This is a genomic window from Kitasatospora sp. NPDC056273 (genome assembly GCF_042268845.1).
Classification (GTDB): domain Bacteria; phylum Actinomycetota; class Actinomycetes; order Streptomycetales; family Streptomycetaceae; genus Kitasatospora.
The window spans coordinates 1-42,194 of the sequence record NZ_JBHJSJ010000069.1 but is presented as its reverse complement, the minus strand read 5'-3'; the positions used below and the strand labels follow the sequence as shown (position 1 = coordinate 42,194).

Here is a 42,194-nt window from a genome sequence, read left to right as displayed (position 1 = left end):
TCCAACTCGCCGGTGTCTTCCGGGGTTTGACGCCCTGTCCGACGTTTCAAACTCTAGCCGATCCCCGCTCCGAAAAGCGAATCCGACCGCAACCCGATAAAACGAGCACGCCGAATAAGCACCAGGTCACAGCGCCGAAAAGCGCAAACGACCGGCACGAACCGGAAGTGGTGTTTCAGAGGATTGGCCGCTCCGGGACCGTCCGCGCAGACGCGTGTCCGGTGCTCCCTGCCGAGCGACTAGGAAACACTACCCCTGTCCGGCGTCGGAGGCAAACCCGTCCCGGAGACGGTGCGGGTGCAGAGCGCCCGGCCCGGCTTCACGTACTCGCCGTTGGGGTGGTCGTTGCCGGTGACCCAGTGGCGGGCGGTGGCCTCGTCACGGCCGCCGTCGCGGTGCCGCCGGAGCAGGCGCTCCTCGCGGACCTCGTCCTCGGCGTGGACGTACCAGAGCTCGTGCAGCAGGCGGCGGGCGTCGGGCCAGGGGGTTTCGGCGGAGGCGAGGTAGTTGCCCTCGGTGATGACGAGCCGGGTCCGCGGGCGGACCACGTGGCGGGCGGCGACCGGCTCGTCCAGGGTGCGGTCGAAGTCCGGGACGTAGATGTCCTGGAACCGGTCGCCGGCGATCCGGCGCAGCAGGGCGACGTAGCCGTGGGCGTCGAAGGTCGCCGGGGCGCCCTTGCGGTGGGTCAGGCCGAGGCGGTCGAGCTGGGCGCCGGAGAGGTGGAAGCCGTCGAGCGGGACGTAGGCGGCGGTGCCGGGGCCTTCGGCCCGCTCGACCTCGGCGACCAGATGGCGGGCCAGGGTGGACTTGCCGGCGCCGGGCGGGCCGGCAAGTCCGAGGATCGTACGGGCGTTGCTGCCCGGGCCTCGGAGGAAGCCGAGGGCAAGGGCGGTGAGGCGGTCCTCGTTCATGGCCGCACCCTACTCAGCGCGCGCCTCCTGTTCAGTGCGCCTCTTTGCTCAGTGCACCTCTTTGCTCAGCGGTCGGCGAGGGCGGGCAGGTCCAGGGTGAGGGTGCCGGCGTCGGCGTCGAGCAGGGCGGGCACGCCGAGCGGGACGGTGAGGGTGGAGGGGCAGTGGCCGAAGCCCAGTTCCCAGAGCACGGGGACGCCGAGCCCGCCGAGCCGGTCGAGCATCACGTCCCGGACCCGCTGGGGCCGTCCGCAGCCCTCCCAGGAGCCGAGGGCCAGGCCGGCCACGCCGCCGAGGGCTCCGGAGCGCAGGAGCTGGGTCAGCAGCCGGTCGAGTTGGTAGGGGTGCTCGTTCACGTCTTCGAGCAGCAGGACGGCGCCCTCGTACGAGGGACGGGCGGCGGGCGTGCCGCGCTCGGCGGTGAGGACGTGGAGGCAGCCGCCGGCCGTGACGCCGCGGGCGCGGCCGGGGACGAGCGGGGCGGCGGTGGGTGAGGTGAGGACGGTGACGGCGGCGGGGTCGAAGAGGGTGCGGCGCAGGTGCTCGGCGGTCGGGCCGTCGGAGACGAAGGAGGCGCCGGCGGCCAGCGGTCCGTACAGGGTGGCGAGGCCGAGCCGCCGGGCGAAGGCCTCGTGCAGGGAGCTGACGTCGCTGAAGCCGATGAAGGGCTTGGGGGCGGCGGCGCGCATCGCGGTCCAGTCGAGCAGGTCGACGATGCGGTGCACGCCGTACCCGCCGCGGGCGCAGATGACGGCGTCGACGGCGGGGTCGAGCCAGGCGGTCTGGAGGTCGGCGGCGCGGTCGGCGTCGGTGCCGGCCAGGTAGCCGAGGGTGGGGTGGGTGTCGAGGACGTGCGGGGCGACGGTCACGCGGAGCCCCCAGGAGCGGAGGATCGCGCACCCGGCGGTGAGACGTTCGGCGTCGACGGGACCGCTGGGGGCGACGACGGCGACGTGGTCGCCGGGGCGCAGGTGCGGCGGGCGGGTCAGCCCCTGGCCGGGTGTGGTCGGGTGCTGGTCCATGGGCCGGGCCACCTTTCGGACGCGGAAGCGGGGTTCGGGCGGTCGCGCCGTGGCCGCGACCGCCCGGTGACGATATGCCCCGTGCCGACCGGCCGATGTCCGCCGGCCGACGTGAGGGCTCTTCAGATCGCCGCCCCCATCACCTCCCGCACCTCGGCGAGGGTGGCGTCGGCGACGGCGTTGGCCCGCTCGGCGCCGTCGCGCAGGACCTGCCGCAGGTGGCCCCGGTCGGCGGCGAGTTCGGCGCGGCGGGCGCGCAGCGGGCGGAGGAACTCGTTGACGGACTCCGTGACGGTGCGCTTGAGCGCGGCGGCGCCGCCGTCGCCGATCTCCTCGGCGACGGCCTCGGGGGCCCGGTCCTGGCAGAGGGCGGCGAGCAGGACGAGGCTGGAGACCTCGGGCCGGTCGACCGGGTCGTAGCCGATCCGGCGGTCGGCGTCGGTCCTGGCGCCGCGGATGATCCGGGCGGTCTCGTCCTCGGTGGCGCCGAGGGCGACGGCGTTGCCCCGGCTCTTGCTCATCTTTCCGCCGTCGGTGCCGAGCAGCATCGGGGCTTCGGAGAGCAGGGCCTGCGGGCGGGGGAACACGGCGCTGCCGTCGGCGTGCGGGTAGCGCTCGTTGAAGCGGCGGGCGACGGTGCGGGCGACTTCGAGATGGGGCAGCTGGTCCTGGCCGACCGGGACCAGGTCGGCCTTGCAGAAGAGGATGTCGGCGGCCTGGTGGACGGGGTAGGTGAACATCAGCCCGCTGACGGCGGACTGCCGGGAGTGGGTGATCTCGTCCTTGACGGTGGGGTTGCGGCCCAGCTCTGCGACGCTGACCAGGCTGAGGAAGGGGAGCAGCAGCTGGTTGAGGGCGGGGACGGCGCTGTGCGGGAAGATCGTCGCCCGCTCGGGGTCGAGGCCGGCGGCGAGGTAGTCGAGGACGAGGTTCTCGGTGTGCTCGGCGAGCCGGTCGGCGAGGTCGCGGTCGGTGATGACCTGGTAGTCGGCGACCACGACGAACATCTCGACGCCCTGGTCCTGGAGCCGGACCCGGTTGCGCAGGGTGCCGAAGTAGTGGCCGAGGTGGAGCGGTCCGGTGGGGCGATCCCCGGTGAGGACGCGGTGGGCTGCCGGGGCGTCGGACAGGACGGACGCGGCGGCGACGGCGGTGGCCGCAGCAGCGGCGGGACCGGCAGTGGCGGGGACGGTGGCGGGGACGGTGGTCAAGGTGTCTCCTCGGTACGGCGGTGGTGGCGGCCGTCCGGGGCGAGGGGCCCGTCCTACGGAAAACGCAGCAGGGCCGTCCATCCCGGACGGCCCTGCTCAGGCGAGTGGTGTGGCCGTCCTAGGACGGCCACCAGCACAGGCCGATGAAGCGCTTCATGCGCCCCACGGTAGCGGCAGTCAGTCCTCCACGACCAGTGCCGGGGTGTCCTTGTGCAGCGTCTCGCCGCGGAAGAACTCCGGCCGGATGAAGCCGTACCAGGTCATCAGGCCCGCGCCGAGCAGCAGGATGCCGACGCCGATCACGAAGACCGAGCCGATGCCGAAGACCGAACCGCTGCCGTAGTCGGGGGCCCAGGCGTCGGTGAGGGTCTGGAGGAAGACCGCGGTGAGCAGCACGCCGCCGACGAACGGGGCGACGCCCTTGAGCAGCAGCGCGCGGACACCGGTGCGCAGCGAACGGCGGAAGTACCAGACGCAGGCGAAGGCGGTCAGCGCGTAGTAGAAGCAGATCATCAGACCGAGCGCCAGGATGGTGTCCTGGACCACGTTCTCGCTGATCAGGCTCATCCCGACGTAGAAGACCGCGGTGGCGATGCCCGCCGCGACGGTGGCGTAGCCGGGGGTGCGGAAGCGCGGGTGGACGGCGCCGAAGCGCGGCGGCACGGCGCGGTAGGCGCTCATCGCGAGCAGGGTGCGGGCCACCGGGATGAAGGTGGTCTGCAGGCTGGCGGCGGCGCTGGCGACGACGGCCAGGAAGAGCAGGATGCTCCACGGCGAGCCGAGCACCGGACGGGCCAGCGCGGAGAAGACGTTGTCGGCGGTGGCCGGGTTGCCGAGGCCGTTGCCGGTGCTGCCGACGCCCGCGAACATCTGGGAGGCGATCGCGACCAGCAGGTACGAGCCGACCAGGGTGACCATCGAGATCATCGCGGCGCGGCCGGGGGTCTTGGCGCTGCCCTGGGTCTCCTCGTTCATGGTCAGGCAGGTGTCCCAGCCCCAGTACATGAAGATCGACAGCGACAGCCCGGCGGTGAACGCGCTGAACGAGCTGACCTCGAGCGGGTTGAGCCAGGAGAAGGAGAAGCCGATCGAGTCGGGCAGGTCGCCCGAGGCGGCCTTCCCGATGGCGATGACGGAGAAGAGCAGCAGCACGGCCAGCTGGAGGCCGACCAGGCTGTACTGGAACCACTTGGTCGCGGTCATCCCCCGGTAGCTCATCGCGGTGGCGCCGGCGATCAGCAGGACCACGGTGAGCAGGTGGACGGCCTTGTTCTGGTCGAGTTCGGTGACCCAGCTGCTGCCGGTCATCTCCCCGAGCATCAGGTACAGGAAGTCGGTCGCGACCCCGGCCAGGTTGGAGAGCACGATGATGGTCGCCACCGTCAGGCCCCACCCGGCCATCCAGCCGACCCGGGGACCGAAGGCCCGGACGCCCCAGGTGAAGGACGTGCCGCAGTCCGGGAAGTCCTTGTTCAGCTCCTTGTACGCGAACGCGACGAGCAGCATCGGCAGGAAGCCGGCCAGGAACACCGCCGGCATCTGCACCCCGACCGCGGTGACGGTCGGGCCGAGTGTGGCGGTCAGGCAGTAGACCGGGGCGACCGTCGAGACGCCCAGCACCACACTGCTCAGCAGGCCGACGGAACCGCCCCGTAGACCCTTGTCCCCCGCTCCCCCAGCGGTCCCCTGATCGACGGGGACCCCACCACTGATGCCACTGACCGGGGCACCCTGCGGAGCGCCGGGCGCCATTGCCCGGCCGCTGCTCGTGTGCTCTGAGAGCTGCTGATCAAACACCAGCGCACCCTAGAGGCGGGCATGGAAGGTTGAGTAGACCAACCCTTGGTGATCTAAACCACTTGCTTCGATTCGTTCTCGTGACGGCTGTTCGGGTGGATGTATTTACGGCTTGTTAACCCATGTACCTTTGTTTCAAAGGAGTTGGGCCAAGAAAATTTCTCCCTTTTGCCAAGGTTCGACCAGGTTTGCCCCCCGGCCCGGACGGGCCGCTCCCCCCACCGCTCCCCGAGTCGGATAGGTTTGCCTAACCTAATTTCGATCGTGAAAGGAGCGTCGCGTGCCCCCCACCTCCGACGACCCGGTCCTCTCCCCCCGCACCTCCGGCCGTCGCCGGTTCCTCACCGCCGGGATCGCCGGCGGGGCGGTGCTCGGCCTCGGCGGACTGCTCACCGCCTGCGGCAGCTCCGGCGGATCCGGTGGATCGGGCGGCAGCAGCGGTTCGACCCCGGCCGGCGGCGGCTCCTCCCCGAACCAGAAGTCGGTCAAGCAGGGCGGGGACGACTACGCCGCCGTGATCGAGAGGATGAAGGGCTTCGGCACCGACGCCGCCCCCGGCGTCTACCCGCGCACCCTCAGGCACGCGATGGGCGAGACGGTGCTCCCGGCCAGGCCCACCCGGGTCGTGGTGCTGGACACCGGCGAGCTCGACAACGTCGTCGCCCTCGGCATCCAGCCGGTCGGCATCGTGTACACCGACGGCTCCAAGTCCCTGCCGTCCTACCTCAAGGACAAGGCCGGCAGCCCCGCCGCCGTCGGCACCATCAACAGCCTCAACCTGGAGGCCATCGCCGCGCTCAAGCCGGACCTGATCCTCGGCAGCCAGCTGCGCGCCCAGGACCAGTACGCGCAGCTCTCCAAGATCGCGCCGACCGTCTTCTCGCTGCGCCCCGGCTACCCGTGGAAGCAGAACTTCCTGCTCAACGCGAGCGCCTTCGGCCTGGAGGCCGAGGCCAAGACCCAGCTCGACGCGTACCAGGCGGCCGCCGCGGCGATCGGCGCGAAGCTCGGCGACAAGCGGCCCACCATCACGCCACTGCGCTTCATGCCGGGCCGCACCCGGCTCTACGCGGAGCTCTCCTTCATCGGCACCATCCTCACCGACGTGCCGCTGCCGCAGCCCGCGATCGAGCAGGTCAAGGAGCTCGCGGTGGAGGTCAGCCCGGAGCAGATCGACAAGGCCGACGCCGACTGGATCTTCTACGGCGTGTACGGCAGCCCCAGCTCGACCAACCAGGACGCGGTGCTCGGCGGCGCGCTCTGGAAGACGCTCGGTGCGGTCAAGTCCGGTCAGGCCCGGCCGGTTTCGGACGAGACCTGGTTCCTCGGGCTCGGCGTCATGGCGGCGAACGTGGTGCTCAACGACCTCAAGGGCTTTGTCGCACCCGGCAGTTGAGCCAGGCAGGTGAATCCGCCGGGTGAGTCCGTCGGGTGAGCCCGGGTGTGAGCCCGGAGTGAACCCGGCCGGCCGGGCCTGGTCGGCGTCGGCGGGCGGAACGGGGCGGCGTTCCGGTCGTACGACAACAGTGCCCGCCCGGCGCCGTCTTGGGCGATCCCCGGGTGGGCCCCGGGTGGGCCCGCGACGGTCCCCGGGTGATTCCGTGGTGGTATCGCGGCGGTGTCGCGGTGGTATCGCGCACACCATCGGGTTGGACGCTTGGAGCTGATCGCGTGGTGCGGGAGGATCGTCGGGACCGTTTCCCGAAGGGCCCGCAGATGACCTCGCTCCACCCCGCCGCAACCGACCCGTCCCTGCCCGGCCCGCCCCGGGACAGCGCCGGATCCTCGCCCCCGCCCGCCCCGACCGACCCGACCGGCTCGCCCGTACCGATGTGCTCGATCGCGACCGCCACCGAGCCCGGTGCGGCCGCGCCCGGCAGCCCGGAGGCGACGGCCCGCCCCGACTCGGTGCCGCAGCCGCGCAGCCGGTACGACGCGGAGGCGCCGCCCGTCCTGCCCGCGGCCGCTCCGGAGGCCGGTGGCGGACCGGCGGACGGCGACCGGACGGACGGCGACCCGCACGACGATGATCCGACCACGGCACGGCTGCGGGCGGCGTTCGCCGAGCGGCTGCGGGCCGCGCACTTCCAGGGCCGCTCCGTCGCCGAGCTGGCGGCCGCGTGCCGCCGACCGGTCGCGGAGGTGCGGGCCCTGCTCGGCCTCGACGCGGAGGCCGAGGACGGGTTCGTCCGGTTCGGGCCCGCCACCGCAACGGCGGAGGGCGGCCCGTCCGTCCCGGCGCAGCGCCCGGCGCACGAGGAGCCGCGGATCCTGGGATCCCGGCGGCCGTCACCCTCCCGGCGCCTGCGCCGGATGCACCCGCAGGCCTCCCGGACAGGGCAGGAGGCGACCGCACGGGAGACGGCCGCGTCCGGCCCGACCGGGCCGGCCCTGCCGGGGGCCACCGGACGGGTGGGCGAACCCGCCGATGCGGCGGAAGTGGCGGCGCGGACGCCGTCGTTCGGGGCCGGGACCGGCATCGGGGATGGGGCCGGCGCTGTCGCCCCTTCTGCTGTCGACACCGGTGCCGTCGGGTCCGCCGCAGCGGTCTCGTGGGCCGAACCGCCGCTCGGCATCCTGATCGGCGGCAGCCCCGGGCCCGCCGAGGCCCTCGGCCGCCCGGAGGAGCGCGCACCGGTCCGCGTGGCGGCCCAGCCGATCCGGGTCGGCCGCGGCACCTGCCTGGTGGTACTGCCCTCCTGGCGGCCCGCCATCGCCGTCTCGGTGCCGACCGAGCAGCTGCTGTCCGCCACCGGGCTCGACCTCGAGCAGCTGGCCGGCGCCCAGCTGACGGTGCTGATGAACCCCGCCGCACTGCACGACCGGGAGCTGGAGCTGCACGGCTGGGAACCCGGTCCGGCCGGGCGGCCCCGGCGCGGCGGGCGCACCTGACGGCTCCGCCGGGCCCGTTCGGCGACTGGCCGAGCGGGCCCGGCGGGCTTGGCCGGCCAGGCCGGCCAAGCGGGCCGAGCAGGTCTGGCGGACTCGGCGGGCCTAGCGGGTGGCCGGGGCGTTCGGGATGTACCCGAGGTCGACGGGCACCGGCGGCCGCCCGTCCACGGCCCAGCCCGTACGGACCGCGTCCAGCAGTTCCGGCAGCGCGGGCGGCCAGAGCGCGTCGGCGTTCTCGTCGGCGAGGTCGGCCGGGGTCCACCAGCGCCAGTCCAGGATCCGGTCGACGGCGTGCACCGCGCTGACGTCGCCGACCGGACCGCGGTGCGGGCCGCCGGTGAGGTAGATGTGCTCGTGCTGGCGGACCGGGGTGCCGTGCCAGGTGAAGTCGTGCTCCCAGGTGCAGAGCAGCGGGCCGGGTTCGAGGTCGCTCCAGCCCGTCTCCTCCCACAGCTCGCGCCGGGCGCCGTCCCACGGGGTCTCGCCCGGTTCCAGGCCGCCTCCCGGCATGGTCCAGTGCACGCCGACCTCGTCGTTGTCCGAACGGAGCAGGAAGACCGAGCCGTTCCCGTCCAGGACCACCGTGCGGGCGGCCTGCCTCGGCCTGCGTTTGCGGGGGCGCAGCAGATTTCGCATCGGGTCACTCTCCCAGCGACCGTCCGGGGCCGTCGAGCGGTTTCGGCACTCCGGTCGGGTGCACGAGCCGGCCGGTCCGTCGTGGCGGGCGCCGGGCCCACCGGTCCGCCGTACCCTGACGGCCATGCCCGCACCCGCGATCATCTTCCCCGCCGATCCGCTCAACCCGCGCCGGCCCGACCCGCACTTCGCCTGGGAGGCCAGGACCCTGCGGGAGTTGGGCGGCGAGCTGCACCTGGTCGACCACGACGGGCTGCTCGCCGGGCGGGCCGAGGAGGCCGTGCTGCGGGTGCCGCGGGACAGCGGCCCGCTCTGGTACCGGGGTTGGATGCTGCCCTCCGCCCGGTACGCCCACTTCGCCGCCGCGCTCACCGCCCGCGGCGGCACCCTGCTGACCAGCGCGCCCGGGTACGCGGCCGCCCATGAACTGCCCGGCTGGTACGGCGTGTTCGAGGGCGCGACCCCGGCCAGCGCGTGGATCCCGTCCGAGGGACCGGTGGCGCCCGGGCCGGCGGAGCTGGCGGAGGCCGCGGCCCGGCTCGGCGGGCGCGGGCCGGCGATCGTCAAGGACTACGTGAAGTCGCGCAAGCACGAGTGGTACGAGGCCTGCTACGTACCCGAGTTGGCCGACCTGGCGGCCGTCGGCCGGGTGGTCGGACGGTTCGTCGAACTACAGGGCGAGTTCCTGGCGGGCGGCGTGGTGCTGCGGCGGTACGAGGAGTTCGAGGGCGCGGACGTCCCGGCGGCGGGACCGGTCGGCGCGAACGGCGCGCACGGTGCGAGCCGTACGGGCGGTGCGGCCTGTACGGCTGGTGCGGCCGGGCCGGAGCGGGCGGACGGCGGCGCGCCGGGGAGCGGCGGGCGGGCCGTGGAGGCCCGGGTGTGGTGGCTGGACGGCCGGCCCGTCCTGGTCGGGCCGCACCCGGACGCCCCGCGCCGGGCCGTCGAACCCGACCTCACCGACGTCCCGGCGCTGGTCCGCCGGCTCGGCTGCCGCTTCGTGACCACCGACCTCGCCAGCCGGGCGGACGGCTCCGGCTGGCGGGTGGTCGAGGTCGGGGACGGGCAGGTGAGCGACCTGCCGCGCGGGATCGACGCCTCGGAGCTGCTGGCCGCGCTGATCACCGCCTGACTGCCTGACGGTCCGCGCGGGAGGGACCGTCAGGCGGCTCGGAGTGTTCGGGCTCCGGGTTCGGGGCCACGCGTGCGGGCCTCCGGGTGCGGGGCCGCCCTATCCGGCGGCGACGGCCTCGGCCGCCGGGTGGCCGTCGGCGATGAACGCCTGCCAGAGCCGGCTGTAGGTGCCGCCCCGGGCGAGCAGTTCGGTGTGCGTGCCGTCCTCGACCACCCGGCCGTGGTCCAGCACGACCACCCGGTCGGCACGCTCGGCGGTGGTCAGGCGGTGGGCGATGACCAGGGTGGTCCGGCCGCCGCTGAGCCGGTCCGCGGCCTGGTTGACGGCCGCCTCGGTGGCCAGGTCGAGCGCCGCCGTGGCCTCGTCGAGCAGCAGGATGTCCGGGTCGACCAGCTCGGCCCGGGCCAGCGCGATCAGCTGGCGCTGGCCCGCCGAGAGGTTGCGCCCGCGGCCGGCCACCTCGTGGTCGTAGCCGTCCGAGAGCCGGACGATCATGTCGTGCGCGCCGACCGCCCGGGCCGCCGCCTCCACCTCGGCCGCCGAGGCGCCCGGCCGGCCGTAGGCGATCGCCTCGCGGACCGTGCCCGCGAAGAGGTACGCCTCCTGCGGCACCACGCCCAGGCGGTGGCGGTACTGCGCCAGGTCGTAGCGGGTGAGGTCGACCCCGTCCACCCGGACGGTGCCCTCCGTCGCGTCGTAGAACCGGGCGACCAGCTTCACCAGCGTCGACTTCCCGGCGCCGGTCTCGCCGACCAGCGCCACCGTCTGCCCGGCCGGGATGTGCAGGTCCACGCCGCTCAGCACGGTCGGGGCGCCGTCCGCGCCGCCGTTGTAGGCGAAGCCGACCCCCTCGAAGGAGATCTCGCCGCGCAGGCCCCCGGCCACCGGGACCGGGTCGGCCGCCTCGGCGGTGGCGGTCGGGGTGCGCAGCAGCTCGCGGATGCGGCCGAGGCCCACCGAGGCCTGCTGGTACCCGTCGAACACCTGGGACAGCTGGTTGACCGGCGCGAAGAACAGGTCGATGTAGAGCAGGTACGCGACCAGCGCACCGACCGTCAGCGTCCCGGCGTCGACCCGGGAGGCGCCGACGATCAGCACCAGCGCGGCGGCCACGCTGGAGAGGAACTGGACGAACGGGAAGTACAGCGAGATGTAGAGCTGGGCCCGGACCCGGGCCTCGCGGTAGGCGATGCCGCGGGCCACGAAGCGGTCGGTGTTGGTGTCCAGGCGGCGGAAGGCCTGGACGATCCGCATGCCGGCCACATTCTCCTGGAGGTCGGCGTTGACGGTGCTGATCAGGTCGCGGGAGCGCTCGTACTGGTCCTTGGACTTCTTGCGGAACACCAGGGTGGCGATCACCAGCAGCGGCAGGACCGCGAAGACCACCAGGGCCAGGCCGGCGTCGATGATCAGCAGGGCGGCGAAGATCCCGGCGAAGGTCAGCAGGCTGACCACGGCGGTGACCATGCCGGTCTGGAGGAAGGAGGTCAGCGAGTCCAGGTCGGTGGTCATCCGGGTCATGATCCGGCCGGTCAGCTCGCGCTCGTAGTAGTCCAGGCCGAGCCGGTTGAGGTGGGCGAAGATCTTGAGTCGGAGCGTGTAGAGGACCCGCTCGCCGGTACGGCCGCTGACCCGGTTCTCGGCGCTCTGCACCACCCAGTCCAACAGGACCACGACGAGAGCGGCGAGCGAGGCCACCGCGACGCCGGACATCAGGCCCTTGCGGACGCCTTCGTCGATGCCGTGCCGGATCAGCACCGGCAGCACCAGCCCGGCCGCCGCGTCCAGGGCGACCAGCAGGAGGGCGATGAGCAGCGGGGTGCGGAAGGGGCGCAGCAGGCGGCTCAGGCTGAAGTCGGGGTCACCGGCCTCGGCCTCGGCGCGGGGGACGGCCGGGGCGTCGGAGGCGGGCGGGAGGGCCGCGACCTTGTCCAGCAGGTCGGGGTCGGCGGTGCGGGCGGCCTTGGCCAGGGCGGGGGTGGGGAGGGCGGGGGCGGCCGGGGTCGCCGGGGCTCCGGGGGTTGCGCCGGCTACAGGGGTTCCGGGTGCCTCTGCGGACGCCGGCTCGTCGGACGCCGTTTCGGGGGCGGACTGCCGGTCGGCGTGACCGGCCTCGGGATCGGTGATCAGGGCCCGGTACTGGGGACATCGGGCTTCGAGTTCCTCGTGCGTTCCGAGGTCCAGCAGCCGGCCGCGCTCCAGCACGGCGATCCGGTCGGCGAGTTGGAGGGTCGAGCGGCGGTGGGCGATCAGCAGCGTGGTGCGGCCGGTCATCACCGAGCGCAGCGCGTCGTGGATCTCCGCCTCGATCTGCGGGTCGACCGCCGAGGTGGCGTCGTCCAGCAGCAGGATCCGGGGGTCGGTGAGGATCGCCCGGGCCAGCGCGATGCGCTGGCGCTGGCCGCCGGAGAGCGTCAGGCCCTGCTCGCCGACCTTGGTGTCGTAGCCGTCCGGCAGCGCGCGGACGAACTCGTCGGCCTGGGCGGCGCGGGCGGCGGCGACCACCTGCTCGTCCGTCGCGTCCGGGCGGCCGTAGGCGATGTTGGTGCGGACCGTCTCGGAGAAGAGGAAGCTCTCCTCGGGGACGATGCCGACCGTCGCGCGGACCGAGTCCAGGGTGAGGTCGCGCAGGTCGTGGCCGTACAGGCGGACGGTGCCGGCGGCCGGGTCGTAGAAGCGGGGCACCAGCTGGGCCACCGTCGACTTGCCGGAGCCGGAGGCGCCGACCAGGGCGAGGGTCTCGCCGGGGGCCAGCTTCAGGCTGAGGCCGTGCAGGACGGGGGCGGGGTGCTCGGGGTCGTAGCGGAACTCGACCCGGTCGAACTCCAGGGCGATGTCGGGGGTCCGCGGGCCGACGAGCGCTCCTCCCGGAGTGCTCTGCGGCGCGCTCTGCGGGCTCTCGCCGTGCGCGAGGTCCAGGGTGCGGGCGTCCGGGCGCTCCTGGACCAGCGGGCGCTCGTCGATCAGCTGCAGGACGCGCTCCACCCCGGCCCGGGCCTGCTGGCCGACGGTGATGACCATGGTCAGCATCCGCACCGGGCCGGTCATCTGGGCGACGTACGTGGAGAAGGCGACGAAGGTCCCGAGGGTGACCCTGCCGTCGACGGCCAGCCAGCCGCCGAAGGCCAGGACGCCGACCTGGGCGAGCGCCGGGATCGCCTGCATCGCCGGGTTGTAGCGGGCGTTGAGCCGGATCGACCGGAGCCGGGCCGCGAAGAGGTTGCGGGAGGCCGTCTCCAGCTTGTCGAGCTCCTGGGCCTCCTGGCCGAAGCCCTTGACGACGCGGACGCCGCCGATCGCGCCGTCCACCACGCCCGCGACGGCCGCCGCCTCCTGCTGGGCGGCCCAGGTGGCGGGGAAGAGGCGCTTGCGGCTGAACGCCGAGACCCACCACAGCGCGGGGGCCATGACCACGGTGATCAGGGTGAGCGGCGGGGACAGCCAGACCATCACGACCAGCGACATGACGAACATCAGCAGGTAGCCGGTCATCATCGGCAGCATCGAGAGCAGGCCGTTGACCAGTTGGAGGTCGGAGGTCGCGCGCCCCACCACCTGCCCGGTGTCCAGCCGGTCCTGGCGGTGGCCGTCCAGCCGCCCGAGCGAGCGGAACAGGTCGCTGCGCATCTCGTGCTGGACGTCCACCGCGAGCTGGCCGCCGTAGTAGCGGCGGACCTGGGTGCAGCCGAAGACCACGAGGGCCGCGAGCAGCAGCACCACCGCCCAGGGGACCAGCGAACGGGTGCGGGCGACGATGACGTCGTCGATGATCAGCTTGGTGACCAGCGGCACCAGCGCGGTGACGGCCATGCCGAGGAGCGAGGCTCCGAAGGCGAAGAGCAGGCTGCGGCGGGACCGCCAGCTGTAGCCGACCAGGCGGCTGAGCCAGCCGGCCGACTCGGCGGCGCCCTCGGGGGCGGGCTCAGAAGCCTCGGCGCTCTTGGCGGCGGGCCGGACGTTGTCGGGGGCGGGGGCGGCATCTTCGGCGGCCGGCCCGGTGTTCCCGACGGCGGCCTGCGGGCTGTCGACGGGGGCCTCCGGGGTCGTGCCGGGGGCCGGGGGGCCGCTCGGGGATTGCTCCACCGTGGATCCGTGAGTCTCAGGCATATTTAGGGATGCTAACCATTTCGTCGGGTGGTCGCCACGGCGTTTTCCGCCCCGGGCGGGTTCGGAACGGGCCCTGACAGCCCGGATCATCCGGTCCGGCGGACTCGCCAACAGTCGATGGCCTGCGGTGATTCCCGGCCGAACACTCGCATGGCCCACTCCGCCCGGGCCATTTCCAGAGTCGCCGACGACCCTCGCGACACCCAGCGGCCACGGGCGGACGGGCGCCGTCCTTTGGGACTAGGCCTCCGGACGGGCCAACGGCGGGCTCCGGGCGGGCTCCGGGCGGGCTACCGACGGGGGCGTTCACCGGCAGACCTTCGCTCCCGACCATTCTCCGCCGGGCCGCTCTTCGTCGAAAACGAAGCCGGGAACGGAGCCGGGAACGGAGCCGAGGGCGCAACCGGAACCGTGGTCGGAGCCGGAGCCGGAGCCGGAGCCGGGGATGCGGGCTCAGGCCTCCGCGGCCGCCGGACCGCCGACGGGAGCGACAGCGGCGCCGGGGACGGCAGGGCCGCCGGGGCCGCCGGCCGAGCCCGCGGCCGCCGCGAACGCGCCGTGGGCGAGGGCGTGGAGCAGGGCGGCCATGCCGTCGCGCTGGAGGGCGGCGCGCTCGCCCTGGTCGGGGTTCGGGCCGAGGCTGTGCGGGGTCGAGTTGATCAGGCCGAAGACGGCGTGCACGGCGGCCCGGGCCACCGGCTCGGCGGCGGGGTCGGCCAGCGGCGGGTAGGCCTGCCGGACCACGTCCACCCACAGTTCGACGTAGCCGCGCTGGAGCCGGCGGACGGTGCGCCGGTCCTCCTCCTTGAGGTTCAGCAGCTCGCGGTCGTGCAGGGTGATCAGGTCCCGGTCGCCCAGCGCGAAGTCGACGTGGCCGCTGATCAGCGCGTCCAGCGTGGCGGCCGGGCCCTCGCCGCCGCCCGCGCGGCGGCGCCCCTCGTCCAGCAGGCGCTCGCTGATGCCGATCAGCAGGTCCGCGAGCATCGCGTCCTTGCCGGCGAAGTGGCGGTAGAGCGCGGGGCCGCTGATGCCGACGGCCTTGCCGATCTCGTCCACGCCCACGCCGAGGAAGCCCCGGGCGGCGAACAGCCTCGCGGCCTCCCGGCGGATCTGGTCACGGCGGGGGAGCGCGGAGGCGGCGGGGACGTTGGGCATGCCGTCCATCGTAGACAGTCGGGTTATCGGCCGTTAACCTGGGCGCGTAAGTTAACGTTAATTAACGTGGCGATCACGGGCGGACCGCACCCGGCTGCCCACCTGGTCCGAGGGCAAGGGAGCTCTTGGGAATGGTCAACTCAACCGCCGGCACACCCACCGGCGTCCGGCTCGTCGCAGCGACCGGCACGGCGGCGGCGCCCGGCGCCGCCCCGGCCGCGGCAGCCGCACCGGCACCCCGGCTCGGCAGCTCCGCCGACCCGGGCTCCGAGGCGTACCGCGCCAACACCGAGGCGCACCGCGCCCTGGTCGCCGAACTGCGCGCGAAGCTAGACGCGGCCGCCCTGGGCGGCGGCGCCAAGGCCCGCGCCCGGCACACCTCACGCGGCAAGCTGCTGCCCCGCGACCGCGTGGACACCCTGCTCGACCCGGCCTCCCCCTTCCTGGAGCTGGCCCCGCTGGCCGCCGACGGGATGTACGACGGCGCGGCCCCCGCGGCCGGAGTGATCGCCGGCATCGGCCGGGTCGCCGGGCGCGAGGTGGTGGTGGTCGCCAACGACGCCACCGTCAAGGGCGGCACCTACTACCCGATGACGGTGAAGAAGCACCTGCGCGCCCAGGAGGTCGCGCTGGAGAACCGGCTGCCCTGCGTCTACCTGGTGGACTCCGGCGGCGCCTTCCTCCCGATGCAGGACGAGGTCTTCCCGGACCGCGACCACTTCGGCCGGATCTTCTACAACCAGGCCAGGCTCTCCGCCGCGGGCATCCCGCAGATCGCCGCCGTGCTCGGCTCGTGCACGGCCGGCGGCGCGTACGTCCCGGCGATGAGCGACCAGGCCGTGATCGTCCGCAACCAGGGCACGATCTTCCTGGGCGGTCCGCCGCTGGTGAAGGCCGCCACCGGTGAGGTGGTCACCGCCGAGGAGCTGGGCGGCGGCGAGCTGCACTCCCGCACCTCGGGCGTGACGGACCACCTGGCCGAGGACGACACCCACGCCCTCTCCATCGTCCGCACGATCGTGGCCGGGCTCGGCCCGCGCGAGGCCAGGCCGTGGCCGCTCACCCCGGTCGAGCCGCCGGCCGTCGACCCGGCCGGCCTGTACGGCGCCGTGCCGGTCGACCCGCGCACGCCCTACGACGTGCGCGAGGTGATCGCCCGGCTGGTGGACGGCAGCCGGTTCGCCGAGTTCAAGGCCGAGTACGGCGCCACCCTGGTCACCGGCTTCGCCCGGATCCACGGCCACCCGGTCGGTATCGTCGCCAACAACGGCGTGCTGTTCGCCGAGTCCGCCCTCAAGGGCGCCCACTTCATCGAGTTGTGCGACCAGCGCGGCATCCCCCTCCTCTTCCTCCAGAACATCACCGGGTTCATGGTCGGCCGGCAGTACGAGGCGGGCGGCATCGCCAAGCACGGCGCCAAGATGGTCAACGCCGTCGCCTGCACCCGCGTCCCGAAGCTGACCGTGGTGATCGGCGGATCGTACGGAGCCGGCAACTACTCGATGTGCGGCCGGGCCTACTCACCCCGCTTCCTGTGGATGTGGCCGGGCGCCAAGATCTCCGTGATGGGCGGCGAGCAGGCGGCCTCCGTCCTCGCCACCGTCCGCCGCGACCAGCTGGAGGCGCACGGCGAGCAGTGGCCGGCCGAGGCGGAGGAGGAGTTCAAGCGCCCCGTCCGCGAGCAGTACGAGCGCCAGGGCAACGCCTACTACGCCACCGCCCGGCTCTGGGACGACGGCGTGATCGACCCGATGGACACCCGCACCGTCGTCGGTCTCGCCCTCACCGCCTGTGCCAACGCCCCGCTGGCGCCGCCCGCTCCGTACGGCGTCTTCCGCATGTGACGCCTCCTCGTGTCACCCCCGCGTCCGTGATTCCTCCCTTCCGGGTGTGACTCCCCGCGGCGCCGGCCCACCCGGGCCGGTGCCCGACCGCCCATCGCCACCTCCTTCGTACGGCTCCCCTCGACCCGGAGGAACGCCTCCCATGTTCGACACAGTTCTGGTCGCCAACCGCGGCGAGATCGCCCTGCGGGTGATCCGCACCCTGCGACGGCTCGGCGTCCGTTCGGTCGCCGTGTTCAGCGACGCGGACGCCGACGCGCCGCACGTCCGCGAGGCCGACGTCGCGGTCCGGCTCGGCCCGGCCGACCGCAGCGACAGCTCGGCGACCGAGACGTACCTGCGGACCGACCAGATCCTGGCCGCCGCCCGCCGCACCGGCGCCCAGGCCGTCCACCCCGGCTACGGCTTCCTCGCCGAGAACGCCGGCTTCGCCCGCGCCTGCGCCGACGCGGGCCTCGTCTTCATCGGACCACCTCCCGGTGCGGTCGAGCTGATGGGCGACAAGATCAACGCCAAGGAGGCCGTCCGGGCCGCCGGCGTCCCGGTGGTCCCCGGCAGCCAGGCCACCGCGCCCACCGACGAGGACCTCGTCGCCGCCGCCGACGAGATCGGCTACCCGGTGCTGCTCAAGCCGTCCGCCGGCGGTGGCGGCAAGGGCATGCGCCTCGTGCGGGACCGCGCCGACCTGCCCACCGAGATCGCCGCCGCCCGCCGCGTCGCCCGCACCGCCTTCGGCGACGACACCCTGCTGCTGGAGCGCTGGGTCGACCGGCCGCGCCACATCGAGGTGCAGGTGCTCGCCGACGCCCACGGCACCACCGTCCACCTCGGCGAGCGCGAGTGCAGCCTGCAGCGCCGCCACCAGAAACTGATCGAAGAGGCTCCCTCCGTTCTCCTCAACGCCGAGACCCGTGCCGCGATGGGCGCCGCGGCCGTCCGCGCCGCGGAGTCCTGCGGCTACACCGGTGCCGGCACCGTGGAGTTCATCGTTCCCGGCATCGACCCGGACGCCCCCGCCTCCGCCGCCGAGGGGGTGCGGGACTTCTTCTTCATGGAGATGAACACCCGCCTCCAGGTGGAACACCCCGTCACCGAGCTCGCCGTCGCCGTCGGCGCGGACGCGGCCCGGCTCGACCTGGTCGAGTGGCAGGTGCGCGTCGCCGCCGGCGAAGCGCTCTCCTTCGCCCAGTCCGACATCTCCTTCCTGGGCCACGCCATCGAGGCCCGCATCTGCGCCGAGGACCCGGAACGGGACTTCCTGCCCACCGGCGGCCGCATCCTCACCCTGGACGAGCCCCGGGGCGAGGGCATCCGCGTCGACTCCGGGGTCGCCCCCGGAACCGTCGTCACCAGCGCCTACGACCCCATGCTCGCCAAGGTCATCGCGTACGGGCCCGACCGCCCGACCGCGCTGCGCCGGCTCCGCGCGGCGCTGGCCGACACCCGCATCCTGGGTGTCACCACCAACACCGGCTTCCTGCGCCGACTGCTCGCCCACCCCGAGGTCGCCGCCGGCCGGCTGGACACCGGCCTCGTGGAGCGGACGGCCCAGGAGCAGCCGGCCCTGCTCACCTCGCCGTACTCCCCCACGAACGCGACCGACCCGGACTCGGCCGAACCGCCGTCGCCCGCTCACCTCCTCTACTACGCGGCCGCGCTGGCACGGCACCTGGAACTCACTCCGCCCGCCGATCCCGGCGGCTGGACCGACCCGTTCTCCCTTCCCTCCGGCTGGCGCCTGGGCGGCACCCCTGCCTGGACCACCCACCGACTCCGCACCCCCGGCCAGGACCCGGTGGCGGTGAGCATCCGTTCGATCACTGCGGGCAACGTAGCCGATGCCACTGACAATTCCGCCGGGCCCGTCCGCGAGCTGGAGCTCCGGCTCGACGGAGGCCCCGCGCACCGCGCCCGCGTGAGCCTGGCCGGCGACCGGCTGCACCTGACCGTCGACGGCCTCCGGACCACGTTCTCGCTGGCCACCGACGCCACCCCCGGCCCCGCCGCCGGACCGGCGACCTGGCTCGGCGTCGAGGGCGACGCCTGGCCGCTGCACGGCTACGACCCGGTCGTCGAGAGCGCCACCGGGGCCGGCGCGCACCACGGCGCCCTGACCGCCCCGATGCCCGGCACCGTCACCGTCGTCAAGACCACGGCGGGCGAGACGGTCCGCAAGGGACAGCCCCTGCTCGTGCTGGAGGCCATGAAGATGGAACACGTGATCGCCGCACCGCACGACGGCGTGGTGGCCGAGCTGCGGGCCACCGCCGGCGCCACCGTCGCGATGGAGGACCTGCTGGTCGTGGTCACCCCGGTCGAGGACGCGTCGATCGAGGGCGCCCCGGCCGGGCCGGCCGCCGCCACCGTCCCCGCCGGGCCCGCGGAGGTGCGGTCGTGACCACCCCCGTCCCCGCCCGCGAGCCCGACGCGCTCGACCTGGGCCTGCCCGATCCGGTCCGCGCCCCCGGCCTGCCCGAGGAGGTCCGGATCCACGAGGTCGGGCCGCGCGACGGCCTGCAGAACGAGAAGTCCCTGGTACCGGTCGAGGTCAAGGCCGAGTTCATCGCCCGGCTCGCGGCCGCCGGGCTGCGCACCGTCGAGGCCACCAGCTTCGTTCACCCGAAATGGGTACCGCAGCTGGCCGACGCCGAGGAGCTGGTCCCCCGGCTCGCCGGTCTGCCGGAGCGCCACCCCGGCCTGCGGCTGCCGGTGCTGGTGCCCAACGAGCGCGGCCTGGACCGCGCGCTCGCCCACCACGCCGCCGACATCGCGGTGTTCGCCAGCGCCACCGAGACCTTCGCCCGCCGCAACCTCAACCGCTCGGCGGACGAGGCCATGGCGATGTTCCGCCCGGTCGTGGGCCGGGCCACCGAGGCCGGGGTCGCAGTCCGCGGCTACCTCTCGATGTGCTTCGGCGACCCGTGGGAGGGCCCCGTCCCGGTCGACCAGGTGGTCCGGTACGGCGTGCAGTTGCTGGAGCTGGGCTGCGCGGAGCTGAGCCTCGGCGACACCATCGGGGTCGCCACCCCGGGCCAGGTCACCGCCCTGCTGGCGGGTTTCGCGCGGGCCGGCGTCCCGGTCGACCGGCTCGCCGTGCACTTCCACGACACCTACGGCCAGGCGCTCAGCAACACCCTGGCGGCCCTGCGCGAGGGCGTCACCACGGTGGACGCCTCGGCGGGCGGCCTGGGCGGCTGCCCGTACGCGAAGAGCGCCACCGGCAACCTGGCCACCGAGGACCTGGTCTGGATGCTGCACGGGCTCGGCATCCGGACCGGCGTCGACCTGCGCTCCCTCGTCGCGACCAGCGGGTGGATGGCCGGGCTCCTCGGCCGCCCGAGCCCGTCCCGCACCGTCCAGGCCCTGCTCGGCTCCGCCGGGGGCTGACCACCCGCTCCCGTCCCCGGCGCCGGCCGCCCGCACCATCCGGCCGGCGCCCCGCACCACCCACACCGATCGACAGTCCATCCCTCAATCGCACCGTGCGACCGTCACACCGTCCGACGGACGCCGGTCACCCCGCTCACGTCCGCAGCCGACCCGGCCGGGCGCCAGGAGGATCACCATGCTCGACCACAGGCTCAGCAGCGAGTACGAGGAACTGCGGCGCACCGTCGCCGAATTCGCCCAGGACGTGGTGGCGCCGAAGATCGGCGAGTTCTACGAGCGGGAGGAGTTCCCGTACGAGATCGTCCGGGAGATGGGGCGGATGGGCCTCTTCGGCCTGCCCTTCCCGGAGGAGTACGGCGGCATGGGCGGCGACTACTTCGCCCTCGGCCTCGCCCTGGAGGAACTCGCCCGCGTGGACTCCTCGGTGGCGATCACCCTGGAGGCCGCCGTCTCGCTCGGCGCGATGCCGATCTACCGGTTCGGCACCGAGGAGCAGAAGCGCGAGTGGCTGCCCCGGCTGACCTCGGGCGAACTCCTCGGCGCCTTCGGCCTCACCGAGCCGGAGGGCGGGTCGGACGCGGGGGCCACCCGGACCACGGCGCGGTACGACGAGGCCACCGACGAGTGGGTCATCAACGGGACCAAGTGCTTCATCACCAACTCCGGCACCGACATCACCGGCCTGGTCACCGTCACCGCGCTCACCGAACCGATCGCTCGTTCGAGTGAAGAGGGCGAATTCCGCTCGCCTGCACGGGAGATCTCCTCCATCATCGTGCCCACCGGGACCCCCGGCTTCCAGGTCTCGAAGAAGTACTCGAAGGTCGGGTGGAACGCATCCGACACCCGCGAACTGTCCTTTACCGACTGCCGCGTTCCCGCGGCCAACCTGCTGGGCGAGCGTGGCCGAGGCTACGCCCAGTTCCTGCGGATCCTCGACGAGGGCCGCATCGCGATCGCGGCCCTGGCCACCGGCCTGGCCCAGGGCTGCGTCGACGAGTCCGTGAAGTACTCCGGCGAGCGCCGGGCCTTCGGCCGGCCGATCGGCGCCAACCAGGCCATCCAGTTCAAGCTTGCCGACATGGAGCTGCGCGCCCACACCTCCCGCCTGGCCTGGCGGGACGCTGCTTCCCGGCTGCTGCACGGCGAACCGTTCAAGAAGGAGGCCGCGATCGCGAAGCTGTACTCGTCCGAGGCCGCCGTCGACAACGCCCGCGAGGCGACCCAGATCCACGGCGGGTACGGCTTCATGAACGAATTCCCGGTCGCCCGCTTCTGGCGCGACTGCAAGATCCTGGAAATCGGGGAGGGCACGTCTGAGGTCCAGCGCATGCTCATCGCCCGGGAGCTCGGCGTCGGTTCGTGACGACCGCATCCTGACGGTCGCCTCCTGAGCCACGCCCACCGGGCCGGCACACCGGTCAACACACCGCTCCGCGACGAGAGTTGGGGAGCGCCACGGCGAAGGAGGCGTCAGGGGAAGGCGTCAGGAGGAAACAGCAGGAGGAGGCGTAGGAGGAGGTGTCGCGGCGGCTTCGGGAGAAGCCGCCGGAACAGGGCCTCAGGGGATCACGATCACCGGGCGGTTGGCCCGCCGCGCCAGCCGTCCGGAGACCGAGCCGAAGATCTTGCCGAGAAGGCCGTGCGTCGTGCCGACGACGATCGCGTCGGCGGCGTACTCACGGCCGACCTCCTCGATCTCGTGGCAGATGTCCCCTCCGCGCTCGACCAGGATCCACGGCACCCCGGTGAGGAAGTCCGCGCAGGCGAGCTCCAGGCCGAGGACCTCGGTCCGGTGGTCAGGGAGGTCGACGAAGACGGGCGGCTCGCAGCCCGCCCAGACCGTGGCGGGCAGGCGGTTGGCGACGTGCACGATCACCAGGCCGCACTGCGAGCGGCGCGCCATGCCGACGGCGTAGGCGAGGGCGCGCTCGCTCGACAGCGAGCCGTCGAAGCCGACCACCACACCGTGCTGGAACACCGGGTCGAGGGACGGCGCCGGGGTGTCCTGCCCGGACGGCTCGGTGGGCCCGCCCAGCGGGCCGGCCGCGCCGGAAGCCGCCTCCGGGTACTCGGCCCCCGGGCCCAGGCGGCCTGTCACCGGAACCCCGGCGGGGTCGGCCGGAGGCTCGCCACGCCGCTGGCGGGGCCCCGGGCGGTCACGGCGGGCGAGGCTGCCCCGGCGGGCGAGGCCGCGCAGAGCGCGTGCGAAACCCAGCGGGCTGTCGCGCCCTGGGCCGGGCTCCCCTGGCTCCGCAGGCTGTGGCACGTCGGCCGCCGGCCGGGCCGCGCGGGCCGCTCCGGCCGCTTCGAACCCCTCCGCGTCGTCGGCGACGCCGCTGTCGTCGTCGACCCGCTCGTGGCCCGTCCGTCCGCCAGGGATGCGGCCCGAGGCCTCGGCGCGCGCGTCGGCTCGTTCGCCGGCAGTGTCGGCAGGCCCGTCGACAGACCCGCCCGCACTGTCGTCCCCGCGGCCTCCGTCGCGTTCGCCGCCATGGCCACGGTCGCGTTCGTCGCCGTGGCTGCCGTAACTACCGTGACTGCCGTCCTGGTCGTCGTGATCGTCGTGGTCGTCGCCGAGGCGGTCACTGTGGTGGTCACGGCCGTCCTCGCCGCGCTGGTCGGCGCACAGCTCGGCGCGGCCGTCGGAACGATCAGCGGCAGGCCCGCGGGCCGGGTCCACGCTGCGGGACGTGTCCGGTTCAACCGGTCGGGGAGGCTCAAAACCAGCCATGGCTCACGGCTCTTCGATGGAGAGGGGCCGACAGGAGAGGAGGACAACGCTGCCCGGGCAGCAGGCCCGCCCACGGGATGACGTCGGTCTGCGCCGCGCAGCACCGTATGTGACCTGTTCCTTTCAGAGTACGACGGGCTTGGGGCCCCGCCCAGCGAAGAAGCCCCGGAGCGACGTTGTTCCCGCGAAAGGGGGATGCGCCCGCCGAGGCTGTGCGCCCCGCCCACAGGCGATCGCGCCCCCTCCGGAAAGGAGGTTCCCTGGAGCTTGACTGAGCGGACCGGGCGGCGCAACAGCCCCACGGGACACCGTGACCGGACTGTCATGGATCGGCGACGATCCGTTGCGGCGCGTCGCGAATCGTGACGTCCGACCTGCCCCGACAGTCCCGGTGAACCCGCGCCTCACCGCCCGCCACGGGGGTGCGGAGGCCGTTTCAGCCACTCCGTACGGCTTCGCGACGCCGTCTGGCATTTGCCATATGCATAGGCGCGGCCGCTGGCACCATGCTCGGCATGTCCCTGCTCCTGTTCGACCTCGACAACACCCTGCTGCCCCGGGACGCCGCCTACCGGGCCTGGGCGCAGGACTTCCTGTCCGAGCACGACCTCCCGCCGGTCGACCTCGACTGGTTCGTCACCCTCGACGGCGGCGGCTACGTACCGCGCAGCACCGTACTGTCGGCGGTCCGGCGGCGCTACGGGCTGGACGTCTCCGCCGACTTCCTGACCGCCCACTACCGACGCGGCATCAACTCCCACATCCACTGCCCGCCCCGGCACATCGAGGCGCTCCGGGTCGCCCGGGCCGCCGGGTGGACGCTGGGGATCGTCAGCAACGGCGGCACCCGGCCGCAGTTGGAGAAGATCCGGCGGACCGGGCTCGGCCCCCTGGTCGACGGCTGGGTCATCTCCGAGGAGGCCGACTGCGTCAAACCGGACCCGCTGATCTTCGAGATGGCGGCCCAGCGGTGCGGCATCGCCCCCACCGGGGACTGGGCCGAGCACACCTGGATGATCGGGGACCACGCGCCCGCCGACATCGCCGGTGCCGAACTCACCGGACTGCGCAGCGTCTGGCTGCACCACGGCCGACCGTGGGCGGAGAGCGGCTACCGGCCGACGCTGAAGGCGGCCGGTCTACCGGAGGCCGTCGGCCAGGTCCTCGCCGCGCGGAACGCGCCCTCGCCGCGGCCGGACGTCCGCTCCGGCGGGCCGCTCCGGAAGGCCGCGGCGGGAGCACCGGTTCACGCGACGGCGCTGGTCGGCGCACGGTCCGGCGCACGTCCCGCGGTGGCCGCCGTGGACGGCCCGAGTGCATCCGTTCCCGCGGCCGCAGGGACCGCCGGCCAGGCCACCGCCGCAGGTGGGCCGGGTGTCCGAAACCGATCCGGCGGGTTTGCCCTGATCGCCGAGGCTCGTCCGGAGACCGGCCCGGGCTCCGGGACCAGGGCGGGGAGCAGACCGGGTCCGGCCGCAGACGGCCTCCGCCCCGCACCGACCGCGGCCGGCGCCGCGGCCACCGTCACGGCCGGAGCCGTCCGTCCGAAGCCCCTCGGCAGCGGGCCCGACGGCGCCGTCCCCGCCCGGACCGCCTTCGCCGCCGTGCCCCCTGCGGCCTCGTCCGCGGCGTCGTCCGCGACCGCCGTGGCGGCCGCCCGGTAACGCCTCGGCCACACCCCGCCCGAGCCCCCTCCGCTTCCCCGCCCCCTCCGCTTCCCTGCCCCGCTCCTACCCCGCTCCCCCTGCCGCCCCCCTGCCCGCCCCCGCGCCGCCGTCAGCCGTTCGTCCGCCCCACCGACTCCACCCGCTCCACCGACTCCACCCGCCGCCCCGGCTACGCCGTCGCCGCCACCGCCGTACGGGTCCACCAGCAGGTGCGGGCCTGCTCGACGAACCCGAGCTTGCGGTAGAGCGGTTCGCCGAGCGCGGTGGCGACCAGGGTGGCCGGGCGGTCCGGGTGCGCGTGGGCCAGGGCGGTCCGGAGGACGGCGCGGGCCGCGCCCCGGCCGCGCTGCTCGGGCAGGGTGGCGACCCAGTACACGCCGGTTGCCTGGCCGTCGTCATAGGTGAGGCAGGTGCCCGCCACCGCGCCGTCGACGCGGCCGAGCCAGCCCCGCCAGCCGGGTACGTCCAGCAGTCGCTCCGGGAGGGCCTCGCCCCGGACGCAGGGCTGTCGGGCGGGCAGCGGGAAGCCCTCCACGATCGTCCGCTCGACCAGGGCGAAGCTGTCGCCGTCCCGCGCCTCATCGACCGTCAGGACGCCGCCCCCGTGCGCCTCCGAGACCACGGGCAGGTCGGTGGTCGCGCCCTCGACCGGTCCCGGGTCCCGGACCATCACCGGCATGAGCGGCATCCGGGTGGCGCCGAGGCCGGTGAGGTCGAGCCCGTCGTACGGGTCCTCCACGGTGCAGCGTATGGTCGACCAATCGGCCATCAGCTCCGCCAACTCCTGCTCCACGGCGGCCGGTTCGTCGTAGGGGCGGGTCACCACGATGCGGTGCGCGTCGTCCGGGGTCCGGGCGCACCGGACCGCGGTCAGCCCCGGGCGGGTGCGGGACTGCCAGCCGTGGACGCGGGCTTGGGCGAGCCAGAAGGCGGCGGCGTTGTCGTTGGCCCGTTCGAGCCGGCTGTTGGTGTTCACGGCAGGACCGTAACCCGGTGCTCCGGTTCCCGGTTCCGCCGTCCCAGGCTTGGCCGGATGAAGCCTGGGAGGCGCACGACTTCTCCCCGTGCGCCCCCTCGTGCACCGCCGATTTTCGGTCAATTTCGCGCCGATCCCTCCCGCTTGGGCAAATCCGCAGCCCAGACCAGCCGGCCGGGCGCACCGGAGCCGGACGCCCCAGGAACCGTCCCGCGACAACCAGCCACCGTTGCCCCGGCCCTCTTCCCAGAAAGGTCGACGGGTGCCACGCTTCGTGATCGAATGCATCACGCCAAATTGCCATGTCGACATAGCGTCGGATGGTGAACTTGTCACAACGGCAATGGTCCACCCGATAGATTTCGATCTTGGCCAGCAGTGCCGCACCACCCACACCACACCACCGAGGGGGCTTGAGCGCCTTGAGCAGGGTGAGCAGGAGCGACGCGGGTCCTGACAGCGGCCAGGCGGCGGCCGGCAGCTCGGGTCGGTCCGCGAGAAGCACTGGCACCGCCGCGATCGCCACCACCCGCACCTCCGGCACCCCGGGCGCCGCCTCGCACTCCTCGTACTCCGCGGTGCCCTCCCCCGGGGCGGGCACCGGCATCGGCCCCGGCGCGGCGCCGGCCACGGCGGACCACGGCGCGGCGGCACCCTACGGAGGACAGCCCGCCTACGGGGGCCAGCCGGCCTTCGGCGGACAGTCCTTCGGCGGACAACCCGTCAGCCGAGGACCCGTCAGTCCCGGCCAGACCTACGGCGGCGAGCACCCGGGCCATTCCAGCCACCCGGGACATCCCGCCCACCCCGGCCATTCCGGCCACCCGGGCTACGGCGGCCAGCTCGGTCACCCCGGTCATTCCGGCCACCCCGGCTACGGCGGCGGCACCCCGGGCCCGAACGGCGGCGGCACCGTCGCCGCCGGGCCGGGCGGCGGTCCGCTCGGCGGCCTCGCGCTCGGCTCCGGCCACGGCCCGCTGGGCCACGGCGGGCCCGGAGCGAACGGCTCCCCGACCCCGGTGACGGCCTCCGCCCCGCGCAAGCTGTCCGGCCGGCGCCGCCGGGAGACCGTCGCGGTGCTGATCTTCGGCGGCGCCCCGATCTTCGAGAGCTCCATCCCGCTCTCCGTCTTCGGCGTGGACCGCCAGGACGCCGGGGTGCCCCGCTACCGCCTGCTGGTCTGCGCCGGTGAGGAGGGCCCGCTGGCCACCACCGGCGGACTGACCCTCTCCGCGCCGTACGGCCTGGAGGCGCTCGCCCGGGCCGGCACGATCGTCGTACCGGCCTGGCGCTCGATCTCCCAGCCCCCGCCGGTCGAGGCGATCACCGCCCTGCGCAAGGCCCACCACGAGGGCGCCCGGATCATCGGGCTCTGCACCGGCGCCTTCGTACTGGCCGCCGCCGGCCTGCTCGACGGCCGCCCGGCGACCACCCACTGGATGTACGCGCCGACGCTGGCCAAGCGCTACCCGCGGGTCCACGTCGACCCGCGCGAGCTGTTCGTCGACGACGGCGACGTGCTCACCTCGGCCGGCACCGCCGCCGGCATCGACCTGTGCCTGCACGTGGTGCGCAGCGACCACGGCGCCGAGGCGGCCAACGCGCTGGCCCGGCGCCTGGTGGTGCCGAGCCGCCGCGGCGGCGGAGGACAGGCCCAGTACATCGATCAGTCTTTACCTGAAGAGATCGGCAACGACCCGCTGGCCGAGGTGGTCACCTGGGCGCTGGAGAACCTCAACCAGCAGTTCGACGTCGAGGTGCTGGCGGCTCGCGCGTACATGAGCCGGCGCACCTTCGACCGGCGGTTCCGCACGCTCACCGGCAGCGCGCCGTTGCAATGGCTGATCACCCAGCGGGTGCTCCAGGCGCAGCGGCTGCTGGAGACCTCGGAACTGTCGGTGGACGACGTCGCGCGCCGGTGCGGGTTCCGTTCGCCGGTGGCGCTGCGCGGGCACTTCCGCCGCCAGCTCGGGGTCTCCCCGGCCGCGTACCGGACCAGCTACCGGGCCCGCCGTCCCGGTCAGCAGCCGACCGCGCCGGCCGGTGCGCTCGGCGACCTGCGGCTGTCCGGAGCGATCCCGCACCCGGCGGGCGCGGTCGTCCCTGCGGGCGGTCCGCTGTTCGGCGGGGCCCACGGCATGCCGTCGGGGCAGCCGTTCCCGGCCGGTCCGGGCGCGCCGCTCCCGGTCGGTTCGCACGGGCAGCCGGTGCCGCACGGCCAGCACGGGCAGCCGGGCGGCCACGGCCAGCCCGGCGGGTTCGGTCCGGGCCAGGTCGGGACGCCGACCGGCCAGGCCTTCCACGCCCGCGGCGGTCAGCCGTACCCGCACCAGCAGGCCTCGCAGCAGTCGCACCCCGGGCAGCAGGGTGGGGCTGGGCGCGGTCCGCTGCGGCCGCCGGTGGTTCCGCCGCAGGCCGGGTCGGGGACCGGTCGTCCGCCGCGCACCGCCGAGCACGCGGCGGCGGAGGACGGCCTCCCCCAGCCGGGGGTGCGCGGTCAGGGCCAGGGGCACCGGAGCGCGGCCGAGCGGCCCGCGGACGACCCCGGTTCGGCCGGGCGCGGCCACGGCGCGGCCACCGGACGGATGCCGGCCCCGGCCGGGCAGCCGGGCTCCGGCCCGGGCGAGCTCCGCGGCCGCCAGGCCCGGGCTCCGCAGGTCCGCGGCCAGGCCGGCCGGCCCGCGCCCGAGGGCGCCCGGGCGGCGCGCGAGGTCCGGACCGGACGGGACGGCCACACGGTCCTGACCGGCCGGGAGGGCGAGCACCCGGACGGCCACGGCACGCACGACGGACCGGAGGAGCACCAGGCCGAGGCACCCCGCTCGGCTCCACCGGTCCCCGCGGCGCGTGATCGCGCCGTAGGGTGAGTTGTGTGAATGACCGTTTGGTATGGATCGACTGTGAGATGACCGGCCTCGACCTCGACCAGGACGCCCTGGTCGAGGTCGCGGTGCTGGTGACGGACTCCGAGCTGAACATCCTCGGCGAGGGCGTGGACGTCATCATCCGGCCGCCGGCCGAGGCGCTGGCGAACATGCCCGAGGTGGTGCGCGAGATGCACACCGCCTCCGGGCTGCTGGAGGAGCTGGAGCAGGGCGTGACCCTGGCCGAGGCCGAGGAGCGGGTGCTCGCCTACGTGCGCGAGCACGTGCCGGAGGCCGGGAAGACCCCGCTGTGCGGCAACTCGGTGGCCACCGACCGCGGCTTCCTGGCCCGGGACATGCCGGCCCTGGAGAAGCACCTGCACTACCGGATCGTGGACGTCTCCTCGATCAAGGAGCTGGCCCGCCGCTGGTACCCGAAGGCGTACTACAACAGCCCGCAGAAGGGCGGCAACCACCGGGCGCTCGCCGACATCCGGGAGAGCATCGACGAACTGCGGTACTACCGCGAGGCGGTGTTCGTCCCGCAGCCCGGCCCGGACGCCGACACCGCGCGGGCGATCGCCGGGAAGTACCAGGCCCCGGGGAGCTGAGCCCGGGCCCGCCCCGGGCGGCCCACCCCGGAACCGCCTGGAACCGCCCGGCGGACCCCTGTCGGAGGGACCGGGAGGGTGCCCGCGTTCGCCGGAGCGAAACCCTGGCGCGAGCACCCTCTCGGATCCTGTAGAGTTCTTCCTGTCGGAACGGGAACGCGAGAGCGGGAACGGGCCGGACAGATGGTGGGTGTAGCTCAGTTGGTAGAGCACCTGGTTGTGGTCCAGGTGGCCGCGGGTTCGAGTCCCGTCACTCACCCCAGAGCCTGAGGGGCCGATCTCTTCAAGAGATCGGCCCCTCAGGCGTTTTCGCCTCCCTCGGCAAACACGGCCTCGGTCGAACACCGCCTCAGCCGGACACGGCCTCAGCTGCGCACGCGCCCCCTCGTCCGCGTGTGCGCTCCCTCACACGCGCCCGCCGGATCGGCTTTGCGGCGACCCCTGCCCTCAGAAGCTACCGACTAGTAACATCGTCGCCATGACCACTCCCACGATCGGCCAGATGCTCGACTCCACCGTGCCGATGGCGCACACCCTCAAGCTGGAGTACCTGGAGACCACCCCGGAGCGCGCCGTGCTCCGCCTCCCGGACCAGCCCGCGTACCACAACCACGTCGGCGGCCCGCACGCCGGCGCGATGTTCACGCTGGCCGAGTCCGCCAGCGGCTGCATCGTGCTCGCCGCCTTCGGCGACCAGCTGTCCCGGGCCGTGCCGCTCGCCGTGAACGCCGAGATCGCGTACAAGAAGCTGGCCATGGGCGAGGTCACCGCCACCGCGCTGCTCGGCCGCCCGGCCGCCGAGGTCGTCGCCGAGCTGGACGCCGGCGGCCGCCCCGAGTTCCCGGTCACCGTCGAGATCACCCGCGCCGACGGAGCCGTCACCGGCGTGATGACGGTCACCTGGACCCTGCGCCCCAACTCCTGACCGCCACCCGGTCGGTGGCCCCGGGAGAACAGGCCCGGGGCCACCCGTACGATGACTGTCCGTGACGGCGGGCGTGACCTCACCGCCCGGCCGCTCGTTCTCGATTCACGTGCGAGCCAATCACGCGACCAAGCCCCAGGAACCCGTCCCCCGCGGCGCCCCGCGCGGCGTCGCCGGCGCCCGCCGCGGGATCGCCCGGCGGCTGCCCCGCCCCCGGGTCCTCGCGGCCGCCGGGGCCCTGCTCGCACAGCTCTGGGGATTCGGCGCCCCCGGGGCGTACGCGGCCACCGCCGACCCGGTACCGGACCCGGCCCGGCCCACCGTCCGCCGCGCGCTGCAGGCCGCACCGGCACTCGACCGGCCGGTGCTCGACAGGCCGGTGCTCGACGGACCCGCCCTCGACGGGCAGTCAGCCGAACGTCCCGTCGGGTCCGGACCGCCGGGCCGCTCCCCCGGGCCCGCCGGGGAGCCGACCGGCAACGGCCCCGCCGACGGGATCACCGGCGTCGCCGGGGCCGTCGGCGGCACCCTCCAGGAACGCATCCGGGCCGGCGGCCTGCCCCTGCCCGGCCAGCGGGCGGCCGTCCCCGACGCCTTCGCGCTCGCCTCCGGCCTGCTCGGCACCGTCCCCGCCCAGGCCCGGCCCGACGGCCCCCGCGCCTCCCGCGAGGGCGAACCCGCCGACCCGCCCTCCGCCACCCGGCACCGCGGCGCCACCCTCTCCGCCGTCCCCCGGCAGCGCGAGGCCGCGACGGAACCCCTGCTCCAGGAGGCGGCCACCGCCGTCGACGAGCGCGGACCCATCGCCGAAGCCGGCAGCACGGCGGACTCCACCGCCACCCCCGCGCCGGACCATGGCAGCACGCCCGAGACGACGGCCATCGCCGACACCGCCACGGCGGCCGGCTCCGGAGACGGCTCCGCCACCGCGACCGCCGTCCTCGTCCCCATCGCCGCCGGACTCCTGCTCACCGGAGCGGCCATGTGCAAGCACCGCGGACTGCCACGCGGCCACTGAGCGGCCCCGGCCGCGGCGGACCGCCCCGTAGGCATGGGGACGCTGCGCAGCCGCGAGAAGGCGGCGGGACGCCTCCGGTCACCGGGCCCAGGGCCGGGCGGCAGCGCTCCACCCCCACCTAAGGCGTGGCCAGGTCCACGGCCAGCAGCGGGAGTTCGCGTCCCGGGATCGAACCGGACGGGACGGCGCCGATCCGGATGGCGCCCATCGCGAGGTAAAACGGCTCGGCGTTCGGGTCGGATTCGATGACGAGCCGAGACAGGCCGAGTGCCACGGCCAGGCCCCTCGCCCGCTCGAACAGCGCGCGGCCGACGCCACGGCCGATCGACTCGGGCTCGATGAAGAGCAGGTCCAGCGACCCGGTCGGCGGCGCCCCGGAGAGCGAGACGAAGCCCAGGACCCGCCCGTCGTCCTCGGCCACCGCCGTGGCCGACCGCTCGATCACACCGGCGTCCACGGTCAGCTCCGCCCGGCAGTCGGCCATGAACGCCTCGTCGTAGCCCCAGTACGCCTTGGACCGCAGCGCGATGCCGGTGAGCAGCGCGGCCTCCTCCGGCCGGGCCGGTCTGATCTCCATGACGCCCCCTCGGGTCGCTGGCCGGACGGCAGCGCCATTGTCGGCCGCGACTCGGTCGCCTGCAAACGGTTTTACGGCCGGCGGAGCGGGCGCGGAGAAGCGGTGCGGAGAAGCACCCGCAGGACCGCCGAACCCCCTACCGCGACGAGCGGCCCGTCAGCGGAACACCCCCGGCGGCGGTTCCGGGGACGGGGCCGCCGTGGCGTCCGTCGCCGGGACGGCGCCGGCCGCGAAGTCGGTGAGGGCGCGGCCGTGTTCGACCCGGGCGTGGGCGGAGTCGGAGGCGGCGCGGCGGGTGAGTTCGGCGATCGGCAGCGGGGTGTGGGCTGCGGCCAGGACGAGGTTGCCGAAGCGCTTGCCGCGCAGCACGGCGGGGTCGGCGATCAGGCAGAGCTCGGGGAAGACCGCGGCGAGGGTGGCGACCTGGGAGCGGGCGAAGGGCAGGGCGCCGCCGTCGGCGATGTTGGCGGCGTACCAGCCGCCGGGGGCGAGGGCGCGGGCGGCGAGGGTGGTGAACTCGACGGTGGTGCAGTGGGCCGGGGTGCGGGCCCCGGAGAAGACGTCGGTGATCACCAGGTCGACGCTGTCCTCGGGGGTGCGTTCCAGCACGCCGCGGGCGTCCGCGCCGCGCACCTTGATCTGCCAGCCGCGTTCCAGGGGGAGTTCGGCGCGGACGAGTTCGGTGAGCGCGGTGTCGATCTCGGCGACCTGCTGGCGGGAGCGCGGCCGGGTCGCGGCGGTGTAGCGGGCGAGGGTGAGGGCGCCGCCGCCGAGGTGCAGGACGGTGAGCGGGCGGCCGGGCGGGGCGACCAGGTCGATCAGGTGGCCGAGCCGGCGCTGGTACTCGAAGCCGAGGCGGGTGGGGTCGGCGAGGTCGACGAGGGACTGCGGGGCGCCGTCGATCAGCAGCGACCAGGCGGCGGGGCGGTCGCGGTCGGGGCGCAGCTCGGCGAGGCCGGAGCCGACGGGGCGGCTGAGCGGGCCCTGGGCGTGGGTGCGTCCGCCCGGTCCGGTGGTGGCCTCGGGTTCCGGTCCGCGTGCGGCTCTGCTGCTTCGTCCCATGGCGGCCATTATCGCCGCCGCCGGGGGACGTCCGCTGGTCAGGGGCGTGCCACGGGGGCCCGGCCGGAGGTCGACTGGCCCGGCGGGGTCCGCGCGGCACGCCCGCTAGAACGGGCCGAGGCCGCCCGCGGTGAGTGTGCAGGCGGCCTCGCAGAGGGCGGATCGGAGGACCCAGGCGTCGGTGGGGCGGGCGGTGCGGCCGGTGCCGGAGGGCGGGATCACCCAGCGCGGGTCGGTGGCGGCGGGCAGCAGGGCGCCCGCGGTACAGGAGCTGCCGGGCAGGTGCCAGGTCTCCCAGGTGCCGGCTGGGACGAGGAAGGAGACGGTGCTGCCGTTGCGGCTCTGCAGGACGACTCCGCAGGCGCGGCGCAGTCTCAGGATGTCGACGGCCTCCAGGCCGTGCCGCAGGGCGACGGTCACGGTGTCGCAGGCGCTGACGACGGCGCCCTCCTCGGGGACGGTGCGCTCGCGCCGGTGGCCGCCGCGGGGGAGGCGGCCGCCTTCGACCGGTCCCCGGCCGGAGAGCCGGTCGTCGGCGGGTTCGGGGAGCAGGGCGGGGGCCGCGCCGGCGAGCACTCCCCCGGGGACGGGTCGGTACTGCGGCAGTCCGGTGGCCATCATGGGCTCTCCTGTACCTCGTCGGGTCCGGAAGCACAGCCGTTGGGAGGGGCCACCCGGCTGGGACGGGCCGGGCGACGGCGTGGGCTTCTTCCTCGTACCAGGACAACGCGGGGGTCGTGGCGCAGGCCACGGGGCGCATTACAGCAAGGCATGGCATTTCATGGCGGATACCCCGCAACATCGCCCTTTTTACCCGGGGTTGACACGATATGTCCCACCAACCGAATGTGTCCGCTCGGTGACTCCGAGTACTCTCGGCGCCATGGCAGCCACCCCACCGGCCGAGCCGAACCGTCCGTCCCCCAACGCCGTGATGCGCGCACTGCGCGGCGACCGCTCTCCCGGCGAGTTCGCCACGGCCGTCCGCAGGGCCGCCCGCGAGATCGGCGAGCACGTGTCCTGCGACGCCCGGTACGTCGGGCGGGTCGAGTCCGGTGAGATCCGCTGCCCCAACTACGCCTACGAGCGGGTGTTCCGGCACATGTGGCCGGACCGCGCGCTCACCGACCTCGGCTTCGCCCCCCGGACCTCCGTCCGCCGCCGCCCGGCGGACCGGTCCGTCGGGTGGAACGAACCCCCTCCGCTCCACCCGACGTTCCCGCCCCCGCCCGCCCCGCGCTCACCTCTCTCCACTCAACTCCCGTACGCTGCCTCGCCGTACACGGATCCAGCCGCACCGGACGGGCCCCCGTGGCCGAGCCGCGGGACGGTGCCCAGGGGGCCCGATGGATCGCCCAATCTCGACGAGGAGAACGACGACGTGCGTCGCCGTACGTTCCTGGCCGGCGGCACCACCGCGCTGGCCTCCGTGATCGGCATCGACCGACCGGCCTCGGCGGCCGGCCGGCAGGCCGGCGCCGACGGCGCCCCCGGTGCGCTCGCCGGCCAAGGCGCCTTCCCCGGTGCGGAGTTCACCGCGCCGTCGCTGCTCGGCGGCGAACCGCTGGTGCCCGGCCGGCCCGGGCCGGTGGGGCCGCTGCGCCGGGTCGGCGCCGCCGAGGTGCTCGGCGTGGAACAGGCCGTCCGGGAGATCCGGCTGGCCGACGACGCGCACGGCGCCGACGCCCTGTACGAGCTCGCCGGGCGGTCGCTGCGCAACGCGTACGTGCTGCTCAACGAGTGCGAGTACAGCCCGGAGACGGAACGCCGGCTGCAGACCGGGGCGGGCGAACTCGCCATCTCCGTCGGCTGGTTGGCCCACGACTCGAACCGGCTCGCGGACGCCCGCTCGTTCTACTCCGAGGCGCTCGCCACCGCCCGGATGGCCGGGGACTCCGCTCTGGAGGCGCACGTCTTCTGCAACAGCGCCTTCCTGGCCAGGGACGCCGGCCGCCCGCGCGAGGCGCTGCGCGCCGCCCAGGCCGGGCAGGTCGCCGCCCGGGGCCTGGGCTCCGAGCGGCTGCTCGCCCTGCTGGCCATGCGCGAGGCCGGCGCCTGGGCGCTGCTCCAGGACCGCGTCTCCTGCGAGCGCGCGCTCGGCCGGGCGTACGCCCTCTTCGACCGGGGCCCCGGCGGGCGGGACCCGGAGTGGATGTCCTTCTTCGGCGAGGCCGAGATCGCCGGCCTCCAGTCGCAGTGCTGGTCGGCGCTCGGCGACTGGGACCGCGCGAGCGAGCAGGCCGGGCTGGCGATAGCGCTCCAGAAGCCGCACTTCGTCCGCAACCGGGTGCTGTACACCGCCGAGCTGGCCCACGACCGGCTCGGCCGCGGGGACCTGGCGGGGGCGGCGCACCACGGCTCGGCCGCCGTCGCGCTGTTCGGCGCCGTCCGCTCGGCCCGGATCCGGAGCATGCTCGCGGACACCGCCGGACGGCTGCGCCCGCACGTCGCGGTGCCCGAGGTGCGCCGGTTCCTGACCGACTACGACCGGGCGGCGGCCGCCTGAGCCCCGCCGCCCGGCTTGGCCTCGACGGGCCCCGGAGCCGCCCGGCACAGCCGGCTCAGTGCCCGGCGGCCAGGCCCTCCAGGTGGGACAGGTCGTTCCAGACCTCCACCGCCGGGGCGCCGTACTCCCAGGACAGCACGCACAGCGCGGCCGTACCGAGCTTGAACCGCTGGGCGTACTCGGGCGGCAGGCCCAGCCAGCGGGCGGTGAGGATGCGCAGCAGGTGGCCGTGGGCGAACAGGATCACGTCCCGGTCGGCGCAGTGCATCACGGTGGTGTCCGGGGCGGGGACGCCGTGCTCCTCGTTGAGGCCGGCCAGGAAGGCGTCCACCCGGGCGGCCACCTCGGAGAGCTTCTCGCCGCCGGGCACCCCGTCGCGCCAGATCAGCCAGCCGGGCTGGTCGCTGGAGCGGATGTCCGCGCCGGTGCGGCCCTCGTACCGGCCGTAGTCCCACTCCATCAGCTCCGGACGCTCCACCGCGCGGTCGCCGAAGCCGGCCAGCTCGCAGGTCTCCTTGGCCCGGCCGAGCGGGCTGGTGTAGACGAGCGCGTCCGGCAGCCCGTTCCAGGGGGCCTTGGCGAGGCGGGCGCCGAGGGCCCGGGCCATCGCCCGGCCCTCCTCGGTCAGCGGGATGTCGGTGCGGCCGGTGTGGCGGCCGGTGGCGGACCACTCGGTCTCGCCGTGGCGGACCAGCACGATGCGGGCGGGCATGGGGACTCCTAGCGACGGGGCGGTGGCAACGGTCGGTCGGTCTCACCATTGAGCACCGGGCTCCATGATCCCCCACCCGGGCGGCGACCACGATCGAGGGGCCCGTCCCGGCGGCCGCGGGACCGGGGGCGGCAGGTGTCCGGTTCCGGCCGCGGACCGGCGGGGGCGGACGTCCGGTTCCGGCCGCGGCCCGGAAGCGGCGGACGTCCGGTTCCGGCCGCGGACCGCCTCTCCAACGGCCGGTCCGCACCGCGTTGTCGGACCCGGATGCGACACTGGGCCGCACCATGAACGTCTCGACGAACGTCCCGCCGCGCGGGCCCGCTGAGCCGCTCGCCCAGCGGCTCGCGGAGCTGCGCGGACCGGCCCCGCAGCGCAGTCTGAACGCCCGCTCCCTCGCCGCGCTGGCCGCCAACCCGGGCTGCCACCGCCGCGCCGTGCTCGACGCGGCCGGGGTGGACAAGTCGGTGCTGGCGGCCCGGCTCGGCCGCCCGGCCCCCTTCGGCCAGTCCCCCTTCGCCATCGCCCGCGGCGTGATCTTCGAGTCCCGGCTGAAGGCCGACGGCTACGCCCCGCTGCTGGAGCCGCTCCGCCACCACCTGGGCCTCCCGGCGGACGGGCACGCCCCGCTCCTGGTGCCGGACCTGCTGCACCGCTCGGGCCCGGCCGTGCGCGCCGACCGGACGGCCGAGGCGCTGGCCCTGGCCGCCGCCGACCCGGAGGCCTGGACGCTGCTGGACCACCCGATGCTGCGCCTGGGGGTGGCCGGCAGCACCGCCTACCTGGAGCCGGACGCGCTGGTGGTGCACGGCGGGCGGTGCACCGTGGTCGAGATCAAGTCCTTCCCGGTGCTGGACGGCGGCGCCGACCCGGCCAAGGTCGGCGCCGCCGCCCGGCAGGCCGCCGTGTACGTGCTGGCGCTCCAGCGGCTCGCCGCCGCGGCGGCCGGGCAGCCGCTCGCCGAGGACCCGTACACCGAGCAGCGGCTGCCGGGCAGCCCGCGCACCAGCGTGCTGCTGGTCTGCCCGAAGGACTTCGGCAACCGGCCGACCGCGGTCGCCGTGGACGTCCGCCGCGAACTGGCCACCACCCGCCGCCAGCTGGGCCGGATGACCGGCATCGGCCGGCTGCTGGCGGCGCTGCCGCCGGACGCCGACTTCGACCTGGCCGCCGACGAGGACGGCGCGCCGGCCCGGACCACCGAACAGCTGGCCGCCTCGGTCGAGGCGGTGCCCGCCGCCTACAGCCCGGACTGCCTCTCCACCTGCGAACTCGGCTTCCACTGCCGCGCCCGGGCCCGCTGCGACGACCGGGTCGAGCAGCTCGGCCGGGGCGTGCGCGGCGAGCTGGGCAGCATCCGTACGGTCGCCGAGGCGCTGGCCGCCGCCGGCACCAAGAGCGAGGACCTGGACGGCGCGGACGACGCCGCCGAGCGCCTGGCCTACGCGGCCGCCCTGCGCGCCGAAGCCCTGGGCGCCGGCGCCGTGGAGGCGGAAACCCAAGGGGCACGCGCATGAGTCTGCTCACCACCCTCGCCCGGCTGGAGGCCGTCCGCAGCGGCCGGGCCGAGCCGCTGGCCACCGTCCGGCACCGGCACCTGTCCGACCGCCCGATGGTGCTGGTCCCGCTGACGGCCGCCGGCGAGTCCGGCGCGCCGCTCGCGGTGATGCTCGGCACCGACCGGGACGCGCCCCGGTTGCACCTGGTGCCGCAGCCGCTCAACCGCACCCTGCGGTTCGACTTCCTGGCCGAGCTCGCCGCCGACCTGCTGCCCTACCTGGAGTCCTTCGCCGAGGACGTCGAGCAGATCGAGGGCTCCGAGAAGGACCCGGAGACCGGCGAGAAGACCCAGGTGTTCCGCGAGCTGTGCGCGGACGCCCCGCAGCTGGTGGTGCCGAACGGCGCGGGCGTGCACCACCTCGCCCTGATCGGCCGCTCGACCCGCTTCCGCCGCACCGCCGAGGACGAGGAGCCGGGCCCGTACCCGGCGCCGGTCCGGGTGCCGCTGCTCGGCCGCTGGCTGACCCACCTCACCGACCGCGCCCAGGTGCCCGGCTCCTCGCTGCTGCTGCCGATGACCGGCCTGCTGGCCCGGCACTGGGCGACCGGCCAGAGCCACCTGGAGGACCAGCACCTGGCGGCCCGGCTCGCCTGGCACCGCCCGCCGGACGGCCTGACCGGCGCGCAGGCGGCCGAGCTGGCCGAGTCCGCCCGGGACGACCGGGGTCAGCTGCTGCACCCGCCGGCCGGCCCGGCCACCGACCCGCGCTTCGACGAGTTCGTGCTGGCCCCGGCGATCGCCCGCTACGACTCCGCCGTGGGTGCCCTGCAGCACAGCGCCGAGCAGCGCGACGAGGCCGCCGCCGCGCGCGCCCGGACGGCCGTGCGGGCGGCGGTGACGGCGCTGGAGGAGGCGCTGGCGTCGGTCCTGCTGCCCACCTGGCGGGACGTCTGGCAGGGCCTGGACCTGCTGCGCGCCCTGCCGCCGGCCGGTCACCTGGCGGAGCGCTGGACGGGCGACCGCTGGTCCTACACCGGCCACCGGGACCGGCTGGCGGCCGGCGAGCCGCCGCAGCCCCGGCAGGACGACGCCGTCACCGCCGCCCGCAAGCTCGCCCAGCGCGAGCGCGAGCAGGCCCGCCTGGACGTCCAGGAGGCGCTGGACGACCCGCTGGCGATGGCCGAGCACCGGCTGTCCGGCGAGGCGTTCAGCGGCGTGGTGACGGAGGTGGTGCCGGACTGGGACACCACCGGCCGCTCCCCCAAGCCGCGCCCGCTGGTCACCCTGCGCACCGCCGACCGCCCGCACGCGGACCTCGGCCGGGAGGTGCACCGGGTGCACGGCCCGAGCCCGCAGAAGGCCGAGATCGTCGCGGTGGACACCGCCGGGGGCACCCTCACCCTGCGGGTGCTCTCCGGCATGGGCCGCAGGAAGGAGCCGGAGCCGGGCAGCCTGCCCGAGCCCGGCGAGCCGGTCACCTTCACCCTGTTCGAGCTGACGGTGCGCCAGTCCGCGCCGCTGCCCGAGCCGGACGACACCCCCTGGACCCACGGCGGCCCGCCCGGCGCCACGCCCGTACCCGCCCCGTCCGTCTCCGAGGAGTGGGAGTAATGACCGCCTCGATCCCCGAGCAGGCCCCGGGCGCGGCCGCCGACGCCGCGGTGGCCCGGATCCTGGCGGCCACCGTCCGTCCGCCGGCCGGCGCCCCGCGCGGCGTGGTGGTGGACTCCCCGCCCGGCGCCGGGAAGTCGACGCTCGTGGTGCGGGCCGCCCGCGAGCTGGTCGGCGCCGGCGAGCGGCTGATGATCGTCGCCCAGACCAACGGCCAGGTGGACGACCTGGTGGGCCGACTGGCCGAGAAGGCGCCGGAGTTGACGATCGGCCGGCTGCACGCCGCGGACTCCCGGCCCGGCCCGGAGGTGCTGAAGCACGCCAACGTCACGCCCTCCGACAAGGTCGCCGACCTGGTCGAGCACGACGTGGTGATCTCCACCTCGGCCAAGTGGCAGTGGGTGCGGACGGAGGCGCCCTGGCGGCACGCGATCGTCGACGAGGCGTACCAGATGCGCTCGGACGCCCTGCTCGCGGTGGCCCGGCTGTTCGAGCGGGCGCTGTTCGTCGGCGACCCGGGCCAGCTGGACCCGTTCACCGTGGTCGGCACCGAGCAGTGGGCCGGGCTGTCGTACGACCCGTCCGGCAGCGCGGTGGTCACCATGCTGGCGCACAACCCGGAGATCGAGCCGCACCGGCTGCCGGTCTCCTGGCGGCTGCCCGCCAGCGCCGCGCCGCTGATCTCGCGGGCCTTCTACCCGTACACGCCGTTCCGCTCCGGCACCGGCCCGGACGACCGCCGGCTGACGGCCGCCGTCCGCCCGGACGGCTCGGCGCTGGACGCGGTGATCGACCGGGCCGCCGAGCACGGCTGGGCCCTGCTGGAACTGCCCGCCCGGCACACCGTACGGACCGACCCGCAGGCGGTGGCGGCCGTCGCGGCCACCGTCCGCCGGCTGCTGGAGCGGGGGCTGACCGCCCACTCCGAGCAGGGCGAGGCCCCGCTCACCGCGGACCGGGTCGCCGTCGGCACCGCCCACCGGGACCAGGCGGCGGCCGTGCGCGCGGCCCTGCTCAAGGCGGGCGTGCCGGTGGACGGCGCGGCCGGTCCGGCCGTCACCGTGGACACCGCCAACCGCCTGCAGGGCCGCGAGTACGACGTCACCGTGGTGCTGCACCCGCTCTCCGGGCGCCCCGACGCGACCGCCTTCCACCTGGAGACCGGCCGGCTCTGCGTGCTCGCCTCCCGGCACCGGCACGCCTGCATCGTGGTGGCCCGGGCCGGGATCGCCGAGCTGCTGGACGAGCACCCCGCGACCGAGCCGGTGCAGCTGGGCGTCCCGGTGGCCTTTCCGGACGGCTGGGAGGCCAACCACCAGGTGCTGGAGCACCTGAGCCGCCACCGGGTCCACCTGCGCTGAGGCCCGTCCGGCCGGCCGCCGGGGTCAGTCCTCGGTCTCGCAGACGGCGTAGGCCACCACCGACCCCCGCTCCGCCTGCGCGCTCCAGCCGCGCGCGTCGGCGGTGGGGCCGTCGGCGCGCACCGGACCGTCCGCGTCGGGCTGGAGCCGGTAGCCGCCGCCGGTCAGGTGGGTGCCGGCCGGGCAGGTCGCCGTCGAGGCGCCGCCGGGGGCGCTCGGCTCCCCGGTGACCACCAGCGCCGTCTCGGCGGCCGCGGCGGGCGGGGCGACGGAGGCGGCGACCGCGAGCAGGGCGCCCAGCAGGGACAGGACGGACAGGGCGAGGGCCGTCAGGCCTCTTCTCACACGCATGGGGGTTCTCTCCGGTTCGTCGGCTTCATCGGCTTCGTCGGTTGCCTCGGCTTCGTCGGGCAGCCCGGGCGCACCGGGTGCACCGGGTGCACCGGGCGCACCCGGACAACCGGTTCGCATGCGATCCGGAAGCGCGGCGCACGAGTCGCGCGCCCGGCGTGCGCCGGGGAATAGCGCTCGCGTGCGCACCGTTCCGCTACGGGCCCCCGCCGCGAGACAATGGACGGCGGCCACGACCGGGCGGCGCAGCCCGGAGCAGATTTCCCCCACCCCCACCCGAAACCCGGAGGTGTCCGTCCATGCCCGACTCCCCAGAGTCGTCCGAGCCCACCAGGCGCCTGCGTCCGGTGCAGCTGCTGTTCGAGCCGCAGTCCGCCGAACCCGAGCCGGAACGATTCTTCGACCTGGAGTCGATCGAGGACCCGGCGGAGCTGCTGCGCCGCTCCACGGAGCTGGCCCTGGCCTTCCGGGCCGCCGCCGAGCGGGCCACGGACTTCCAGGCGGTCGCCGCCGCGCAGCTCGCCGACCCGCGCCGGTTCGACGCGCTGTCCGACGCCGAGGTCGCCCGGCGGGCGGACTGGACCCCGGACTACGCCGCGAAGATGATCGAGTACGGCCGCACCCTGCTCCAGCCGCGCCGGCACGAGGACTGAGCGCCCGCGGCCGACACGGGCCCCTGGCATATGCGCGGCGGGGAAGGGTACGCCGTCCCCCGCCGCGCTGTCCGGCGAACCGCGCTTTCCGTCGCACCGGGGGCGTGCGCCGCACAGGCTGCTCTCCGTGGAGATCTGGACGCAGCAATCGGTGACGCAGCAGTCGGTGTCGTACCCGTCGGTGATGCACCCGTCGGTGGAGTGCGTCGGCGCGGCCGGGGAGGCCTGGCTCGCCTCCGCCAGCGAGTACCCGCGGAGCATGCGCGCCCTGTGGGAGAGCCGCCCCTGGGCGCCCTCGGTACTGCCCTGCGGGCGCGCCTTCGACGTGATCAGCATGCCGGCGCTGTTCGGCCGCCGGGTGCTGGACGAGCTGTGGGCGTCCGGGCCGGGCTGCGGGCCGGTGGCCGTCCACCGGGGGCGGCTGCTGCTGTTCGTCCAGCCGGGCGCGGCGCCCCGGCTGCGCCGGCTGCTGGCCTGGGAGGAGTGGGCCCGGGACGTGCCGCCGCTGCTGTGCCACGGCAAGGGCGACGCGGTGACCGTGCCGCCCCTGCAGCGAATGGTGAACAGCCCGGACTCCCCCGGGCAGGGCGCCGGCCGGTGGATCGTCGCGCCGGAGCGGCGCGACCCCCGGCTGCCCGGCGCCGCGGTGGTGCTGTGGGCCTGCGTCCGGGCGGCGCGCGAGCCGGGTGCGCCGGTTCCCGCCGGGGCGGCCGTCGTGACCGGGGGGTGAACGCGGGGCGGCCGTTATTCGATTTTGGCTCGGCCGCACGGCGCTGCTAGAGTCTTCTCTGTCAGCAGGCGCCGCTAGCTCAGTTGGTTAGAGCAGCTGACTCTTAATCAGCGGGTCCGGGGTTCGAGTCCCTGGCGGCGCACAGACAGTCGGAAGGCCCTTCGCGAGAGCGAAGGGCCTTCCGGCGTTTCGGCGTCTCAACGCTCCGGCGTTCCGGGTTTCCGGGTTTCCG

Annotated in this window: 32 protein-coding genes, 2 tRNA genes and 1 pseudogene; 21 read left to right on the top strand and 14 right to left on the bottom strand. The window is 74.9% G+C overall.

Translation table 11 applies throughout. The annotated features are described in order from the left end of the window. Positions 1 to 239: 239 nt before the first annotated feature. From ACFCY1_RS36760 to ACFCY1_RS36745, 4 genes are all read right to left on the bottom strand, one after another. Positions 240 to 914 carry a nucleoside/nucleotide kinase family protein gene (locus tag ACFCY1_RS36760; RefSeq protein ID WP_074005128.1) on the bottom strand — a complete coding sequence of 225 codons (675 nt, stop codon included), beginning with the start codon at positions 912 to 914 and terminating at the stop codon, positions 240 to 242. 65 nt (positions 915 to 979) lie between these two features. Further along, the gene (locus tag ACFCY1_RS36755) at positions 980 to 1,936 is read right to left on the bottom strand and encodes an LD-carboxypeptidase (RefSeq protein ID WP_375877345.1); all 957 of its coding nucleotides are present in this window, start codon (positions 1,934 to 1,936) and stop codon (positions 980 to 982) included. 122 nt (positions 1,937 to 2,058) lie between these two features. Beyond that, positions 2,059 to 3,147, bottom strand: coding sequence for a tryptophan--tRNA ligase (gene trpS / locus ACFCY1_RS36750; protein WP_375877344.1), 1,089 nt, complete (start codon positions 3,145 to 3,147; stop codon positions 2,059 to 2,061). A 177-nt stretch (positions 3,148 to 3,324) separates the two neighbouring features. Beyond that, complete coding sequence (locus ACFCY1_RS36745; protein WP_375877346.1) at positions 3,325 to 4,899, bottom strand: APC family permease; 1,575 nt, start codon at positions 4,897 to 4,899, stop codon at positions 3,325 to 3,327. 325 nt (positions 4,900 to 5,224) lie between these two features. On the opposite strand from ACFCY1_RS36745, the gene ACFCY1_RS36740 reads away from it, so the two are divergent. Beyond that, the gene (locus ACFCY1_RS36740) at positions 5,225 to 6,340 is read left to right on the top strand and encodes an ABC transporter substrate-binding protein (protein WP_375877343.1); all 1,116 of its coding nucleotides are present in this window, start codon (positions 5,225 to 5,227) and stop codon (positions 6,338 to 6,340) included. A 320-nt stretch (positions 6,341 to 6,660) separates the two neighbouring features. Then, a complete protein-coding gene (locus ACFCY1_RS36735; RefSeq protein ID WP_375877342.1) occupies positions 6,661 to 7,836 on the top strand; it encodes a hypothetical protein in 1,176 nt (391 codons plus the stop codon). 102 nt (positions 7,837 to 7,938) lie between these two features. Here the strand turns inward: ACFCY1_RS36735 and ACFCY1_RS36730 are convergent, their stop codons facing one another. Beyond that, positions 7,939 to 8,472: an NUDIX hydrolase gene (locus ACFCY1_RS36730; protein WP_049660777.1), complete on the bottom strand. Its 534-nt coding sequence runs from the start codon at positions 8,470 to 8,472 to the stop codon at positions 7,939 to 7,941. 124 nt (positions 8,473 to 8,596) lie between these two features. On the opposite strand from ACFCY1_RS36730, the gene ACFCY1_RS36725 reads away from it, so the two are divergent. Further along, positions 8,597 to 9,604, top strand: coding sequence for an ATP-grasp domain-containing protein (locus ACFCY1_RS36725; RefSeq protein WP_375877341.1), 1,008 nt, complete (start codon positions 8,597 to 8,599; stop codon positions 9,602 to 9,604). Between the two features lie 99 nt (positions 9,605 to 9,703). On the opposite strand, the gene ACFCY1_RS36720 is transcribed toward ACFCY1_RS36725, so the two are convergent. Together ACFCY1_RS36720 and ACFCY1_RS36715 are read right to left on the bottom strand one after the other, a co-directional pair. Further along, positions 9,704 to 13,714 (bottom strand): ABC transporter ATP-binding protein, encoded by a 4,011-nt coding sequence (locus ACFCY1_RS36720; RefSeq protein WP_375877340.1) that lies wholly within the window; start codon positions 13,712 to 13,714, stop codon positions 9,704 to 9,706. A gap of 453 nt (positions 13,715 to 14,167) precedes the next feature. After that, positions 14,168 to 14,869 carry a TetR/AcrR family transcriptional regulator gene (locus ACFCY1_RS36715; protein WP_375877339.1) on the bottom strand — a complete coding sequence of 234 codons (702 nt, stop codon included), beginning with the start codon at positions 14,867 to 14,869 and terminating at the stop codon, positions 14,168 to 14,170. 131 nt (positions 14,870 to 15,000) lie between these two features. On the opposite strand from ACFCY1_RS36715, the gene ACFCY1_RS36710 reads away from it, so the two are divergent. From ACFCY1_RS36710 to ACFCY1_RS36695, 4 genes are all read left to right on the top strand, one after another. Continuing rightward, positions 15,001 to 16,713, top strand: a complete 1,713-nt coding sequence (locus ACFCY1_RS36710; protein ID WP_375877338.1) for a carboxyl transferase domain-containing protein — start codon at positions 15,001 to 15,003, stop codon at positions 16,711 to 16,713. Positions 16,714 to 16,855: 142 nt separating this feature from the next. After that, positions 16,856 to 19,111: a biotin carboxylase N-terminal domain-containing protein gene (locus ACFCY1_RS36705; RefSeq protein ID WP_375877337.1), complete on the top strand. Its 2,256-nt coding sequence runs from the start codon at positions 16,856 to 16,858 to the stop codon at positions 19,109 to 19,111. Beyond that, entirely contained in the window at positions 19,108 to 20,100 is a 993-nt protein-coding gene (locus tag ACFCY1_RS36700; RefSeq protein ID WP_375877336.1) for a hydroxymethylglutaryl-CoA lyase, read from the top strand. Before ACFCY1_RS36705 ends, ACFCY1_RS36700 begins: the two co-directional genes overlap by 4 nt. Before the next feature lie 178 nt (positions 20,101 to 20,278). Next, positions 20,279 to 21,469 carry an acyl-CoA dehydrogenase family protein gene (locus tag ACFCY1_RS36695; protein ID WP_049653907.1) on the top strand — a complete coding sequence of 397 codons (1,191 nt, stop codon included), beginning with the start codon at positions 20,279 to 20,281 and terminating at the stop codon, positions 21,467 to 21,469. A 195-nt stretch (positions 21,470 to 21,664) separates the two neighbouring features. Here the strand turns inward: ACFCY1_RS36695 and ACFCY1_RS36690 are convergent, their stop codons facing one another. Then, positions 21,665 to 22,141, bottom strand: coding sequence for a universal stress protein (locus ACFCY1_RS36690; protein ID WP_049653914.1), 477 nt, complete (start codon positions 22,139 to 22,141; stop codon positions 21,665 to 21,667). A 456-nt stretch (positions 22,142 to 22,597) separates the two neighbouring features. On the opposite strand from ACFCY1_RS36690, the gene ACFCY1_RS36685 reads away from it, so the two are divergent. Then, positions 22,598 to 22,918: a hypothetical protein gene (locus tag ACFCY1_RS36685; protein ID WP_375877335.1), complete on the top strand. Its 321-nt coding sequence runs from the start codon at positions 22,598 to 22,600 to the stop codon at positions 22,916 to 22,918. 434 nt (positions 22,919 to 23,352) lie between these two features. Next, a complete protein-coding gene (locus ACFCY1_RS36680) occupies positions 23,353 to 24,501 on the top strand; it encodes an HAD family hydrolase (RefSeq protein ID WP_375877334.1) in 1,149 nt (382 codons plus the stop codon). Positions 24,502 to 24,673: 172 nt separating this feature from the next. On the opposite strand, the gene ACFCY1_RS36675 is transcribed toward ACFCY1_RS36680, so the two are convergent. Beyond that, complete coding sequence (locus ACFCY1_RS36675) at positions 24,674 to 25,480, bottom strand: GNAT family N-acetyltransferase (RefSeq protein ID WP_375877333.1); 807 nt, start codon at positions 25,478 to 25,480, stop codon at positions 24,674 to 24,676. Between the two features lie 1,019 nt (positions 25,481 to 26,499). Here ACFCY1_RS36675 and ACFCY1_RS36670 point away from each other — a divergent pair. From ACFCY1_RS36670 to ACFCY1_RS36650, 5 genes and pseudogenes are all read left to right on the top strand, one after another. Further along, positions 26,500 to 27,526, top strand: a pseudogene (locus tag ACFCY1_RS36670) (helix-turn-helix domain-containing protein); the annotation flags it as partial. Positions 27,527 to 28,352: 826 nt separating this feature from the next. After that, positions 28,353 to 28,955, top strand: coding sequence for an oligoribonuclease (gene orn, locus ACFCY1_RS36665; protein WP_117487861.1), 603 nt, complete (start codon positions 28,353 to 28,355; stop codon positions 28,953 to 28,955). Between the two features lie 186 nt (positions 28,956 to 29,141). Continuing rightward, positions 29,142 to 29,217: transfer RNA gene (locus ACFCY1_RS36660), tRNA-His, on the top strand. A 216-nt stretch (positions 29,218 to 29,433) separates the two neighbouring features. Further along, positions 29,434 to 29,880, top strand: coding sequence for a DUF4442 domain-containing protein (locus tag ACFCY1_RS36655; RefSeq protein WP_049660764.1), 447 nt, complete (start codon positions 29,434 to 29,436; stop codon positions 29,878 to 29,880). Between the two features lie 109 nt (positions 29,881 to 29,989). After that, on the top strand, positions 29,990 to 30,898 hold the full coding sequence (locus ACFCY1_RS36650) for a hypothetical protein (RefSeq protein ID WP_375877332.1): 909 nt from the start codon (positions 29,990 to 29,992) through the stop codon (positions 30,896 to 30,898). Positions 30,899 to 31,016: 118 nt separating this feature from the next. On the opposite strand, the gene ACFCY1_RS36645 is transcribed toward ACFCY1_RS36650, so the two are convergent. The 3 genes from ACFCY1_RS36645 to ACFCY1_RS36635 all read right to left on the bottom strand — a co-directional run bounded on the left by ACFCY1_RS36645 (position 31,017) and on the right by ACFCY1_RS36635 (position 33,158). Continuing rightward, a complete protein-coding gene (locus tag ACFCY1_RS36645) occupies positions 31,017 to 31,475 on the bottom strand; it encodes a GNAT family N-acetyltransferase (RefSeq protein WP_117487866.1) in 459 nt (152 codons plus the stop codon). 156 nt (positions 31,476 to 31,631) lie between these two features. Beyond that, positions 31,632 to 32,537 carry a spermidine synthase gene (locus tag ACFCY1_RS36640; protein ID WP_074005154.1) on the bottom strand — a complete coding sequence of 302 codons (906 nt, stop codon included), beginning with the start codon at positions 32,535 to 32,537 and terminating at the stop codon, positions 31,632 to 31,634. Between the two features lie 105 nt (positions 32,538 to 32,642). Then, positions 32,643 to 33,158 carry a hypothetical protein gene (locus ACFCY1_RS36635; RefSeq protein ID WP_310593138.1) on the bottom strand — a complete coding sequence of 172 codons (516 nt, stop codon included), beginning with the start codon at positions 33,156 to 33,158 and terminating at the stop codon, positions 32,643 to 32,645. A 262-nt stretch (positions 33,159 to 33,420) separates the two neighbouring features. Between ACFCY1_RS36635 and ACFCY1_RS36630 the strand changes: the two genes are divergently transcribed. After that, positions 33,421 to 35,043, top strand: a complete 1,623-nt coding sequence (locus tag ACFCY1_RS36630) for a tetratricopeptide repeat protein (protein WP_375877331.1) — start codon at positions 33,421 to 33,423, stop codon at positions 35,041 to 35,043. A 55-nt stretch (positions 35,044 to 35,098) separates the two neighbouring features. On the opposite strand, the gene ACFCY1_RS36625 is transcribed toward ACFCY1_RS36630, so the two are convergent. Further along, complete coding sequence (locus ACFCY1_RS36625) at positions 35,099 to 35,755, bottom strand: histidine phosphatase family protein (RefSeq protein ID WP_074005115.1); 657 nt, start codon at positions 35,753 to 35,755, stop codon at positions 35,099 to 35,101. A 287-nt stretch (positions 35,756 to 36,042) separates the two neighbouring features. On the opposite strand from ACFCY1_RS36625, the gene ACFCY1_RS36620 reads away from it, so the two are divergent. From ACFCY1_RS36620 to ACFCY1_RS36610, 3 genes are read left to right on the top strand one after another with little or no spacing between them, the layout of a single operon-like run. Next, positions 36,043 to 37,272 (top strand): hypothetical protein, encoded by a 1,230-nt coding sequence (locus ACFCY1_RS36620; RefSeq protein WP_375877330.1) that lies wholly within the window; start codon positions 36,043 to 36,045, stop codon positions 37,270 to 37,272. Then, positions 37,269 to 38,867, top strand: a complete 1,599-nt coding sequence (locus ACFCY1_RS36615) for a hypothetical protein (protein ID WP_375877329.1) — start codon at positions 37,269 to 37,271, stop codon at positions 38,865 to 38,867. Before ACFCY1_RS36620 ends, ACFCY1_RS36615 begins: the two co-directional genes overlap by 4 nt. Continuing rightward, positions 38,867 to 40,228, top strand: coding sequence for an AAA family ATPase (locus ACFCY1_RS36610; RefSeq protein WP_375877328.1), 1,362 nt, complete (start codon positions 38,867 to 38,869; stop codon positions 40,226 to 40,228). The genes ACFCY1_RS36615 and ACFCY1_RS36610 overlap by 1 nt, the downstream gene beginning before the upstream one ends. Positions 40,229 to 40,252: 24 nt before the next feature. Here the strand turns inward: ACFCY1_RS36610 and ACFCY1_RS36605 are convergent, their stop codons facing one another. Further along, positions 40,253 to 40,579 (bottom strand): hypothetical protein, encoded by a 327-nt coding sequence (locus tag ACFCY1_RS36605; protein ID WP_049651948.1) that lies wholly within the window; start codon positions 40,577 to 40,579, stop codon positions 40,253 to 40,255. A gap of 299 nt (positions 40,580 to 40,878) precedes the next feature. On the opposite strand from ACFCY1_RS36605, the gene ACFCY1_RS36600 reads away from it, so the two are divergent. The 3 genes from ACFCY1_RS36600 (at position 40,879) to ACFCY1_RS36590 (ending at position 42,104) form a co-directional block, all read left to right on the top strand. Further along, entirely contained in the window at positions 40,879 to 41,232 is a 354-nt protein-coding gene (locus tag ACFCY1_RS36600; protein ID WP_074005111.1) for a hypothetical protein, read from the top strand. 184 nt (positions 41,233 to 41,416) lie between these two features. Then, positions 41,417 to 41,962 (top strand): bifunctional DNA primase/polymerase, encoded by a 546-nt coding sequence (locus ACFCY1_RS36595; RefSeq protein ID WP_049651953.1) that lies wholly within the window; start codon positions 41,417 to 41,419, stop codon positions 41,960 to 41,962. Between the two features lie 68 nt (positions 41,963 to 42,030). Beyond that, positions 42,031 to 42,104 (top strand) — tRNA-Lys (locus ACFCY1_RS36590). The last annotated feature ends 90 nt before the right edge of the window (positions 42,105 to 42,194 follow it).

What these genes read in the sequence shown, in the direction of transcription:
- ACFCY1_RS36760 (WP_074005128.1), bottom strand. Translation starts at nt 914, where the DNA reads ATGAACGAGGACCGCCTCACCGCCCTTGCCCTCGGCTTCCTCCGAGGC.
- ACFCY1_RS36755 (WP_375877345.1), bottom strand. Translation starts at nt 1,936, where the DNA reads ATGGACCAGCACCCGACCACACCCGGCCAGGGGCTGACCCGCCCGCCG.
- ACFCY1_RS36745 (WP_375877346.1), bottom strand. Translation starts at nt 4,899, where the DNA reads ATGGCGCCCGGCGCTCCGCAGGGTGCCCCGGTCAGTGGCATCAGTGGT.
- ACFCY1_RS36735 (WP_375877342.1), top strand. Translation starts at nt 6,661, where the DNA reads ATGACCTCGCTCCACCCCGCCGCAACCGACCCGTCCCTGCCCGGCCCG.
- ACFCY1_RS36730 (WP_049660777.1), bottom strand. Translation starts at nt 8,472, where the DNA reads ATGCGAAATCTGCTGCGCCCCCGCAAACGCAGGCCGAGGCAGGCCGCC.
- ACFCY1_RS36725 (WP_375877341.1), top strand. Translation starts at nt 8,597, where the DNA reads ATGCCCGCACCCGCGATCATCTTCCCCGCCGATCCGCTCAACCCGCGC.
- ACFCY1_RS36720 (WP_375877340.1), bottom strand. Translation starts at nt 13,714, where the DNA reads ATGCCTGAGACTCACGGATCCACGGTGGAGCAATCCCCGAGCGGCCCC.
- ACFCY1_RS36715 (WP_375877339.1), bottom strand. Translation starts at nt 14,869, where the DNA reads ATGCCCAACGTCCCCGCCGCCTCCGCGCTCCCCCGCCGTGACCAGATC.
- ACFCY1_RS36710 (WP_375877338.1), top strand. Translation starts at nt 15,001, where the DNA reads ATGGTCAACTCAACCGCCGGCACACCCACCGGCGTCCGGCTCGTCGCA.
- ACFCY1_RS36705 (WP_375877337.1), top strand. Translation starts at nt 16,856, where the DNA reads ATGTTCGACACAGTTCTGGTCGCCAACCGCGGCGAGATCGCCCTGCGG.
- ACFCY1_RS36695 (WP_049653907.1), top strand. Translation starts at nt 20,279, where the DNA reads ATGCTCGACCACAGGCTCAGCAGCGAGTACGAGGAACTGCGGCGCACC.
- ACFCY1_RS36685 (WP_375877335.1), top strand. Translation starts at nt 22,598, where the DNA reads ATGGCCACGGTCGCGTTCGTCGCCGTGGCTGCCGTAACTACCGTGACT.
- ACFCY1_RS36680 (WP_375877334.1), top strand. Translation starts at nt 23,353, where the DNA reads ATGTCCCTGCTCCTGTTCGACCTCGACAACACCCTGCTGCCCCGGGAC.
- ACFCY1_RS36655 (WP_049660764.1), top strand. Translation starts at nt 29,434, where the DNA reads ATGACCACTCCCACGATCGGCCAGATGCTCGACTCCACCGTGCCGATG.
- ACFCY1_RS36645 (WP_117487866.1), bottom strand. Translation starts at nt 31,475, where the DNA reads ATGGAGATCAGACCGGCCCGGCCGGAGGAGGCCGCGCTGCTCACCGGC.
- ACFCY1_RS36640 (WP_074005154.1), bottom strand. Translation starts at nt 32,537, where the DNA reads ATGGGACGAAGCAGCAGAGCCGCACGCGGACCGGAACCCGAGGCCACC.
- ACFCY1_RS36635 (WP_310593138.1), bottom strand. Translation starts at nt 33,158, where the DNA reads ATGATGGCCACCGGACTGCCGCAGTACCGACCCGTCCCCGGGGGAGTG.
- ACFCY1_RS36630 (WP_375877331.1), top strand. Translation starts at nt 33,421, where the DNA reads ATGGCAGCCACCCCACCGGCCGAGCCGAACCGTCCGTCCCCCAACGCC.
- ACFCY1_RS36625 (WP_074005115.1), bottom strand. Translation starts at nt 35,755, where the DNA reads ATGCCCGCCCGCATCGTGCTGGTCCGCCACGGCGAGACCGAGTGGTCC.
- ACFCY1_RS36620 (WP_375877330.1), top strand. Translation starts at nt 36,043, where the DNA reads ATGAACGTCTCGACGAACGTCCCGCCGCGCGGGCCCGCTGAGCCGCTC.
- ACFCY1_RS36615 (WP_375877329.1), top strand. Translation starts at nt 37,269, where the DNA reads ATGAGTCTGCTCACCACCCTCGCCCGGCTGGAGGCCGTCCGCAGCGGC.
- ACFCY1_RS36610 (WP_375877328.1), top strand. Translation starts at nt 38,867, where the DNA reads ATGACCGCCTCGATCCCCGAGCAGGCCCCGGGCGCGGCCGCCGACGCC.
- ACFCY1_RS36605 (WP_049651948.1), bottom strand. Translation starts at nt 40,579, where the DNA reads ATGCGTGTGAGAAGAGGCCTGACGGCCCTCGCCCTGTCCGTCCTGTCC.
- ACFCY1_RS36600 (WP_074005111.1), top strand. Translation starts at nt 40,879, where the DNA reads ATGCCCGACTCCCCAGAGTCGTCCGAGCCCACCAGGCGCCTGCGTCCG.
- ACFCY1_RS36595 (WP_049651953.1), top strand. Translation starts at nt 41,417, where the DNA reads ATGCACCCGTCGGTGGAGTGCGTCGGCGCGGCCGGGGAGGCCTGGCTC.